We start from the raw sequence: 57671 nt of genomic DNA on the forward strand, positions 1-57671 counted from the left end.
CCTCGACCCCCCCTTCGATACCGGTATTGCCAAGGCCGCAGCGCGGATCGCCGAGATCGTGGCGGGCAATGCGCCCGTCTACGGCATCAATACCGGCTTCGGCAAACTGGCCTCGATCAAGATCGACAGCGCCGACGTGGCGACGTTGCAGCGCAATCTGATCCTCTCGCATTGCTGCGGCGTGGGCCAGCCGCTCACGGAAAACATCGTGCGCCTGATCATGGCGCTCAAGCTGATCTCGCTCGGCCGCGGCGCCTCCGGCGTGCGGCTGGAGCTCGTCCGGCTGATCGAAGCGATGCTGGACAAGGGCGTGATCCCGCTCATTCCCGAAAAAGGCTCGGTCGGCGCTTCCGGCGACCTGGCGCCGCTTGCCCATATGGCTGCGGTCATGATGGGCCATGGCGAAGCCTTCCTTGCCGGAGAACGCATGAAAGGCGACGCTGCATTGAAGGCGGCGGGGCTCTCGCCGGTAACGCTTGCCGCCAAGGAAGGCCTGGCGCTGATCAACGGCACGCAGGTCTCTACGGCCCTCGCGCTTGCCGGGCTCTTCCGTGCGCACCGCGCCGGCCAGGCCGCTCTCATCACCGGCGCCCTTTCGACCGATGCGGCCATGGGCTCTTCCGCCCCCTTCCATCCGGATATTCACACGCTGCGCGGCCATAAGGGCCAGATCGACACGGCCGCCGCCTTACGGCAGCTGCTGACCGGCTCCCCAATTCGCCAGAGCCATATCGAGGGCGACGAGCGGGTTCAGGACCCCTATTGCATCCGCTGCCAGCCGCAGGTCGACGGCGCCTGCCTCGATCTCCTGCGCTCCGTCGCAGCCACGTTGACTATCGAAGCCAATGCCGTCACCGACAATCCGCTGGTGCTTTCGGACAATTCCGTTGTTTCCGGGGGCAACTTCCATGCCGAGCCGGTCGCATTTGCCGCCGACCAGATCGCGCTCGCGGTGTGCGAAATCGGCGCCATCTCCCAGCGCCGCATCGCCCTTCTGGTCGACCCCGCGCTCAGCTACGGCCTGCCGGCCTTTCTGGCCAGGAAGCCGGGCCTCAACTCCGGACTGATGATCGCCGAGGTCACTTCGGCGGCACTGATGTCGGAAAACAAGCAGCTTTCCCATCCGGCCTCCGTCGACTCGACGCCGACCTCGGCGAACCAGGAGGACCACGTGTCCATGGCCTGCCACGGTGCGCGCCGGCTGCTCCAGATGACGGAAAACCTCTTTTCGATCATCGGCATCGAGGCGCTTGCCGCGGTGCAGGGCATCGAGTTCCGCGCCCCGCTCACCACCAGTCCGGAACTTCAGAAGGCCGCCGCAGCCGTGCGCAGCGTCTCCTCCAGTATCGAGGAAGACCGCTACATGGCCGACGACCTCAAGGCCGCGGGCGATCTCGTCGCGTCGGGCCGGCTGGCTGCCGCCGTCTCCGCGGGCATTCTTCCGAAACTGGAGAACTGACATGGCCGTCTTCGAAGTCCGGCAGGGCAGCTCGCCCGTCATCCTGGGCTTTCCGCACACGGGCACCGACGTGCCTGCCTCCATCCGGGAACGCCTCAACGACAACGGCCGCGTCCTCGCCGACACGGACTGGCACATCCACGATCTCTACGAAGGCCTTCTGCCGGACGCGACGACGGTTCGCGCGACCTTTCACCGCTACGTCATAGACGCCAATCGCGACCCTGCAGGCGTCAGCCTCTATCCCGGCCAGAACACCACCGGGCTCGTGCCCGAAACCGATTTCGACGGTCAGTCTATCTGGAAGGAAGGCGAAGGACCGACGGAGGCCGACATCGCGGAGCGCCTGCGCGTGTTCCATGCGCCCTATCACGCGGCGCTCGCCGCAGAGATCGCCCGTGTCAAGGCGATCCACGGCGTGGCGGTGCTCTACGATTGCCATTCTATCCGCTCGCATATTCCCTTCCTCTTCGAAGGCCGCCTGCCGGACTTCAATATCGGCACCGATACGGGAAAGACCTGCGCTCCCGAAATTGAGCAGGTGACCGCAGAAATCGCAGCCGCGGCAGAAGGTTACAGCCATATTCTCAATGGCCGCTTCAAGGGTGGCTGGACGACCCGTCACTACGGCCGCCCGGAACAGGGCGTGCACGCGATCCAGATGGAACTGGCGCAATCGACGCATCTGGCGACGGAAGCGCCGCCCTTCGCTTTGGACAAAGCGAAAGCCGACAGGCTTCGCCGTCCGCTGAAGGCCATTCTGGAACGCATCGAAACAGTCGCTAACGAGCTCAAAAGGACAGGGAGCGAGGCATGAACATGAACAATCCGCGCCACAATATTCGCGAAGTACGCAGCCCGCGCGGCACCGAGATCAGCGCCAAGAGCTGGCTGACGGAAGCGCCGCTTCGCATGCTGATGAACAATCTCGACCCTGATGTCGCCGAAAACCCGCACGAACTCGTCGTCTATGGCGGCATCGGCCGCGCAGCCCGAACCTGGGCCGATTTCGACCGCATCGTCGCGTCTCTGAAGGACCTCAACGAAGACGAGACCCTCCTCGTCCAGTCCGGCAAGCCGGTCGGCGTCTTCCGCACGCACAAGGATGCTCCGCGCGTGCTGATCGCCAACTCCAATCTCGTGCCGCACTGGGCGAACTGGGATCATTTCAACGAGCTGGATAAGAAGGGTCTCGCCATGTACGGCCAGATGACCGCCGGCTCGTGGATCTATATCGGTACGCAAGGCATCGTGCAGGGCACCTATGAGACCTTCGTCGAGGCCGGCCGCCAGCATTATGGCGGCAACCTGAAAGGCAAGTGGATCCTGACGGGCGGTCTCGGCGGCATGGGTGGAGCCCAGCCGCTTGCGGCCGTCATGGCCGGCGCCTGCTGCCTTGCCGTCGAATGCAACCCCGACTCGATCGATTTCCGCCTGCGCACGCGCTACCTCGACGAGAAGGCCGAGACGCTCGAAGAAGCCATGGAAATGATCGAACGCTGGACCAAGGCCGGCGAGGCGAAATCGGTCGGCCTTTTGGGCAATGCGGCGGAAATCCTCCCGGAAATGGTCCGTCGCGGCATCCGCCCCGACATGGTCACGGATCAGACCTCGGCCCACGACCCGATCAACGGCTATCTGCCCAAGGGCTGGACGATGGCCGAATGGAAAGCCAAGCGCGAGAGCGACCCGAAGGGGGTCGAAAAGGCCGCCCGCGCCTCGATGCGCGACCATGTCGAGGCGATGCTCGCCTTCTGGGATTCCGGCGTCCCGACCCTCGACTACGGCAACAACATCCGCCAGGTGGCCAAGGACGAAGGCCTCGAGCGCGCCTTCGATTTCCCCGGCTTCGTGCCGGCCTATATCCGTCCGCTGTTCTGCAGGGGCATCGGCCCGTTCCGTTGGGCGGCGCTCTCCGGCGATCCGGAAGACATCTACAAGACCGACCGGAAGGTGAAGGAGCTGCTGCCGGACAACAAGCATCTGCACAACTGGCTCGACATGGCGCGCGAGCGCATCGCTTTCCAAGGCCTGCCCGCACGCATCTGCTGGGTCGGCCTCGGCGATCGTCACCGCCTCGGCCTCGCCTTCAACGAAATGGTGCGCAGCGGCGAACTGAAGGCCCCCATCGTCATCGGCCGCGACCATCTCGACTCCGGCTCGGTCGCCTCGCCGAACCGCGAGACCGAGGCGATGAAGGACGGGTCCGACGCCGTCTCCGACTGGCCGCTCCTGAACGCGCTGCTCAACACCGCCTCAGGCGCAACCTGGGTGTCGCTGCATCATGGCGGTGGCGTCGGCATGGGCTTCTCGCAGCATTCCGGCATGGTGATCTGCTGCGACGGTACGGACGATGCGGCGCGCCGCGTCGAGCGCGTCCTGTGGAACGACCCGGCAACGGGCGTCATGCGCCACGCCGATGCGGGCTATGACATTGCGCTCGACTGTGCTCGTGAAAAAGGCCTGCGCCTGCCGGGCATATTGGGCGAGTAAAAAGCGGACAGGTCGCCACGGCATCCTTCTGCCGCGTCTTCTTCAGGACGCAGACGCTTTTCCTCGGCCGTCGCCGTCGAGGAAAAGCAACAGCGAGAGGCCGGCGACGCCCGCAAGGGGGAACGTCTTGATGAAACCCGCCCGAAGATCAGGGCGGGCTTACTATCTCAGGTCCAGCGGGCTGACAGGCTGGCGCTGGGGTGAAACTCGAAATCGCGGTCGAAGGGGAAGATCGGCCGCTGCCGGCGCAGGCTTTCCAGCTTCTCGATATCCTGATTGACGACGCCGTTCGTCAGCGCCATCAGGTTCGGATTGGCGATCGGCGCAAGCTCCGGCGAGAGATAACCGGACTTGACGACGAGCAGCCGCACGGTCTTCGGATCGAAACCGAGGAGGGCAAAGTCCTCGATGTTATGATAGGGGCGGCGCCGCGCCGACAACACGACCACTATGCCCCCGACCTGAACCACCGCCTGCCGCTCGGCAACCGGTCCCGGATCATTCAGATGCACCACTTTGGCCTCGACCTCTGCGGACGGGCTGGACGGGTCGAGACTGCCGCCGATCCGCAACGCCAGCGTCCTACCCGCGCCGGTCGCGAAACAGGCATCGACGGCCGGCCGATCGGCGATGCCGGCGATCAACGCATCGCGCCAGCCGCGCTCGAGAAGCGCGACCAGCACATCCGCCCGGTCGCCGACGCCGCCACCCGTGGGGTTGTCGCCGGAATCGGCGAGAATTACCGGCGCCGTGGTTGCCCGCTCGGCGATGTCGAGCATGTCGGCAAGCGAGCCGGTGAGCGATCCGAAACGAAAATTGTCCCTCTGGTGCCAATAGTTTGCAGCGATTTCCTCAGCCGCCTTCGAAGCGGCGGCCTTGTCCGAGCCGGTAACGACGGCGCAGGCGGTCGCTCTCGGTTCATCGGCCCAGACGTAGCCCACCATCAGATTGGCGTCGAGGATGCCGGGCCGCCTGTCGAATTCGGGCAGGACGCGATAGAGGCTCGCCGCCGGCTCGTCCTCCGTCGAAGTGCGTTCTCCGGGAAGGAGAAGCGGAACAGGTGCCCAGGCGACACCGGGCCGCTTCCCGGAACGAAGCGTTTCCACCAGCATCGACCATGCCCGCACCATGGTCTCGCGCGTATCGATATGCGGCGCGGTCCGGTAGGCCGAGAAGATATCGACCTGGTCGATGATCCGCTGACTGACATTGCCATGGAGATCGTAGCTCACTGCAAGCGGGCAATCGGCGCCGATGACGGCGCGGGCGGCGGTGATCCAGTCGCCCTCGGCGTCGTCCATCCCATCGACCTTGATCGCGCCGTGCATGGCGAGATAGAGCCCGTCGAGAGGGAGCGCCGCTTTCAGGCGCTCCAGCAACTCGGTCTTGAAGGCGTCATAGGCCGGGCGCGAAACCGGTCCGCCGGGGACGGCCCGCGCATGCAGGAGCGGAAAGTGGCTTATCCCTTGGGCGCTAAGGAAGCCGAAATAATCCGACCGCAAGAGGTCCTCTCCCCTCAACACCCGGAAATCTTCGGCCGCCATCAGGACGGGCGAATAGGTGCTGCATTCCGTATGAATTCCACCGACCGCGATCCGCATGGCTCAACTCACAGAATGGGGCTCAATGGCGCGATCGCTGCAAAGCGCAGCCAATCCTTCTTGTCCTTCGGGGTCCAGGCGGCCTCGGCGATTGCCGGCAGCCTTGGAAAAACGAGGCGGTTGAAATATCCGCGCGACAGGAAATGCTCGGACCAGATGCAGGCCTGGACTCCCTTCATCCGGCTCTTCAGCTCTTCCGGGAACTCTCCTTCCGCCTCGTAGGCATAGGTGTGCGCCGGCGTCGCCGTGCCGGCCCAGCTCGCGCCGGGCTCCTGCCAGGCATCCGCCTGGGCCATGTCGAGATAATAGGCCTGGCCAGGGGTCATGACGACGTCGTAGCCTTCGCGCGCGAGCTCGATGCCGACTTTCGGGTTCTCCCAGGCCATCAGCAGCGTGCCCTCGGTTCCGACGCCGCCGCCATGCGCGACCTCGTTCCAGCCGACGAGTTTGCGCCCGCGCGCCGTCAGCATCTGCTTCACCTTCTTGAGGAAATAGGACTGCAGCGCGAAGGTGCCGGAAATCCCTTCCTGTTCCATGAGTTTTCGCGCCAGCGGTGACGCGAGCCACGAGCCGTCGGCCACCTCGTCGCCGCCGATATGGATGTATCGGCTGGGGAAGAGCTCGACCATTTCGTCGAACACCTTCTCGAGGAATTCGTAGGTGAGCGGGATGGCCGGGTTGAGGGCATTGTTCGGGTAGCCCTGGACCGAGTGGTAGCTTTCCGGCGCCTCCTGACCGTCGGAGAGTTCGGGAAGCGCCACGAGCGCGGCAGTGCTGTGGCCGGGTATGTCGATCTCCGGGACGACTTCGATGCTGAGTGCCGTGGCATGCGCGACGATCGCCTTCACGTCCGCGTGGCTATAGAAGCCGCCGACCGGTTCGGCGCCGTTGCCGAGTTGAGGCAGCATGGGCTCGTCCGGGCCGCGCATGACGCCGAGTGTCGTCAGCGTCGGATAGGCCTTGATCTCCAGCCGCCAGGCTTCGTCGTCGGTCAGGTGCCAGTGGAAGATGTTGAGCTTGAACCAGGCGAGAATATCGATGACGCGCAGGATGTCGGCGGTGGGGTAGAATTGCCGCGAGACGTCGAGATGACAGCCGCGCCAGCCATAGCGTGGCCGATCCGCGATTGCGCCGGCGGCGGGAAACCTGAATTCGCCTCCGTGGTTTCGCGCGCCGTCGATCAACTGCGCAAGCGTCGTCAGGGCATATTGCCTGCCGGCCGCCGCTCCATATTCAAGCCGTATCTCCCGCTCGGAAAAGGCAAGCCTGTAGGCTTCGCCTTCGAGCTCCGCTTTCTTCGTGAAGACGATCGGCCGCCCTTGCGAGGACGGGGCAAGACTGAAGGGAGCGTGTCCGGCAGAAAACAGCCTATGGAAGAGCGCGAGAACGTTGGAAACGGCATCGATCTCGCCCGCATTGCTGCCCGCTGCGGGATAGAGGACGTCCGGGACCGCGTCCCCGGGCGCCGCGTCGATCTCGGCAGGCCAGGGCTGCAGTGCGAAAGGAAGTTCGAGCCAGCCTTCCGGAAGACGCACCGGCGGCGGTTCGCTCATGGCGCCTTCGAGACGCATGTCGGAGACCGCCACAGGAACATGTCTGCCATCGGCGAGCGTCAGATAGGCCGATTTCGCCCCGTCGGTGCAATGCTTCGCCTCGCGGTGCAGACCGCTGACGGTGAACGTCCAGTGTTCGCCATGGGCGAGCGTCAGTCCGTCGGGTGGCGCGAATTCATGGAAATTGGCGTTGCGGCGCAGGAAGACCGCGTTTTCGCAGGCGGCCCCGTCGATGACGCGGGTGAGCGAAGTGTAAACCAGCCGGAAGGCACTGAGCGGCCCGCCCGAGAGATTGAAGAGGCTGAAGGTGAAGCGCCCGAACGGGCCGCCATCCGGTTGCCAGGCAGATTCAAGGCGATAGAGAACCGGCAGCATGAACATCCTCCCAAGCTGAGTTTGTCAGTAATGGATCGATTGCGAGAAGGTCCGCGCGACTTCCGCCTGTCCTGCGGTCAACCCGCAGTCGACCGGCAGGCAGATGCCGGAAATGGCTCCGGCGGCGGGGCTGGCAAGGAAATGCACCGCTTCGGCGACGTCCTTCGGCTCGACGATACGCTGCAAGGGATACCAGCGCTTCGCCTCCTCGAAGACCTGCGCATTGGCGGCCGCGCGTGCCTCCCAGGCCTGCGTGCGCACCGTCGCCGGCGCCACCGCATTCGCGCGGATGCCGAACTTGCCGTATTCGACGGCGATCAGTCGCGTCAGGTGCAGAAGGCCCGCCTTGGCGGCGCTATAGGCCGGATGGCCGAAAACATTCATGCCGTTCACGGAGGCGATGTTGACGACCGAGCCCCCGCTCTCTTTCAGCATTTCCTCGACCGCCCGGAAACAGAGAAAGGCCGCTTCGAGGTTGAGTGCATTGTCCATGCGCCAGATGTCCTGCGTGGTGTCGTGCAGGCTGACCGCGCGGGCCGCCCCCGCATTGTTCACGAGGGTGCGCACGGTACCGACGGATGCGGCAGCCTCCGCCATTGCGGCCACGCTTGCGGCGTCCGTCACATCGCAGGAAATGGCCAGGAAGCGCTCCGTTCCGCCGAGATCAAGCGCCGTCCTCTTTACCGCCTCACTGTTGATGTCGGCCAGGAGAACGGTATCGTGTCCGTCGCCCAGGCGCGCGGCAATGGCGCGGCCGATGTCGCCGGCAGCTCCTGTGACGATCGCTACGGATTTCGGCATGGGCGTTCCTTCTGACACGTCAGTCTCCGAGAAGCTGTCGGTCGTCGCCATCCCTGTGCACCACCAGCTGCTGCTTGATGCGCCTGAGCGTCACCGTCGCCTGCGGCTGGACGCGATAGGCGACAAGGCTCGCGACGATATCGAGCACTGCGATATATGCGATACGGGTGGAGGTCGGACGATAGATGTTGTTTCCTTCCGGCAGGTCGACCGGCACGGTGATATCGGCGGCCTGCGCGACCGGACTGCCGCTCTGGGTAAGGGCGATCGTCGGCACCTCGGCCTCGCGCGCAAGCGTGAAGGCGCGCACCATCTCCGCATTGCGTCCCGAAAAGGAGGAACCGACAATGACGTCGGCCGGCCGCGCGGCCGCCGCCATCATCATCTGCATGCTGTGATCGGAACTCGCGGTGATGCGCAATCCCAATCGGAAAAGACGGTTCTGGAACTCCCCGGCGATCATCGATGAGTTGCCGCCGGAGCCGAAGGCATAGATCATTTCCGCTTGCGCGAGCCGGTCGGCTGCGCGCTCGATCGCTGCAAGGTCGAGCGAACGGTGCAGCAGAAAGAGCGCATTCTGCGCCTTGGTGATGATGTCCTGCGCCACATCGCCGGGCTCCTGGCTCTTCGGCTCGGGCTTCAGGTAGCGCATGCCGACATAGGGGGTGCGTGCCAGCTGCACCTTGAAATCGGAAAAGCTCTCGCAGCCGAGGCGTCGGCAGAATCGCGTGACCGTCGGCGGCGAAACGTCGGCCTTGCCGGCAAGCTCGATGATGGAAGCGTTCACCGCAAACTCGAAATCATTGAGCAGGATATCGGCGATGCGGTTTTCCGATTGGGATAACCGCCCCTTCTCCTCCTGCAGTGTCGCGAAAATATCCATCGAACGGCGCCCTTCCCTGTTCAGGCGTCCTTCGGCTTGTAGGCGACGCAATCGATCTCCACCTTGCAATCGACCATCATGGAGGACTGTACGCAGGCGCGCGCCGGCGGATGAGCTCCGAAATATTCCTGATAGATCCGGTTGAAGCTCCAGAAATCGCGCGGATCGTCCAGCCAGACGCCAACTCTCACCACGTGCTCGACACCGTAACCGGCCTCTTTCAAGATGGCCAGAAGATTGCCGATCGCCTTGTGAGTCTGAGCGACGATGTTGCCGCCGACGATCTCGCCGTTTTCCATCGCCACCTGACCCGAGACGTGAAGCCAGCCGCCCGCCTCGACGGCACGTGCGAAAGGCAATGTTTTTCCGCCTGCGCCAACCTGTTCGGCACCATAGCGCTTGATCGACATCGAGGACCCGCTCTGCAAATTATTTTCTTTATCCGTTGACAAATGACCATAGAATGCGGAATTTGACCAGTGAAAATCATCATTTATGAAAAGAATTTCAATCCAGGCAAAAATACATGCGGAATCCCTTCCAGAATCCGTTTCCAGAAAGCGACACGGCCCGCCACTCCATATGGGAGATGCTGGTCACCCGCGATATCGACGCGTTCCTGGCCGCCGATTGGTCGATGGTAGCCGACGATTTCGTCGAGGAGAGCTTCATCGGCATCGACGGACGGCGAGAGGCGAACCCGGACAAATGGCGGCTCACCTTTCCCTCGCTCGCCGTCTATCGGGACGAATGGCTGCGTCAGGCGCGGGACTTCGCCGGGCAGTCCTTTGCCGAGGATCCGCGGGAAGCGATCTTCGCCACCACGACCCTGGAAGACATCGAGGTCGACGGAGAACTTGCCCTTGCGCGCAAGAAATTCGACGGGGGGCTGAAGAAAGCGGACGGCACGTTCGATATAATGAAGTGGCAGACGGTTTACTATTGCCGCCTCCACCGGGACCGGTGGAAAATCTGCGGCTTCACCGGCTATCTCCCCAATCCGATGGGGTCGAACTGAGTTGAGTTACAAGGCGAAGCCATTGCGCATCTTCACGGCGGCGCTCGCGACCGAGACGAATACTTTCTCTCCCATCTGCATCGACAGGCGTGCATTCGAGGCATCGCTTTACGCTCCGCCAGGAAAGCACCCCGAAACGCCGACGCTCTGCACGGCGCCGATCACGGTCGGGCGCCGCGTGACCGCGCAAAAAGGCTGGAAATTGATCGAAGGCACCGCCGCCTGGGCTGATCCTGCCGGTCTCGTCAATCGGCAGACCTATGAGGATCTGCGTGACGAAATTCTCGGCCAATTGCGTGCCGCCCTGCCCGTCGATGCCGTCGTTCTCGGCCTGCATGGGGCAATGGTCGCGGACGGCTGCGAGGATACCGAAGGCGACCTGCTTCAGCGCGTGCGCGAAATCGTCGGTCCGGACGTGCTCGTCTGCGCCGAACTCGACCCGCACAGCCACCTCACTGCCAGGAGAGCGGCGGCCGCGGATTTCTTCGTCTTCTTCAAGGAGTTCCCGCACACCGATTTCGTCGAGCGCGCCGAAGATCTCTGGCGGATCGCGATCGATAAGCTCGAGGGCCGCGTAGAGCCGGTGATGTCCATCTTCGACTGCCGGATGATAGATGTCTTCCCCACCTCGCGCGAGCCCATGCGCAGCTTCGTCGACAAGCTGATACAGATCGAACGGGACGACGCCGATGTGCTGTCATTGTCCGTCGTGCATGGCTTCATGGCCGGCGACGTGGCGGAAATGGGCACCAAGATGCTGGTCGTGACCAACGGCAAGGCGGAGAAAGGCGAGGCACTCGCCCGTGAGCTGGGTCTGGAGCTCTTCTCCCGGCGCGGCACCTATCGCATGCCGGAGATCGACGAGCGCCAGGCGGTGGCACAGGCGCTGGCGGCTCCGGCCGGGCCTGTGGTGATTGCCGATATGTGGGATAATCCAGGCGGCGGCACGGCGGGCGATGCGACGGTCGTGCTGGAGGAACTTATAGCGCAGGACGCCACCGACACGGCGATCGGCACGATCTGGGATCCAATGGCCGTGCAGATCTGCATGGCGGCCGGCGAAGGCGCCGAGATCCCCTTGCGCTTCGGCGCGAAATCCGCGCCCGGCACGGGGCGGCCGATCGATGGCATCGTCAAGGTCGTCAAGCTGGTGCGCAATGCTGAAATGCGCTTCGGCGAGAGCTTCGCTCCCTTCGGCGACGCCGTTCACATACGCGTCCACGGCATCGACATCATCCTGAACACGACGCGCGCCCAGAGCTTCGACCCGAGCCTTTTCTCCGTGATGGGCATCGACCCCACGTCGAAAAAGATCCTCGTGATCAAATCCACGAACCACTTCTTCGCCTCATTCTCCAGGATCGCATCCGAGATCCTCTATTGCTCTGCCGGAACACCCTACCCCAACGACCCGGCGAGGACTCCCTATCGGCGGGCAAGGCGCGACATCTGGCCGATGGTCACCGACCCGCACGGGTTCGAAACGACGGCCTGAGCCGAGCGCCATCACTGGAGCGGGATTCAGCCCAGGGACATGGTCTGGCTGGTGGACGAGCACAGCGATGAGGACATCAAACAGGCCGCGGCGGGTATCCCGAATCTGAGCGGGCCTCACCCCCGACATGCGCCCCAACCTTGCCGCATTTCGCCCGGAGCCTGCCTCAATCGCGGTCAGTCCTCCAGGAAAACGCCGCCAACTTTGAAAATTCACAGTTGCGTCGTTCAACCGGCGATTGTCCCAAAATATTGCGGGGCGCAATTTCTGCAACATGCCGCGAAACCGGGATTTTTCAGGAAAGCGGGCCGCCGGCTGGCGGCCGTCTTCTTTGCGGGAGCTCGCGGCTTAGGTGCACTGCAGCATGATTCTGTTCGCTTTTCTGCTGCAACGCCATATTTTTTCTTCGGGAGTGCCCTAGTTTCTCATCCTGCGGGCTGAGGTCTGCTCTGTTGAAACGGCTGCCGCGAGGCGCTGCCCGATAGGGAGTGACTGATATCGTGAGTATGGACGCGAATGTCTCGGCGCGCATCAACCTGATGCGTATTCTGCTGATCTCCGGCATCGTATTCGTGCACGTCCCGTACAATCCGCAGTGGAGTCCCTTTCTGGGCAACTACGGCATGTTGGACTGGATTCGCGTCTTTCTCGGCGAAAGCCTGTTTCGGATCGGTGTGCCCTGCCTCAGCGCGATCTCCGGCTATCTTCTCTTTCGCAGGGGCCTTGCCGATTTCGACTATTGGAAGACGCTGAAGACCAAGGCGCGGACCGTTCTCCTGCCGTTCCTTATCTGGAGCGTCTCCTTCTTTGTGGTGGTCTACGCCATGCAGCGCCAGGGCCTCGGCTTCGGCTATCTGCCCGACACGATCAATGCGACCCCGCGCCAGTGGCTGAGCATGGCCTTCGCGATCGAGGCAACGCCCGTCAATCTGCCCCTGTATTTCCTGCGCGACCTGATGCTCTGTATCCTGCTGTCGCCGCTTCTGGCATTGCTGGTGAGCCGTTATCCGCGCGTGACGCTCCTTGCACTGCTCGCCTATGCGATACTGCCGCTGCCAAACGGAATATTTCTCAAGAAATCCATCCTGTTCGGCTTCTCGGCTGGAATCTGTGCGAGCCTGCATGGCGTGAACATCAAAATGCTTGATCGCTTCGCTGCACCGATCGCGGCCGGGTTCCTGGCAATCGCAGTCGTGATCGCCGTCGGCCTCTATTACACCGGCCCGGATTTCCCGCTTTGGCTCGACATGGCACTTCGCCTGACGTCGATTGCGGGAATCATCGGCTCCTGGGCGATCTCGGAGCTGCTCGTGCGCACCCGCTTCGGTGAAAGATTTGGCCGCGGGAGTGGACTGAGTTTCTGGATCTTCTGCGGCCACTATCCGCTGCTCGTGTTGTTCTGGATGATCTGGAACCGCACCGGGCTCAGCTATTACCCGCTCTTCTATTTCACCGCGCCGTTCATCGCCATTGCGATCCTCGTCGCGTCCCACAATCTCGTAGGGCGCTTGGCGCCGGATCTGCTTGGAGTGCTTACCGGCAGCCGAACAGGTACGAAACGAATGGCCACGCAGCAGCCGCAAGGCGCGCAGGCAGGCTATTCGCCCCAGCAAAGGTAACGACCATGACAATCGATCGCTACAGACGCTTTGCCCGTCTCGCTTTCATCGCAACGCTCCCTCTCGCCGGCCTTGCAGACGCTGCGGCCGCGCAGGAAGGCGCCAACGGCACCTCCTTCAAGGACGACTTCGACACTCTCGACACCCGCGTCTGGTTCGTCTCGGACGGATGGAACAATGGCGGGCATCAGAATTGCACCTGGTCGAAGAAGCAGGTGAAGACCGTCGACGGCATTCTGGAACTGACCTTCGAGGAGAAGAAGGTAAAGGAGCGCAACTTCGCCTGCGGGGAAATTCAGACGCGCAAGCGCTTCGGCTACGGCACCTACGAGGCGCGGATAAAGGCGGCCGACGGTTCCGGGCTGAACTCGGCCTTCTTCACCTATATCGGTCCGACCGACAAGAAGCCGCATGACGAGATCGATTTCGAGGTTCTCGGAAAGAACACGGCGAAGGTCCAGATCAACCAGTATGTATCGGCAAAGGGCGGCAACGAATTTCTCGCCGACGTTCCGGGCGGCGCCAACCAGGGTTTCAACGACTACGCCTTCGTCTGGGAAAAGAATCGCATCCGCTACTACGTCAACGGCGAACTGGTTCACGAAGTGACCGATCCGGCGAAGATCCCGGTAAACGCCCAGAAGATCTTCTTCAGCCTGTGGGGGACGGACACGCTCACCGACTGGATGGGCACCTTCTCCTACAAGGAGCCGACAAAGCTCCAGATCGATCGCGTCGCCTTCACTGCTGCCGGCGACGAGTGCCAGTTCGCCGAGTCGGTAGCGTGCCAGCTGGAGCGGGCGCAATCCGAGTGAATGGCGGGTAACTGAGTAATTTATCCATTTTGTTGCAGTGCACAAAGAATTGAACTAAGCTCAGCCCCGGGCTGGGCAGGAAAACGGACGTTTTCATGCTGCAGATACTCTATCTGGCACAGGATCTTGCCGATCCCGCAGTGCGCCGGAGAACCCTGACGCTCGTCGCGGGTGGCGCACGCGTGACGCTCGCCGGATTCCGCCGCGGCGACAATCCTCTGGCCGCCATCGACGGCGTCGAGCCGATCGAACTCGGAACCACCGCCGACGGCCGTTTCGCCCAGCGGATCGGTGTCGTCGCTCGCGCCTGCCTGTCGCTGCAACGCCAGCTCGGCCATGTCCGCAAGCCGGATGTGATCATCGCGCGCAATCTGGAGATGCTTGCCGTGGCGAGGAGAGCGGTCGCGTTCTTCGGCGGTACGATTCCTATCGTCTACGAATGCCTCGATATCCACCGCCTCATGCTGCGCAAGGACATCGTCGGGCGGATGCTGCGCGCGGCCGAAAGCCAACTCGGCAAGAATGCGCGCCTGTTGATCACCAGCTCCCCCGCCTTCATCGAGCATTACTTCCGGCCCCTTTCCGGCATCGGCGCTCCGCCGATGCTTCTGGAAAACAAGGTGCTCGAAATCGACGGCACGGTCGAGCGGCGGACGGCCCCACCGGCCGAATGCCCGCCGCCCGGCGCACCCTGGAAGATCGGCTGGTTCGGAGCACTGCGCTGCCGCAGGTCGCTCGCCCTTCTCGCCGAATTCTCGCGAAAGATGGAGGGCCGCTTCGAGATCGTTCTGCGCGGCAGGCCCGCCTATTCCGAATTCGACGATTTCGACGGCTTCGTTCGCAACGAGCCCTTCATGCGGTTCGAAGGCGCCTATCGCAATCCTGAAGACCTGGCGGAAATCTATGGCGAGGTCCACTTCACCTGGGCGATCGACTTCTTCGAGGAGGGCCAGAATTCTGCCTGGCTGCTGCCGAACAGGCTTTATGAAGGCTGCCGCCACGGCCGAATTCCGATCGCCATGAAGGGGACGGAGACCGCTCGTTTCCTGTCCGTGCGGAGCATCGGCTTCGTTCTCGAGGGAGCCGATGCCGGGAGCCTCGCCACAACTCTCGGCTCGCTGACGCCAAAACGCTATGCCGACGCCGCAGAGCGTATCAGCCGGTGCAATCCGGGATCCTGGGTGTTCGACCGGGCGGATTGCGAAACCCTGGTGCGGCAGCTGGCAGCGCTCACGCTCCAGGCGCCGCAGACCGTTCCCGTAGTCGCGATGGCCGGTTCCAGCCACAACGAAGGTGGATTTCTATGAGCTCCGATGAACTGACGTCCACGTCGAGCCTTATCGTCATACCCTGCCTCAACGAGGCCTCGCATATCGAGGCGCTGATCGAAAAGCTGCGTCCGTCGCTCACGCCTTTGAACGCGCGGGTGGTCATTGCCGACGGCGGCAGCACGGACGGAACGCGGGAGATCGCCCGTCGCCTTGCCACTGAGGATCCGCGGGTGCTCTTCCTCGACAATCCGAAGCGCATACAAAGCGCGGCGATCAATCGCGCCGTCGCCGAACTCGGCGCCGGCAGCGACTACCTGATCCGCATCGACGCCCACGGGACCTATCCGGACGATTATTGCGAGCGGCTTGTCGAGGACGCGCTGGCGACCGGCGCGGATTCGGTCGTGGTCGCCATGCAGACCGTCGGTTTCAGCACCTTCCAGAAGGCAACGGCCTTCGCGCAGAACTCCAAGCTCGGCAATGGCGGCTCGAAGCACCGCACCGGTGCCGTCGGGCACTGGGCCGAGCACGGTCATCATGCATTGATGCGCATCGAAGCCTTCGAGGCTGTCGGAGGCTATGACGAGAGCTTCAGCCACAACGAGGACGCCGAACTCGACTATCGCCTCGGAAAAGCGGGCTACCGGATCTGGATGACCGACAAGACGAGCATGGTCTACTATCCCCGTGCCAAGCTCGTCCCGCTGTTTTGGCAGTATTTCGGCTACGGCCGCGGCCGGGCAAAGAACTTCCTCAAGCACCGGGCAATGCCGGGGCTCAGGCAGATGCTGCCGCTTGCGGTGGCACCCATCGCTTTCGGCGCGCTTCTCGCGATCGTCAACTGGATGGCCGTGGTGCCGGTGGGGGTTTGGGCTGCCGCGTGCCTCGGCTATGGCGTCTGGATGGCGCTCGGCCAGCGTAATCCTTACGGACCGCTTGCAGCCGTTGCAGCCATGGTCATGCACCTTGCCTGGTCCGCCGGGTTCTGGCGGGAACTCCTCGACTTCCGCCGCAGGGTGGCCTGATGCCGAACGAAACGCTTCACATCGACATCGGCGTCTGCACGTACCGCCGGCCGGAGCTTGCCGAAACGCTTCGCTCGCTGGCTGCGATGAACGTGCCGGAGCGCGCCAGCTTGCGCGTCATCGTCGCCGACAACGACGCGGAACCGAGCGCCAGGGCTCTAGTCGAAGGGCTTCGGCCGCAGATGCCGTTCGACATCCTCTACGTTCACTGCCCGCACTCGAATATCTCGATCGCCCGCAATTGCTGCCTCGACAACAGCACCGGCGACTTCCTTGCCTTCCTCGATGACGACGAGACCGTTTCCGGCGACTGGCTGATCCGGCTTCTGGAAACGGCGCGCATCACGGGAGCCGCCGCCGTGCTCGGTCCCGTCAGGGCGCATTACGGGCCTACGGCTCCCGGCTGGATGCGCAACGGCGATTTCCACTCGACACTGCCGGTCTGGGTAAAGGGAGAAATCCGGACCGGATACACCTGCAATGCGCTGCTCAGGCGCGATGCGGCCTCGCTCCATGGCCGGCGCTTCAAGCTTTCGCTCGGCAAGAGCGGCGGCGAGGACACGGATTTCTTCGCCGGAATGCACAGCGCCGGCGGAATGATCGCCTTTTCGCCGGAAGCCTGGGTGCATGAGCCGGTACCGGAAAACAGGGCCTCGCTTGCCTGGCTCGCGAAGCGTCGTTTCCGCTCCGGACAGACCCATGGACGCCTCCTCGCCGAGAAAGCCAATGGCTTGCGTCAGGCCTGGAATGTCGCCCTTGCCGGCGCAAAGTCCGGCTTTTGCGCAGTTGCCGCGGTCCTCTGCATTCCTTCGGCCGCAAGGCGGAACCGCTTTGCGCTACGCGCCGTACTGCATGCCGGCGTCATCAGCGGCCTGCTGGGGTTGAAGGAAATCGAACAATACGGAGCCCGCGAGGTGACCTCGGCATGAACCCTCCGGCGATCGATAAGGTCCCCGACGTCACATTCGTCGTGGCGGCCTATAATTCTGCGGATACGATCGTGCGCGCGATCGAAAGCGCACTGGCGCAGGAAGGCGTGACCGTCGAGGTCGTCGTCGTCGACGATCGCTCGGCAGATGCGACGCCCGCGCTCGTGGCGGCAATCCCGGATCCCCGGGTCCGCCTGATCGCCCTCGATCGCAACCGCGGTCCAGGCGGCGCGCGCAATGCCGGCATCGGCGCGGCGCGCGGCCGGTGGATCGCCGTTCTCGATTCGGACGACACGGTCCGGGCGGGCCGGCTCAGGCGGATGATCGAACGAGCGGACGCCGCCGGGGCGCAGATCGCCGTCGACAATCTCGACGTCGTCTCGCTGGACGGGCGCAGTCTCAGGATGTTCTCCGAAGCCGAACTCGCCCGGCTGCCGCAGCTCACGCTTCCCGCCTTCATCGAATCCAACGTCCTCTTTCGATCCGAGCACAATTTCGGCTACATGAAACCGATCTTCGAGCGCCGCTTTCTGGAAAACCAGCAGCTTCGATTCGACGAGACGCTGCGCATCGGCGAGGACTACATCCTGCTGGCATCGGCGCTTGCCTGTGGCGGGCGCTGCGCGGTCGAGCCGTCCGCCGGTTATATCTATCATATCCGCGAGGGTTCCATCTCGCGTGTGTTGAGGCTCGATCATATAGACGCGATGATCGCCGCCGACGAAGCCTTCCTGCGCCGCTACCCGCTCGACGGCCCGGCGCAGAAAATGCAGCGCAGGCGCATGCGCGGCTTCCGCGAAGCTCGCTCGTTTCTGGTCCTCGTCGAGCAGTTGAAAAAGAGATCGTTGGCCGGCGCGCTCAAGACCGCGCTGGCCGACCCGCTTGCGCTCCGGCATCTCAGCATGCCGATCGCTGCCCGATTGCGCCGCCTTGCCGCGCGATTCGTGCATCCCTCCTCCCATTCGGCCCCCCGTGCCGCCCCCATGACGGCGGCGGCTGAACGATCCCCGCTGGGCAACGACCCCCAATAAGCAAAGGATGATAAAATGGACCGTGTCAGGACCGTCAGAAAAGCAGTAATCCCGGTTGCCGGAAACGGAACGAGATTCCTCCCGGCGACAAAGGCAGTGCCCAAGGAGATGTTGACGATCGTCGACCGGCCAGTCGTTCAATATGCCGTGGACGAGGCCCGCCAGGCCGGAATCGAGCATATCGTCTTCGTCACCAGCCGGAACAAGCAGGTGATCGAGGACCATTTCGACGACGCGCCGGAGCTCATCTCGTCGCTTTCACGCTCTGGCAAAAGCGCGCAGATTTCCGAACTCGAGGCCATGTTGCCGGCAGCCGGCTCGGTCAGCTTTACCCGCCAGCAGGCCCCCCTCGGCCTCGGGCACGCGGTATGGTGTGCGCGTGACCTGATCGGCGACGAGCCGTTCGCGCTTCTGCTGCCCGACATGGTCTCCTTCGGCGCGCGCGGTTGCATGGCCGGCCTCATGGATCTCTATAACGAGGTTGGCGGCAACGTCGTCGGCGTCGAGCAATGCGCCCCCGAGGAAGCATCGAAATACGGCATCGTCGGCAAGGGCGAGACGGTCCGGCACGGTTTCTCCGTGACCGAGATGGTCGAAAAGCCCGCCGCAGGAAAGGCGCCGTCCAACTACTATCTCAATGGTCGCTACATTCTTCAGCCGGAAATCTTCTCGATTCTGGCCCACCAGACGCGCGGCGCCGGCAATGAGATCCAGTTGACCGATGGCATGCTGACGCTTTCGCAATCCCAGTCCTTCCACGCGCATCCCTATGAGGGCCGCACCTTCGACTGCGGTTCGAAGCAGGGCTTCATCGAAGCCAATGTCGCCTTCGCGCTTGCTCGTGCGGACATCGGCGATATCGTTTTCGAATCCGTCCGCGACATGGTTCTGTCTCACGAAAGCCGCATCCGGGCGGCATAAGCGGCGGCTTCCGGCAGTCCTTCGGGACTGCCGGAACAAGGACCGGAGAAGAAGATGAACAGAACGGCCCCCATGAAACAAAGAAGCGTTCCATTGAGCAGCATCATGCCCAGCGAAGACCAGTCAGACGGCTTTATCGACCTCGACCGGCTTGTCGCCGCAGTCTTTCGTCGTGCCCGGCTCGTGGCCGCATTCGTCCTGCTCTTCATTGCGCTGGGGGTCGCTTATCTCCTGTTTGCCACGCCCTATTACACGTCGATGACGCAGATCCTTCTCGACGAAAACCTGTCCAAATACGCCGAGGAGGAACCTACCCCGGTAAACAGCCAGATGCTCGACACGCAGATTGCGAGTGCGGTCGAGATCCTGAAATCCGGCGAACTCGCATTGCGCGTCGTCGACAAGCTCAAACTCGACGAAAACGATACGATACTCAATCCGCCGCAGTCGCCCGTTGCCGTCGTCAAGGACTGGTTGAAATCGGCAACCGGGCTTTTTTCCGGCGGTCCCGACGTTACGGAAGAACAGGCGCGCAACGGACGGCGGCAGAAGGCAGCCGCGATCATACAGCAATCGCTCGCGGTCGAACGTGTTTCGCGCAGCTCGGTCGTGGCCGTTGCCTTTCGCTCAAGCGACCCCTTGCTTGCGGCGACCATCGCGCGCGGTTACGCAAGTGCCTATCTGACAGATCAGTTGAACGCCAATTTCGAGGCGACCGAGCGCGCTTCCGTCTGGCTGCAGGAACGGCTTACGGATCTTCAGCAGCGCTCGCAGGCCGCCGCGCTCGAAGTCGCGCATTTCAGGGCCGAGAACGGTCTGACGGCTGCACGGGGCGAGCTGATGTCCGAGCAGCAGATGGCCGATCTCAACAGCCAGCTCATCGTCGCCCAGGCCGATACGGCAAGTGCGTCGGCCCGTTACAACCAGTACAAGTCGATCGTCGACCAGGGACCGGAGAACGCGGTCAAGAACGCCACCATTTCCTCAAAGGAGGGTGACAATTCGGTGATCCGTGACCTTAGGACCCGCTATCTCACCGTCGGCAAGCGCGAGCGGGAAGTCTCGGACAATTTCGGCGCCGACCACCCGCAGGCGGTATCGCTCCGCGCCGAGCAGGAGGATGTCGCGCGGCAGATATACCAGGAACTGCAGCAACTCACTGCAAGCTACAAGAACGAATACGAGGTCGCGCAGTCGCGCGAGGCATCGCTCAGGAAGAGCATCCAGGGCATTGCCGGCAAGACCTCCGACGCCAGCGAGCAACTCGTTCAATTAAGGGAGCTCGAACAGAAGGCAGCGGCTCTGAAGACGCTCTACGAATCCTATCTCGGCCGCTACGAACAGGCGACGCAGCAGCAATCCTTCCCGATCGCCAAGGCGCGCGTCATCTCCGAGGCCGGCGTGCCCGTGTCGCCGTCGAGCCCCAAGAAAACCATGACTCTCGCGCTCTCCGCCGTGCTCGGCATGATGGTCGGCGGGGCTTACGCGGCCTTCCTCGAATTCCGCGAACGGACTTTCCGCCTGGAAGGCGACATCCGCTCGATCCTCGGCCATCGCTCGCTCGGCTACGTTCCGCTGCTCGGAACGCGTATGAAGAAGAAGGCACAACTGGTCCATGCGCATTTCGGCTCGGTGAAAAGACACGACGAAGCTGTCGACGACACGATGCCGTTCCAACGACTTTCGCGCATCGTCGTCGATGCGCCGCGTTCGACCTTCGCGGAGACCTTCCGCAACGCCAAGCTCGCCTGCGACCAGATGCTCGCCGGCAGCGAAAGCCGCGTGATCGCCATTGCATCGGCCCTTCCGGACGAGGGAAAGTCGATCATTGCCGCGAACTTCGCCGCGCTTCTGGCGGCGAGCGGCAAGCGGACCCTGCTCATCGATGCCGACATACGCAAGCCGGGACTGACTCAGATGATCACGCCCGCCCCGCGCACCGGGCTCGTCGAAACGCTGACCGGAGAAGCCACCTGGCCCGCCGGAATCAAGGTGGACCAGCGCACCAAGCTCGCAATTCTTCCGGCCGGCGGCGCATCGCATCAGCGGCATCAGAGCAATGAGCTGCTCGCCTCCCCGGCCATGGCGAACCTCATCGAGAACGCCCGCAACGCCTTCGACTACGTCGTCGTCGATCTTGCCGCACTCGCCCCCGTCGTCGACGCTAAGGCTTTCGCGCCGCTTGCCGACGGTATTCTCTTCGTGGTCGAGTGGGGAAGGACGCCTTCGCGGCTCGTACGCGATCTGCTCAATTCGGAACCATTGATCAACTCGAAGGTGCTGGGCGTCATCCTCAACAAGACGGACATGAACGAACTCGGCAAATACAGCGACTTCGACGGGGCGGAGAAATACCGCCACCGCTACGGCAAATATTACGTCGAGAATACGATTACGGAAAACAACGCCGCATGAGGCGACCGCGGCCGCGCCACCTGTGCGCGGCCTTTTCGCCCTTCGCCGTCAGACCTTGCGGCGATCGACGATCCAAGCGGCTGCCATTAGCGCGATGACCGCCGCTAGGGCAACGAGTGCCAGCGCATAGAAAAGCGAATATTCGACCAGCGACGGCAGCATCGAAAGACAACGCCGCACCCTGCCAGGCGACCGCCGCCAATCCGGCAGGTCGTCACGGTTGAAAGCCTCCAGCCGGCGGGTAAGAAAATGCATATCGCGAGAACCGATCGCCAATCGAAGCCATGGACGCGGTCATGCTGCTGAACAACAGTGGCGATAGCGAGGCACTTCAGCTCCCCGAACCGTCACCCGGCAGTCAATCTTCCCACCACCGGTGGAAATGATGGACCGGGCCGCGCCCCTGGCCTATCTCCAGGCGGTCGGCGGCGGAGATTGCGGCATGCAGATAGGACTTGGCGGCACTCACCGCTTCGACCAGCGGCAAGCCTTTCGCAAGGCCGGCGGCAATGGCTGCCGACAGGGTGCAGCCGGTGCCGTGGTCGTTGCGCGTCTCGATCCGCGCGGCGGGAAGGCGGACAAGAGTGTCGCCGTCGAAGAAGAGGTCTGTGGCCTCCCGGCCCTTCAAGTGCCCGCCCTTGACCAGAACCGCATATGCGCCGGTCCGCATGATCGCTTCCGCCTGGCGCGCCATCTCCGCCTCGTCCTCGGCGATTGCGCGCCCGGTCATCAGCGCGGCCTCGGCAAGATTGGGCGTGGCGACGAGCGCCAGCGGCAACAGCTCTTCGATGAGCGCCGTAACGGCATCCGGCCGAAGCAACGCGTCGCCGGAGGTCGCAACCATGACCGGATCCACGACGGCCCGTTTTCCGGACCGGCGCAATCCATCGGCAATGGCGGCGATCGTTTCCCGACGCGAGACCATGCCGATCTTGACGGCCTTCACGTCGAGATCGGAGAAGACGGCGTCCATCTGCGCCGACACGATTTCAGCGGAGACATCCTCGACGGCCGTCACGCCCCTGGTGTTCTGGGCCGTGATCGCAGTGATGACGCTGGCGCCGTAAACGCCGAGCGCCGAAAACGTCTTGAGGTCCGCCTGAATACCGGCGCCGCCGCCCGAGTCCGAGCCGGCGATGGTGAGAGCAATCGCCGTCATGCCCAGGCCTCCTTCGCACGAGGGCAGATGATGCTTGCGAGCGGTACGGCAGTGGACGTCATCGATCGATCTCCAGACGGAACATCACGGAGATCCAGGAAAGGCGATGAAAAGGCGAACTTGCCGCTGGCGGCCTTCTTTCCGTTCCTACGCCGGCATGACCCGGATCAGGTTCAAGGGTCCGGCTCAACGCCATCTCAGCACCGTCTGGTGCTCCCCTCGGAATGCGCTATCTATGCGGTTGTGGCAAAGCGATGTCAACGCGCCCGCGCAAAGGCTTGTAAGACCCGGCTTTTAGGCCGGCCGGCAAAAATATACCCGCAGCCCGGCCACCTATGATGCGGTCATTCCTTCTGCCGCCGTCAATCGCTCGTTTCCTCCTCGAAAACGGCGGCGATTGCGTTATTCTTAGCAAAATTTCGTCGTACAGGAGGGAACACGCCATGAGTTTGCGCATCAACGATACCGCCCCTGATTTCACCGCCGAGACAACGCAGGGCACGATCAATTTCCATGAATGGATCGGCGACGGCTGGGCTGTCCTTTTCTCCCATCCGAAGAACTTTACTCCCGTCTGCACCACGGAACTCGGCGCCATGGCCGGCATCGAGCCGGAGTTCCGCAAGCGCGGCGTCAAGATCATCGGCATTTCGGTCGACCCGGTCGAAAGTCACACCAAGTGGAAGAACGACATCAAGGTCGCGACCGGCTTCGAGGTCGACTACCCGCTGATCGGCGACCGCGATCTGAAGGTGGCAAAGCTTTACGACATGCTGCCGGCCGGCGCCGGAGAGACGTCCGAGGGCCGGACGCCTGCGGATAACGCCACCGTGCGTTCGGTCTACGTCATCGGCCCCGACAAGAAGATCAAGCTGATCCTCACCTATCCGATGACCACCGGCCGCAACTTCAACGAGATCCTGCGCGCCATCGACTCGATCCAGCTCACCGCCAAGCATCAGGTGGCAACACCCGCGAACTGGCAGCAGGGCGAGGACGTCATCATCACGGCCGCCGTCTCCAACGAGGACGCCGTGCAGCGTTTCGGGTCGTTCGACACCGTGCTTCCCTATCTCCGGAAGACGAAGCAGCCAACGGCCTAAGCAAACCCGCTGCGAAGAGTCAGTCGATCGGGCGCGTCAATTCATCAAGGGCGACGCGCCCTTGGCGCTTTTTGCTAACATGGTTGTTTAACGCGCACAGAGCAGAACCATCTGCCTCAATCCGCTTTGGCGATGGAGATGATCTCCGCCAGAACCCCGTGCAGAGCGTCGCGATAGCCGTTGCGTGCCGAGGGGCCGCTTTCATCCGACGTCATGACCACGGTCAGGTCAAGGGACGGCACTATGTAGAGCATCTGACCGCCATAGCCCCAAGCGTAATACACATCCTCGTCGCCGATCCGGCGCGTGAACCAGCCATATCCGTAGCCGTCGCCGGTAAAACGGGAGGCCGTGCGCGGCTGCCAGGAAAGCTCCACCCAATCGGCCGGGACGACCTGCCGTCCGTCTGCGGTGCGGCCGCGGTTGCGATAGAGCTCACCGAAGGCAAGCAGCGATCGCGCGCTCATCGCCATCTGGTTGCCCCCGAGATAGATGCCCTGGGGATCCCGCTCCCAGGCGCCGATCCGGAAACCCTCGACAGGACCGAGCCATTCGCGCGCAAGCGCCAGTGTCGACTTGCCGCCGACCTTGGTCAGTATTGCCGAGAGCAGATGGGTCGAGGCGGTCGAATAAAGCATCCGACCTCCGGGCTCGTCGTCGAAGGGCTGTGCCAGTGCGAAACGAACCCAGTTGCGGCTCGACACCCAGCGGCCGTAATTCGGCCCGGACATGCGCCCCAGTCCCGCTTGCATCGAAAGCAGGTTGCCGATGGTGATGTCGTTGATCCGGGGGTCGGCCTGCGACGGGAGGTCTTCCTTCAGGAGCGGCGCGATCTTCTGCTCCGGGCCGTCGAGCAGACCCTTGTCGATCGCAATGCCCACAAGTGCGGATACGATCGATTTCGACGCCGACTTGATGTTGGTCGACTCCGAGGGCGTGTGGCCGCGATAACCCTTCTCGGCAATCGTCTCCCCGTCCCTGGCAACGACCACGGTCTTCAGCGGTTTCAACTCTTCTCTGGTCGCCAGGGCCGTCAGCAAGGTGGTGACGGACTGATCCTGCGCGGCTGCCGCCGAGTGGAAACCGAAGAGCGCAAGGAACGTAACAACGAGCATAGTCATGCGTTCGACCTAGGGCGAATGGCACGACAAGTCATCAAGTGCAGTCCAAGCTCACGACGATGTGACCTTGCCTGAAGGTCGGCTACATCGATGCTCCGGGGTTCATTCCCTCCAGATCGCAACATCGACGGGTTTCAGCGTGCGGCCCCCCAGGTAGAACTCGGCCGACGGCCCTGCGGGCACCTCCGCGGAGGTCCGGCCGAAATTGAAGGCGAAACGGAGATTGCCGCGGCGCGTCACGCGAAGATCGCCGAGGTCGGGCAGGCTTTCCAGTCCAGCCCAGCCGAGCGCGTCGCCGATCACCTTGTCGAGCAATGCGCCGTTGGCCGCAACGGCCAGATAGCGTGCCTTGTCGTTGCCGACGAGCGCCGGAGCGCCGTTGCGATACTCCCCGTCGAAGCTTGCGAGAACGGTCTCGTTCGTCCTTACCGTCTCGCGCCAGCCGGCCGCCTGATAAGCCTCGTTGCCGTAGAGAACGGTCTCGCTATGAAACTCCGGCAGCGACTCGACCCGCGAGACGCTGATATCGATGAGCTTCGCCAGCGATCCCGGCGGCAGTCCCTCGGGGATGTGCATGTCCTTCGTCTTGCTGCCGCTGCGCGCGCCGAAGACCACCTTGGCGTCCGCTCGCGCGAGCCGCTCGACGAAAGCCTCCTCGGCAATGACGAGATCCGGCGCGAGGATCAGCTTGTATCCGTCGAGGTCCGAGTGCTGGCCTATGAAATCCACATCGACGCCCAGACGCGCCGCCGTCGAATACCAATCGAGCGCAACCGCCGAAGCGGAATAGCTCCGCCCCTGCGGCAGGACGCGTGTCGCCCAGCGCGATTCGTAGTCGAGAAGGATCGCGACTTGCGCCTTGCCACGCACCTCTCCCCCGGGCAGGCGCTTCATTTCCGCGACGACTTCGGCGACTTCAAGATAGCCCTGATCCGCCTCGCTGTTTGGAAGAAGGAGGCCCGCGTGAAACTGTTCCTGCGCGAAAGGCGCCTGGCGCCAGCGGAAATAAGAGACCATGTCGACCCCATGGGCATAGGCGAGCCAGGTCCAGAGCCGAACCATGCCGTCGGCCGGCGACTGGTTGTGCGCCGCCCAGTTCACAGGCCCCGGCTGCTGCTCCATGACCCAGACGCGGCCGCGGCCGACGGCTCGGTAGAGGTCGTGGTTGAAGGCCGGCTGGTCGGGATCCCCCACCCGGAGATAATGCTCCTTGTCCTTCGCTGCGAGCCGCCCGTTGAGCAGGCCGCCCATCGGGTAGACGTCCCAGGAGGCAATGTCGATGTCCTCGCCGACGGAGTAATGGTCGAAATCGGTATTCTGCGACATGAAGTTGTGCGTCACCGGACGGCCGGGCGAATGCGCCCGGATAATATCGACCTGGACCTTGTTGAAGCTCTTTACCTGATCGGAAGAGAAACGGATGAAATCAACACCGTGGGTCGGGCTCGGCTCCTCCACCAGGCTGTTCGGCAGATCGATTTCCTCAAAGCTGTTGTAGTTCATCGACCAGAACGCCGTGCCCCAGGCGCGGTTCAGTTCCTCGATCGAGCCGTAGCGTTCGGCCAGCCACAGGCGGAATGCCCTCACCGCTTCGGCGGAATAGCTGTAGATCGTGTCGTGGTCGCCATATTCATTGTCCGTCTGCCAGGCATGGACATAGATGTGTTCGCCATAGCGGCGCGCCATCGCCTCGGTGATGCGCGCCGCCTCGGAGCGGTAGCGCCGGCTCGAGAAGCAATAGTGGCGTCGCGCGCCGAATTTACGCACCGTCCCCGTCGCATCCACCGGCAGAATGTCGGGATAGCGGTCCACGAGCCATTTCGGCGGGGCCGCCGTCGGCGTGCCGAGGATGACCTTGAGGCCGGCCTTGCCCAGAACGTCGATCGCTTCGTCCAGCCATTCCCAATGAAATTCGCCCGACCGCGGCTCTATCTTCGCCCAGGCGAATTCGCCGATGCGAACCCAGGAGAGGCCGAGCTCGATCATCCGCCCGGCGTCTTCCGCCCATTTCTCGCGCGGCCATTGTTCAGGATAGTAGCACACGCCGAGTTCGAGCCTGTCAGGCGTCCGAAAGTCGGAATTGAAGCGATTGGGGCTCGTCAGCGGCATGTGCAAGGTAAAGTCCTTTGTCGATTTTCTGGATTGGCGGCGGACGCACGTGGCGAGCAGGCGCGAAACGGCCGGAGCGAACTTAAACGTTTATATTAACCGGCGACCTCAATGGCGGATTGGTCGCTCATAGCTTCGGCCTCAGTCGGTCGTCCGAGCGCTCGATGAGGTCCGGCATCAGGAGCGTCTGCAGGGCCTCGGGTGGTTCTCCCTCCATCCGCCGCAGGATGAATTTGCCGAGCAGCGCGCTCGGCTCGCCGATCGGCAGGTAGTAGCTCGTGATCGGCGGTGCGAAATACTGGCTGACGTTCAGGTCGTCGGTCGCATTGATGACCGCGTCACGCCCATGCACCAGCCCGCGCGCGTGGAAGCCGGAAAAGGCGCCGAGCGCAGTGGCTTCGTTGGCACAGATATAGGCGGTGGGCGGATCGGCGAGCGCAGACATGGCCACCACATTCTCCCTGCCGAATGCGGGCGTCAGCCGACCATGAGCGACGAGCGCGGCATCGTAGGACAGGCCTGCCTCTTCGAGCGCTTTGCGATAGCTTTCCAGGCGAACGACACCGTAGGTGAACTGCTCTTTCGGATTGAGCAGCGCGATGCGCCTGTGGCCACGCTCGATCAGCCGCGCCATGGACAGGCGGATCATCTGTGCGTTGTCAGCGTCGACATAGGCGTGCGGCGCATTGTGGATGCTCATGCCGTAGGTCACGAAGGGGAACTCCGCTTCCTGCATCAACCGGATACGCGGATCGTCGGCCCGCGTGCCCGAAATGATGATGCCGTCGGCCTTCTTCATCGAAACGATCTGCCTGATCGTTTCCTGGCTTTCCTCGAAGTCGCGCACGGCGTAGAGCGAGACGCGATAGGGGCTTTCTTCCAGCGCCCAGGAAATACCGCTGAGGAGCTGCGCATATTCCACGCCCTCCCATTCGTTTTCCTTCGGGCCCGGCGCCGTCATTATGGCGGCAACCTGATAGGTCTTGCCGGTGCGCAGCTGCACGCCATGAAGATTGAGCTCGTAGCCCACGCGCTCGGCCGCATCGAGCACGATGGCCCTCGTCTCCGGGCGAACCTGCGGAGAATGCTTCAGAGCCTTGGAGACCGTCGCAATCGACAGTCCCGTCTCCCGCGCTATCGTCTTTATGGTCGGTCGCTGCATGACGGCTTCAACTCTTCACCGGTTTTGTCGCGGAGGGATTGCGCCAGCAGCAGGTAGACTGCGGACGTCCAGGCGAATGCCCGATCCCGAAGGCCCCTGCCCGAGCGCGCGTCGAAGTTTTCGGCCATACCGTGTGCATTGGCAAGTGCACAGAACCTCTGCGCGATTTCCCGGGCCAATGCACGCTCCCCCTGGCGGCGCAGTCCGTCCCAGAGGAGATAGGTCGTCGGCGCCCAGATAGGCCCGCGCCAATACCCATCATCCTCGTAATAGGAACTCCGGGGGCTTTCCGTCGCCGGGCCCCAATCGGTGATGAATGCGCCTTCCACCAGCCGGGCGACGAGCTGGCGGCACATCGTTCCGGGCAAGCGGGAGCCCAGCAGCAGCGGCATGAACTGGATCAGGCTATCCCCAGGGAGAATTCGTTCTGGGTCGGCGGCAAGACGCGCGGCAAAAGTCTCGCCGGTCCAGAGCGTGCCGACGAGGAGCGCTTGAAGTTCGTCTGCGGTGCGAAGCCAGCGGGCTGCCTTTTCCGGATCGTCCTCCAGCAGATTGGCAAGCGCCTCGCAGGCCAGGATGAGGAAGACCGGAAGGTCGGGTGACAGAACCGGGCCGCCTTCGGCAAAGAAACTCGCATTGTCCCAGCCGCTGTCATTGCCGTGGAAGTAGCTCGGCAGCACGCCGCCGCCGGCGCGGCCGTGGGTCAGCCAGTAGGAGACCTGCCTGCCGATCGCATCGCGCAGATAGGCCCGTCGCTCCGGCGTCAGGAAGGCGGGATTTTCGCGCGCCAGGCAGGACACGGCCCAGCCGTGAACCGGGGGCTTGGTGAAGGCGAAGAGCGCTTCGCGGTCGTTCACGTAGTCCGGCAGCAGGCCGGAAGCGTCCTGATGGTCGAAGATCGCTGCGAACTGGTCGAAGGCGAGCTCTTCGTCGAAGGCGGCCACGCCAAGTGCCGAGAAGGCATTGTCCCAGCTCCAGATGTTGATCATGGCGTTTTTCGACATGTAGATCGCCGGTCGGGTCAGCACGCCTTCGGCCGGCACGGTATTTGCCCAGAGGAGATAGGCCGCGAGCCGTTGCGCTTCCTCCTGTCCGGGGACACCCGCCGGGATCGATCGATACCAGGCGCCGAACTCGGCTGCGACGGTTGCATGCGCCTCCTCGAAGCTGCCGGGGCCTTTCGGCGGCGGGAGGGCGCGAAAGAAATCGACATTGCCCTCGAATGTCCCCTCGCCCGAGAGCGTGAAGGAAACGTCGGTGGACCGGTCCCTGTCCCATTTGCCGGAAACGGCCAGATCACCGAGACAGGCCCGCGGAATGAGTTTCACGTTCTCGCTTGCTGCCACGAGACAGTATTCGCCGCCGGGCGTGCGGTAGACATAATCGTAGCGCGATCCTTCGACATGGAAACGCACGCCTGCATTTTCGCCGCGAATGTGCAAGCGTTCGCCGTCTCCGATGACGAAGCGGACGATGCCCTCGCCGGTCCGCGCCACAAGCTGGTCCGGCGACAGTTCGAAGCGCGCCGCCGCCGGTCGGCCGTTCCCGTCCAGCAACTCGACCCGACACAGTCGTCCAAGCGAAGGACGCTCGTCGCCGCCGCTGACGCGTCTGAGATAAAGCGCACGCTCGCCGTCGCGCCCGGGAACACGCATCGTCGACAGCGTCAGGAAGCGCCCCTTTCGGCTGAAAGGAACATGGTCGATATCGAACAGCATCGCCTATCCCTTCACCGAAGAGCCGACGGCTCCATCCATGATATAGCGCTGCGCCAGGAAGAAGAGGGCGAGCGGCGGCAGGCAAAGGATGACGGTGATCGCCGCGATCGAGGTGACGTCGATCTCATGCAGGCCCTTGAACATCGAAAGCCCGAGGGTGAGCGTGTATTTCGACTGATCGTTGAGGAAGATCAATGGCCCCAGATAGTCGTTCCACGCATTCATGAAATGGAAGGTACCGACCAGCACCAGGGCCGGCAGCATCAGAGGCAGATGGATGCGCCAGTAGATGTCGAAACTGTTGGCACCGTCCATGCGGGCAGCCTCGTCGATCTCCATCGGTATCGTCATGATGTATTGGCGGAGCAGGAAGACGAAGAAGGCGTCGGCGAAATAGGCCGGCACGATCAGGGGTTTAAGCGTGTTGATCCAGCCCAGCATGTTGAATTCCATGTAGAGCGGGATCATCTTCACGTCCCAGGGTATCATCATGGTCGCGAGCAGCAGCACGAACAGGGCGTCGCGTCCGGGAAACCGGAAGCGGGCGAAGCCGAAGGCGACGAGCGAGCTCGACAGAAGCTGGCCGAGCGTCGAAAGGACGACGACGATCAGCGAGTTCGAAAGATAGGTGCCGAAGGGCTGCTTGTTCCAGGCGGCTGCGAAATTCTCCCAGTGCCACTCGGACGGCCAGAGGACCGGTGGGAACTGATATAGCTCCGCCGTGCTTTTGACCGCCGTCATGAAGGTCCAGTAGAACGGCGCGATGAACAGGGCGGACAGCAGGATCAGCGTCGCATAGAGGACTGTCTTACGCATCGCGGTCTCCATCGGCCGGCCGGACCTCGCCCTCGTAATAGACCCATGCGGCGGACCAGCGCATGACGACCAGGCTGAGTGTCAGCACGATCGCGAACATCACCCAGGAGCCCGCGGCGGCATAGCCCATGTCGAAATATTTGAAGGCGTTGTCGTAGATGTACATGGCAAAGAAATAGGTGGAGCCGAGAGGGCCGCCCTTCGTCAGCAGAAGCGCTATCGTCAGCTGCTGGAATGCGGAGATGATCGAGGTGATGAAGGTGAAGATCAGCATCGGCCCGAGCATCGGCAGGGTGATGAACAGCATCTGCGCCCAGCCCGGAACGCCCGAGACGGTCGCGGCCTCATAGAGCTCTTTCGGAATGGCCTTGAGACCGGTCAGAAGGATCAGCATCGTACCGCCGAGGCCCCAGAGGCTTGCGACGATGATGGCGACGAGGGCCAGGCTGGGATCGCCGAGCCAGTTCGGTCCATCGATGCCGACGAGCGACAGCATGAAGTTCAGCAGCCCGTATTCCCTGCTGTAGATCCAGCTCCAGATCGTCACAAGCGCAACGCCCGAGATCACGCTCGGCAAATAGAACACCGTGCGAAAGAAGCCGCTGGCGAAAGTCGCATGGTGCAGCAACAGCGCCAGCAGAAGCGACATGACGATGTTGAACGGCACGTAGATCGCCGCGAACTTCACCGTGATCCAGAGGCTCTCCCGGAATTGCGGGTCCTCCATGAACATGGAGCGGTAGTTGTCGAGTCCGACGAAGGTGCGCTCGCCGACGACGGGCCAGTCGAAAAAGCTCATCGTCAGCGAGAAGCAGAGTGGGCCGAGGGTGAAGAAGAGGAATCCGAGGATCCATGGGGAGATGAACAGGAAGGGCGCAAGATGCCGTCCGGCATTTGCTCGTCTGCGCCGAACGACCTCCACCTTCGGTCCAGCATGGGCAGCCATGTCCATCCCCCGCGCTCCTTACTTCAGCAGACGCTTGGAGCGCTTGACCGCATCGTCGAGATGGGCCTTGGCATTGCCCTGCTCGATCATCGTCGCTTCGATGGCGCGCGCCAGATTGTCCTGGATCTTGCTCCAGTTGGCGTTCTTCAGATAGGCGTGCCTTTCGGTGTTGGAGGTGGCGAGAATATCGAAGAAAGGCTTGTAGACGGGGTCCTTCGTCATCCCTTTCGCCTCGGCCACGCTCTTGCGCACCGGCAGGTCGTTGACGCGCATCGCGACCGAATCGGGCGAGGAGAAGAATTTCACGAATTCCCAGGCGAGGTCGGGATGGGCGGCGTCCTTGGCGATGGAGATCGCCGAAACGCCGAGTGCCGAATGGGCGGGGCGGTCGCCGAATGTCGGCAGCGGTGCGACGCCATAGCTGAAGCCGGCGGCATCGATATCTGCCTTGTCCCACATGGCGCTCTGGAGCATGGCGATCTTGCCGCCCTGGAACAGCGTGTCACCCCCCGTTTCGTCTCCGAGGTGCAGTGTCACGGCTTCCTCTTTCCGGGCCATGTCGGCGAACATGCCGAGCACCGCGGCAGCCGCGTCGCTGTTCATGTAGCCGTCGATCTCCTTGCCGTCGTCCGAGATGTATTTCGTGCCGTTCGACCAGAGGAACTGCTCGAAATCATAGGGGTCCGGCTTGGCGTCGACGGCGAACCCGTAGACCTTGCCGGCCTTGTCGCGGAACTTGGCTGCCTTGGCGCGCAGATCGTCCCAGGTCCAGCCCTCCTTCGGCTCTTCCACACCCGCCTTTGCAAACATTTCCTTGTTGTAGAAGACCACCTGGGTGGTGAAACCCGAGGGCATGCCGTAGGTCTTGCCTTCGATACGCGCCGTGTTCATCAGGCCTTCCGGAAAATCGTCCGGCTTGATCTCGGCCGGGTCGCGCGCGATCAGCTCATCGAGCGGCATCAGCGACGTGTAGTATTGCGGGAAGTTCCACATATACATGACATCGGGCGGATTGCCCGCGCCGAAGGCGGCGACGAGCTTCTGGTCGTAGCCCTCGGCATAGGGCTCGACCTGAACCTTCACGCCCGGGTGCTTCTCTTCGAATTTTTTGGCGATGGCCTGCTGGATGGCAAGGCTCTCGCCCGTGTCCCAGGTCGCGAAACGCAAGACCTCCTCTGCGCGCGCAGTCGCCGCACCGGCAACCGACAGGGCCACAAGCGATCCGATGATCGTCGTTTTCATATCAGGCATGTCTCTCCTCCAAAACCGGCGCACGCGCGCCCCTTGCCTTCTCGTTATCGATAAGTGCCTTCGTCTCCGGATCGAGCCGCCTCGCGATCGCCGTGCCTTCTGCATCGAACAGATGGCAGTGCTCGGGGGGAAGGCGGAGATGAACTTGATCTCGGCTCGCGACGGGATGGGTGCCGCGCACCACGGCGGTCAGATCACCACCGCCCTCGACACGGATGTGAACGTGACTTTCGGTGCCGAGCCGCTCGACGAGCCTCACCGTGCCGGCGAGATGCGCCTCCTCCGGCGAGGTCAGTTCGAGTTTGTCGGGGCGAATTCCCAGGGTGACCGGACGAACCCGGTCGATCGGTTCGGGCGAACACGTATCGAGCGTCACCGGCCGCGATAAGCCGCCTCCGGCAAGCGTCACGCCGGTTGCGCCCTGCTCCGCGACACCCGCCGGCAGGAAATTCATCCGCGGCGAGCCGATGAAGCCGGCGACGAAGAGATTTGCCGGACGGTAGAACAGTTCGAGCGGCGTGCCGAACTGGCTGACGCGTCCCTTGTCGAGCACCACGACCCGGTCGGAGAGAGTCATGGCCTCGACCTGGTCATGCGTCACATAGATCATCGTGACGCCGAGGCGTTCGTGCAGCGACGCCAGTTCGACGCGCATCGTCACCCGTAAGCCGGCATCGAGGTTGGAGAGCGGCTCATCGAGCAGGAAGAGCTTCGGCTCGCGCACGATCGCTCTGCCGATCGCCACACGCTGGCGCTGGCCGCCGGAAAGCTGGCGTGGCTTGCGGTCCAGGAGCTCCGTGATCCTCAGAATTTCGGCCGCATTGTTGACACGCCGCTCGATCTCGTTTCGCTTCACGCCGTTCAGCGCAAGGCCGAAGGAAAGATTCTTGCGCACGTTCATATGCGGATAGAGCGCGTAGTTCTGGAAGACCATGGCGATGTCGCGCCTGGCGGACGGAAGATCGGTGATGTCGCGCTCGCCGAGGCGGATCGATCCCCCGTCGAGATTTTCAAGTCCCGCGATCGAGCGCAGGAGCGTGCTCTTGCCGCAACCGGACGGCCCCAGAAAGCAGACGAACTCGCCGCCGGCGATCTCGAGATCGATGCCCTTCAGAATTTCATGCGAGCCGAAGGACTTGCGAAGATTGTCGATGCGAATAGCGGCCAAACTCTCCTCCCGACAGGCGGCGGATCAACCGCCTGCTCGTCAGCCTGTTAAACGTTTTTATCAGAAATAAAAACGTTTAACTTCGTTGTAAAGGGAAAACTTTCGTCAGCCGGGCGTGACAACGCGAGAGTGATCAATTGCCCGACTTTGGAGAAGATAAAGTGATCACGCCGCAAGCATAGAAGTTTCACGCCGTAAGGGCCTGGGTTCGAGGCCTTCGGTCGGGGGCCAGAAGTAATCGCCGGTGCGGCTAATGCCGTTGAGATTAGGGCCATCCGCGGCCGCTTGTTTGATTTCCTCATTCCTGTGCTCGTCACAGGAATCCAGCCAGACCAAGTCCTTGGGCTGAAAGAATGCTTCCCGCGCCGCAGACGCGGCGCTGCTCTCATCCCTGTGACGAGCACAGTGATGAGGACGGAGGAGAGATTCCAGTCCTCCGAAAATTTCCTACAGCGCCGCGCCTCTTATAAGACACGCAAAGGTCGCTGTCGCACTTTGAGCTGCTGCATGTTTTTGTCCATTGATCGGCTACGATCAAAGGACAAAACACGTTCTGGTCGCACAAATTTGGTATTGCTCCTGATGGACACGATCGCGGGAGCCAGGGCGTTCCGTGCTGCACCTTCGGCCCGGTACGTGTTTCGTTTCGGAGATGAGTGCCGTGCAACAAACGGAAATTGTCCATTCCTTCAAAGTTTGTTTCCAGGCGCGCGTGTTGGGATATTCCCATTCCTCGTCCTGTATTGACCCATCGGGCGGCCGGCGCATCACGTCATGGCTGGAGTTCTTCGACGATCCTCCGTTGGGTCTGCGTCGATACCGGCGGAAAAGCATGCTTAGAACCGACCCCCACGGGCATCCACTCACCCTCGACGGTTGCGATAGCCGCGGCAACAAATACAGCCTCACCAAGGCGGCGTTTCTGGATATGGAAATCGTCTTGGAGGCAAATATGATTGGTCAACTTGCCGAGGCCATCAGAATGCGATCCGGCCGTCTTGCGGCAGGATTCCTGACGATTCCATCCTTTCTTGCCGATGGCGGTCGTTGTTTCGACCTAAAGCTGAACAGGGTGGGTGCTCAATGGCAGTCGAACCTCAAGGAAACGCTGATTCTCAGTGAGCACGGGCGCCTCGATTGGCTGGAAACCTCGACACCGGGGATCTATTTCGAGAGGATTGAGGCACATCTTCCCGATTGGACGCCGGATATCGGCAGTCCAACCGGCTATCGCAGCCGTGACGAGATAAGGGTTGACGAAATCGAGATCGGACCGGCAGCCCTCAAGGGCACGATCGTCGCACCGGAAGGGCCCGCTTTTGCCACCGCCGTCTTTCTCGGAGGATCCGGCCGCTATGATCGCCACGGGCTGAGCGGCGATCTGAATCTCGGCTATGGGGCGATCCTCGATGGCCTTGCACAGCGTGGCCTCCGCTCCCTCCGCTACGAGCGTTACAAGACGCAGGAAGAGCTACCGAACCTTCGAACGTTCATTGATGGGGCGAAGGATGCATGGTCCACGATGGAGCGCCGAAAGGACGGAGCGCAGGCCAGGATTCTGCTCGGTCATAGTCTAGGGGGACTCATCGCGCTGATGGCTGCTCAAGAATTGCACGATGTGTCGGGAATAGTGCTGATCGCAGCTCCTGGAAGGCCGATCAACGCTATCATCAAGGACCAGATCGACTGGATGCTGACGAACGGCGGCTACACCGCCGAGCAGGCCGAGGCAGTCCGCAGCAAGCGAACGCTCTTGGAAGAGACGATCCGACAAGGGGGTCCACCGCCGGACGAGCTCTTCGGCCTGGAGGATCGTCTCGACCATCTTCGCGACCTCTCAAGGATAGAACCGACGAAATTGGCCGCCTCCATCGACTGCCCTCTGCTGATTTTTCACTGCGAGAACGATGTCCAAGTCTCGCGCGTGGATGCCGAACTGCTCGCGCTCGGAGGCTCGAAGGACCGTCCGCGCAAACTCGTTACCCTCGAAGGTGTAAACCACATCTTGCAGACTGCGCCGCGCAATGAGCGCGATGCCATCTGGCACTATGGAGAACGTCAGGTTGACGAGGGCACTCTCGATGCGATTGCCGATCATATCAAGCGCTTCATCACGAAAGCGTCGTGAAGGCAGGCTCTATCATGTTGCCTGACCCCGCTTACATCTGCAACCGAGGCGGAGTCCGACGAACGATCACCTCATGTTCTAAAATGTCGGACAGATTCGTAACTTTCGTATCGTGACGTCAGCCGGCCTGTACCCGCGCCAGCACCGCGTCGAGGGCATCGAGGAAACGGTCGCACTCGTCCGCGCTGAAGGGCGCGGGCGGCTTGATCTTCAGTACGTTGTGCTGCGGTCCCTCGCTCGACAGCAGGATGCGGTGCCTGTCCTTCATTTCGGCAATGACGAAGTCGAGCTCCGCTGCGGCCGGTTCGAGGGTGTCGCGATCGCGCACGAGCTCGATGCCGTTGAAGAGACCATAGCCGCGCACGTCGCCGATGATCGTGTGGCGGCTGGCGAGTTCGCGCGCTCCATCCATCAGACGGTTTCCGACGACCGCGCAATGGTGCATCAGGCGCTCGTCGCGGATGACGTCGAGTACGGCGAGGCCGATCTCGGCCGATACCGGATTTCCGCCGAAGGTGTTGAAATATTCCATTCCGTTTGCAAAGGCCGCAGCAATCGCCTCGGTGGTCACCACAGCCGCCATCGGGTGGCCGTTGCCGATCGGCTTGCCCATGGTGACGATGTCGGGCACGACCGCTTGCGTCTCATGCGCCCACATGTGACTGCCGACGCGGCCGAACCCCACCTGAACCTCGTCCGCGAGGCACAGCCCGCCGGCCGCACGCACATGCGCATAGGCCTCGCTGAGATAGCCATCCGGCAGAACCAGTTGGCCGCCCGTGCCGAGAATGCCCTCGCTGAAGAAGAGCGCGGGTTTGCGCCCTTCCGCCGCCAGCGCATCGATCTGCCGCTGCACGTCCTCGGCATATTTGCGCCCCGCGTCCGTATCGCCATAGCGATAGCGTCCCCGATAGAGGTCCGGCATCTCGGCAACCCGCACATGCGCCGGCCGCCCTTCCCCGCCCTTGCCCGCGAATTTATAGGGACTGACATCGATCAGGCTCGTCAGATGGCCGTGATAGGCGTGATCGACGGTGATGACGTCGCGGTTGCCGGTATAGGCGCGCGCCAGCCGGATCGCGAGATCGTTGGCTTCGCTGCCGGAATTGACGAAGAAGCAGACGTTCAGCGGATCAGGGAAGAGCGCCGCAAGCCGTCGGGAATATTCCACCAGACTGTCATGCAGATAGCGCGAATTGGTATTGAGCCGCGCCATCTGCATCTGCGCCGCCTTCACGACGCGTGGATGGCAATGGCCGACATGGCAGACATTGTTGACCATGTCGAGCCAGCGCCTACCCTCGTCATCGATCAGGTAGGCGCCCTCGCCGGCGACGATCTTCAGAGGCGCCGCTTCGTAGGCGATGCTTAAGGAACGACCGATGCGGCGCTGGCGTTCGCGCACCAGGAACGCCTTGTCGCGCTCGACAATCACCGACGCCGGAACGGAAAGGCCGAGCACGACGCTCGGATCGGGGCTGATCTCCCGCCAGACCTGCCACTGCTCTCTGACGCCGACGCCGTGGATGCGGCCCTCGAGGCCGAGATGATCGGTGACGATCTGGAAATGCAGGTGCGGAACCCAGCCGCCGTTTTCGGCGCGATCCCCCAGGGTCGCGAAAGCTTCGCCCCTGGCGACCGGCTGGCCGATCGAAAGCCGTGAGGCGCTTTCACGCGAGAGATGCCCGTAGAGCGTCCAGAACGTGTCGCCCTCGCCCGTCGTGTGTTCGAGCAGAATTGTCGGCCCGAAACCGTAAGGGACCGTGTCGTCATGGTAGAAGGCGACCTTGCCGGCGAAGGGTGCATGCACCGGCTCGTTGGCGGGAGCGAAGAGATCGATGCCGAGGTGAATCGTGCGGCGCAGGTTTGCAGTCGCCTGGTAGGCGTCACCCTTGTAGACCGCTCTGTCCTCCCCGTAGAGGCCAAGGCCGAAATCCGCCCCCTCCGCATGAATATGGGCGTCGATGCGCGCTTGCGCCACGTCCTTGTCGAGACCTGCCCAGTTCTCCGGGCTGTTCGCCGAAAAATCGAAGACGGCTGCCTTCGGTCTTGCAATGCCCGGCTTGATGACGCCCGAAAAATCATGCGCATTGCGCTCCAGCCACCGCACCACCCGTGCGGCCCTCGGGATGGGTGCGAAGCCGCAGGCGTCGCGAAGGCGGGCGATGGCGAACGAGCGGTTCTCTTGCTCGAGGCGTCTCAGTTCGCGCCAGACGTCCTCCTGGCTGACGAGCAGATAGGCGTTCTCGGGGTTGTCGCGGATCTGCCTTGCCGCCATGCACATGCTGACGGCGTAGCGGGTGCGCACGAGATCGAAGATCAGCTCGGCCTCCGTTTCGCCGAGCCGATTGACGCCGTGATAGGCGCCCGCCAGCCGCGCGATGGCGCCGATCGGATCCGGCGAACCGATCAGCGCATAGGCTGAGGCGACGGCCACCTCCACCACCCGATAGCTCTCGACCATATCGCCGAAGTCGAGCAGTCCGCTGACGCAGCCGTCGGCGCCGACGAGCACGTTATAGTCATTGGCATCGTTGTGGATGACCTGCCGGGGGCACGCCGCAAGGCGCGGCAGCACGGTGGAGACGAAGTGATCGAGGATCGCGCGAACCGCGCTCCGCTTCTCCACATCCTCGATCAGATCGACGTTGGCGAGGTGCATTTCCGCCCGGGCGATATCCCAGGCGTACTCTCTCCTGGCGCCGGGATGAGAGAAACCGGCGAGGCTGCGGTCGAGCTTGCCGAGCAGCGCCCCAAGGGTCTCGACGCTGTTGCTCGAGCGGTTGGCGGCTCGTGCCCAGATCTCCCCGGGCAGCCACGTCAGCAGACGTGCGACACGCTCTCCTTTGAATTCGACGCGGGTGAACGAGGCGCCGGAGCGGCTCGGCAAGGCCTTCGAGACGGGCAGATCCGTCGCCTCGCGCGCGAGATGGTCGAGAACTGCAATCTGCATGTCGAGCTCCTCGGGCGCGCCGAGGGCATGCAGTTTCAGGAGGAACGCGCGACCGTCGCTCGCCTGAATACGGAAATTGAGATCGTGCTCGCCGGGCAGCGCCACGGTTTCTCCCGCGACGCCGTATTCGCGGGCAAGCAGCGCTTCGATTGCTTCGATTTCCTGCACGTTCTTGAACTCGCTCGTCGTCATCGTCCCACTCGCTTCACCACGATACCGTTCTTCCGTCGAAGGCCCGGAAGCTGCCGCTCTCGGCGAGCCCGGCCCTGTCGATGATCGCCTTCAGGCCGGCGGCGCTTTCCGCAACCGGCACGCTCGCCTGATGGCCGCCCATATCGGTTCTGACCCAGCCGGGGTGGAGCGACAGCACGGTGACCCGGTGGGGATGCAAATCCTGCGCGAGCTTGACCGTGGCCATGTTCAGCGCCGCTTTCGAGCAACGATAGGCATAGTCTCCTTCGTCATCGTCGAGCGTGCCCTCGGCGAGCGATCCTGCGCGGCTGCTGATATTGGCGACGATGCGATCGCAGCCAGCGAGGAGATTTCGCAGCAGCGCCTGCACGACCAGGATCGGCGCCAGGGCATTGACGCGCATGACCTCCAGGAAATCCTCGGGTCTGACGGTCGACAGTCCGCCTGTGTCGCCGCGGACTCCGGCATTATTGATGAGGACATCGATCGGCTGCTCGCCGAGGCTTTCGGCAAGCGCCGCCATCGACCTCGCGTCCGTGACATCGAGTATCCGACGTTCGATGCCGGTTTCCCCATCCCTCGCCGACGGTTGGCGGACGCAGGCGATCACCTGCCAGCCGGCGGCTGCATATTGCCGTGCAAGTTCCTGACCCAGGCCCCGCGATGCACCGGTGATCAGCACCGTGCGCGGCCCCTCTTCCCGTCTCCTATCGATGCTTGATGTCATATTTCCGCTCGATCATGTTGATGAGGCTCGCCGCCGCGAGCGTCAGGAAGATGTAGAAGATGGCTGCCGAGTTATAGGGCGCAAAGGGCAGGAAACTCGCCGACTGGAACTCGCGCATGCGCTGGGTGATGTCGCGGATCGACAGAATCGACAGGAGCGACGTGTCCTTGAGGATCGCGATCAGCTCGTTGCCGAGCGGTGGAATGATGATCCGGAACGCCTGCGGCAGGACCACCAGCCGCGCCGTCTGCCACCGGTTGAGCCCGATGCTGCGCGCCGCTTCGATCTGGCCGACCGGGATGGCGTTGATGCCGGAGCGGAAGATTTCCGCCAGATAGGCGGAATAGGCAAGCGCCATGGCGGCGATGCCGCGCATCAGATTCGGCGGATCGAGCACGCCCTGCGTCACATCCTTCAACGCCCCGCTCAAGGGCAGGCCGACATAGAGCACGATCACCAGCATCGGAATGCCGCGGATCGTATCGACGACGAATTCCGAGCCGATCGCCAGGGGATGACGACGGTGCAGATAGCCGCCGAAGGTGAGCAGACCGAGGATGATTGCCAGGACGGCGAAAGTGATGCCTGCGGCCCGGTCTCGATCGTTCAGAGCCGCCGTTTCCCAAAGGAGCGGCAAGCCCCCGGGCACGGCTTCCGCCGGCAGAAGCGCGGCCCTCACCTCGTCCTTTTCCATCGCCGCGACTGCCTCCGCCGGGCCAAGGAAGGTTCGTACGGCCGCCTCTTCAGCGGGCGCGCCCGGATATTGGCCGAAGCGCACCGCGCCTATGAGGCCGGACGGCGTGTTGCTGACGATCGCGACCCTGCCGTCGAGCCGCCCCGCAAGCACATAGGCCGTGCGAGGCTGCAACAGGAACCAGGCGGCGACGAGCACCAAGCCGAGGGTCGCGAGCGCGAAGAAGAGGCTGGTGCGCGCCGTATAATGCAACTGAAGCAATCCGACCCAGATGAGGCCGATGATCGCAGCGAGAAGATAGGCGGCAATGGCCGCGCGGACCGTGGTCGCCACGCCGGCGGCAAAGGCGATATGCGCAAAGAAGAGGATGAACAGGAGCCCCGTACCGTTGACGAGGCCGATGCTCCACGCTCCTGCGCGATGCAGGATGCTTTCCCGCGCAGACGCCTTGCCGGCACCGAAGAAAAGCATGGAGCCGAACAGGGTCAGCGCGAAGTAGGCCGGAAAAAGCACGGCTTCGATGCCGCGCAGGGTCATGTCCGCGGCGTCCGTCAATCGCCGGGGGCTAAGCCCCTTCACGACGAGATCGGACGTGAAGGGATCGACGGCATTGGCGACGACCGACGCAAGGTAGGGATGAACGGCGTCGCTCAGAAGCAAGATGGCCGCCGCAGCGAGATTGAGCACGGCGGCAGCGAGCGCCAGCCGCGGCCGCGGCGCCTTGGCTCGGGAAAAGACGAGAACGGCGATACCCGAGCCGAAGGCGACGAGCAGGGCAAGGAAGCCAGGTACGAAGGCGGACGAGCCGTTCTCGACTCCGAGAATGGCTCTCAGCGAACGTTGGTAGTCACCGGAGGAGGCGAAAAGATAGATGATGAACGGCAGCGCTGTCAGAATGATCAGATTGCTGGGCCGCACGCTTCTCAGGAACGACATTCATCCCTCCGGGGATTCTGCGCAGAAATTCGGCCCCGGAGCGCAGACCGCTCCGGGGTGCTCGGATGAGGTTACTTCACGCCCCAGTATTTGTTGACGAGCTGATCCAGCGTGCCGTCGTCGCGGATCATCTTCAGTCCTTCGTTGAAGGCGGCGACGTTGGCATCGCCCTTGCGGAAGACGAGGCCGAGCGGATCGGATTCGAGGTCCCGGATCGCGACCACGAGTTCGCCTACGAACTCGCGTTCGTAAGCGGCAGCATTGGCGCCGTTGATGACGACGCCGTCGACATCTTTGTTCTTGAGCGCGATGATCGCGGCGCTGAAGCTGTCATAGGCGACGACGTTTTCTTTGCCGACCACCCCTTCGGCGACCTGCGCATCCGTGGTGTTGGCCTGGGCGGAAAGCTTCTTTCCCTTCGACTTGAAGTCCTCCAGTGATACGCCCTGGTCCTCGACCCGCATCAGCACCGCCTGGCTGTTGACGATGTAGGGATCGGAGAAATCCATGGCCTTCTTGCGTTCCTCGGTGATCGACACGCCCGAGGCAACGAGATCGAAGTTGCCCTGATCGAGCGCTGCGAAAATGCCGTCCCAACCGGTGGTCACGAATTCCGCCTGGCAGTTGATCTTTGCGCAGATCGCATTCACCACGTCGATATCGAAACCGACGATCTGGCCGGTCGCGGGATCGACGCTCTCCATCGGCGGCGAGGTCGTATCCGAGCCGACCTTCAGCAGCTTGCCGCCGAGATCGGCGGCCGACGCGCCGCCTGAGACGAGGGCCGCCATCGCAAGTGCAATTACGAGTGTTTTCACCTTGGTTCTCCTCCGTTGTGAATTCTTTTCCTACGCCGACTGCGCCAGGCGCCCGCCGAGATTGTCGAGCTGCCTCTCGATCAGCGTTGGCCTGAAAACCTGCTTCAACGTGCGCGCGTCCTCCCCCGCCATGCGCCGCAGCAGGAACTCCCCGAGGGTTCGCCCGAGTATCTCGATGGGCTGATAGAAGGTCGTGATCGGCGGCGTGAAATAGGCGCTGACATTGATGTCGTCATAGGCGACCACGTCGACATCGACGCCGATCCGCCGTCCACGCGAGCCCAGGCCCGAAAGCACTCCGAGCGTGGTCGACTCGTTGCTGCAGACGAAGGCCGTCGGCGGCCGCGCCGCGTCGAGAAGACCGAGCGCGCTCTCGCGGCCGAACTGGGTAGAGAGATCGCCTTCGGCGATCAGATCGTCGGACGGCGATAGCCCCGCCTCGCGAAAAGCCCGCATGAAGCCGTCCACCCTGTCCTCGGCGTAGGAGAGATGCCGGAGCGGATTGACGAGCGCGATCCGCCGGTGTCCGCCGGCAATCAGCCGGGCGGTCGCCGCATGGGCCGCCCATTCGTTGTCGATATCGACATGTGCGTAGTCGAGGGGTTTCCGACAGCGACCGAGAGAGACGAAGGGAAATCGGCTCTCGACCAGGAGATCGATACGCGGGTCGTCGGCGCGTATGCCTGAGAATATCAGTCCGTCCGCCAGACCCTCATCGATGACCCGGCGCGCCGCCTCGCAGCCGTCCTCCACATTGCGCACGACATGGACCGACATGCGATAGTCGCTGCCTTCCAGTGCCTGACTGATGCCGCTGAGTATCTGGGTATATTCGACGCCGTCCCATTCATAGTCGCGCGCAGCCGTTACCGGCATGAGCACGGCAGCCTGGCAGGTCCGGCCGGTCCTCAGCGCCATGCCGCGGGCGTTGGCACGATAGCCTATCTCCGCAGCGGCACGATGGATGAGCGCCTTCGTGTCCGGGGCAACCATGGGAGAACCGTTGAGCGCCTTCGACACGGTCGCAATGGAATAGCCCGTAGCCTCGGCCAGAGCCTTGATCCCCGGCCGTGCGCGCGGTGACTGCGTGTTTTCCATGATCGGCCTCCCGACGAAAGCCGTATCAGCTGATAAAAACGATTTCAATGAAAAATATAAACGTTTTTATTCCGTGTCCGCATGAGTACATGCGATCGATGGAATATGTCGGCGAACGGAATTCTGGAGAATGGCTGCGCTACGAGACCCGGCGGCGCAACAGGATGCTAGGGAAACGAGCTCATGCCGTTTACGGCGACGCCGGCAAGCGAACGCTCGTTTTCTTCGGTTTCTGTTTTCTACTTCTCTGTCTTGCCGGCAAAATCCGCCGGGTTCTTGTATTTCACCGTTTGCAGATGCTCGCAGTAGAGCACCAGCTCGCCCTCGTTCTTGAAGACCTGGTAGCTGGCGCGAATGAGCCCGAGGTCTTTGTAGCGGGGCGTTTTTTCCATGTTGGTCCGGATCGTGTAGATGGTGTCATCGATGAAGACCGGCTTGATGAACCGGAGCTTGTCGTAGCCATAGGAAAAGGCGTTGACGCAGTTGGTGGCGACGAGGCCGAGACCGGCCGAGAACACGAAGGCGCCGGCAACGAGGCGACGGCCGAAGATGCCTTCCCGCTCCGCAAACATCTGATCCTGGACATAAGGATGGATGTCGACGACCAGGGTATTGAAGAGGTGGCTATCGCTCTCGCCAATCGTGCGGCGTAACGACCGGATGCGCTGACCGACGGGCCAATCCTCGTAGAACCAGTTTTCGGCGTTCCAGACCGGCAAGGCGGCATGGTCTTCCGGCATGTCGGCGGGACGTGTCGAAGAAACTCCGACGGTGGGCGTGAACTCATCCATGGTCAGTACCTGCGTAAGAAGTCGGGATTATCGGAGCCGTTTCCGGCCTATGCGCCACCATGGCGCAGAGGCTTATTCGTCGCGCTATTGGACCGCCGTCGTCCCATAGACCAGGTTCGGCAGCCAAAGCGACAGCTGGGGGAACATGCTCAGCATGACGAGAATGACCATCATCATCGCCAAGTATGGCAGCACCTCGCGGGCATAGGCCATCATCGGCACTTTCAGCACCATGGACGAAATGTACATCAATCCCCCGACCGGCGGGGTGATGCCGGCGATGGTCAGGTTCGTGATGAACACGACGCCGAAATGCACGCGATCGATGCCGACGCCATCGATGATCGGAATCAGCATCGGCGTCAGAATGATCAGTGCCGCCGACCCCTCGATCGCCGTGCCGATGACGATCAGCAGGACGTTGATGAGGAGCAGCATCAGGAGCGGATTGTCGGTGGCTTCGCCGAGCCAGCCGGACATGGCCTGCGGCACCTGCTCCCAGGCGAGATAGAAACCGAAGGCTGCCGCCGCGCAGATCATGATCATGACCACGGCCGAATCGCGCACGGCCTCGGCAAGCACCTCCGGGATCTGGCGGAAGGTGAATTCGCGGTAACCGAACACGGCGACGAAGAGCACATAGACGACGACCACCGCACCGGCTTCGGTGGTCGTGAAAAGACCGTATCGCGTACCGGCGAAGATCACCACCGGGATCGACAGCGCCCAGAGCCCGTCGATCAGCGCCCGGATGCCCTCCGCGCGGGTGGCGCGCTCCTTGCGCAACGGCTTGTAACCGCGTTTGCGGGCGATGAAATAGGTGGTGACCATGAGCCCGGTCGCCAGCACGAGGCCAGGCACCACACCCGCTGCGAAGAGCCGGCCGATGGACGTCTCCGCGAGAAAACCATAGACGATAAGACCGATCGACGGCGGAATGAGGCTCGTGATGATGGCCGCCGACGATGTGATGACCGCGGCGAAGGCCCGGCTGTAGCCCCGTTGCGACATCTCGACGCCGAGCGTCTTGGCGAGCATCGCCGCATCGGCGTTGGCAGATGCGGTAAGTCCGCCGAGCAAGGTGCCGAGCACGGTGCACATCTGCGCCAGCGCGCCCGTCATGTGGCCGACAAGCACGTCCGCAAGCGCCAAAAGGCGCCGGGTGATGCCCGACGCGTTCATGATGCAGCCGGCAAGAACGAACAGCGGCAGCGCCAACAAGGACACGGACTGGCTGCCCTCCGCCATTTCCTGGGCGAAATTGGCGAGCGGGATCATGTCCATATTGATGAGGAAGAAAGCGAACGCTCCGATCGCCATGGCCCAGGTGATCGGCGTCGACAGCAAGAACAGGACGACGACGAGAAGCGAGGGACCGGCCAAATGGAACAGGGTCATATCAACGATTCCAAATTGCGATGCTGACGGACGGTCCAGGGCCTCTCGACGATCAGATGCTGGACGAACATCCCGGCAGAGGCGAGCGCCAGAGGCGCATAGGACAGGCTGCGCGACAGATCGAGTGCGATCGTATGCACATTGCGTGAGATCCAGGCCTGCCACGCGAAGAGGATGGTCATGACGATGAAGAAGATTGCCAGCAGCAGATAGTTGAACCAGGCGACGGCTTTTCGCCAGCTGTCCGGGAGAGCCGCGACAAGCACGTCGATCGCCGCGTGCGTGCCGAGACGGACGCCGGCGACGGCACCGAAGAAGACGAGATAGGCGAAGGCCATCATCGCCAGCTCATAGGTCCAGGCGGCCGGCTGCGGGAAGACATAACGGCTGACGACCCCCCAAAGGATCGAGAAGACGATGACGAGGAGCGCCACGACGCCGATTGCCTCATCGGCGCGGCGCAGGCTGATGAGAGGAATTATCTCCTCCGGCGGGCGTGAGCTTTCCATGATGCCTCGATTGTCGAGGGGCAATCCGAGCTGGCGTCGATGCAGGCCCCACATTCGGGGCGCGATCCGGCCGGCGAAGACGCGCCCCCGCGGCAGCAGCGTCGAAGAGCGGGATGACGTGTATGCGGTCTTTCCGCCCGCATCCCGCTCCAACTCTCGAAACGGCGTCGCCTACTCTGCCATCGCCTTTTGCACCTGATCGTAGATGCCGGGCGTGATGTTCGGCACCTTCTCATAGGCTGCACGCGAGGCCTCGATGAATGCCGGAATGTCGACATCGGTCACAATCTCGACGCCGGAGGCGGCGAGCTGCTTTGCATAGGCATCGTCCGTGTCCAGCGTCATCTGCGTAAGCTCTTTGGCAATTGTCTGCCCTTCCTCCAGAAGAATCTTCTGCAGGTCTTCGGGCAGGCTGTTGAAGAGCTGGCTGGAAGCCACCCAGGCCGTGAACATGATCTGGTGGCCGGTTTTCGAAATGACCTTGCGGGTCTCGTTCAGCTTCGCTCCGGCTATCGAGCCGAAGGGGCCTTCGGCCGCGTCGACAACCCCGGTCTGCAACGCATTGTAGACGTCTCCCCACGGCAATTCCGTCGGCCTTGCACCGTAATTGCCGAAAGTCGCCATCATGATCGGCGACGAGGGCACGCGAATGGTGACGCCGGCCAGGTCCGCGGGTGAGCGAACCGGTTTGTTGGCGATGATGTGACGGTAGCCGAACAGGCCGTTCGGCATGATGATCTTGATGCCCCGCGCCTCCAGCTTGCTGGAAAGGTCCCGGTAGAGATCCGAAGCGAAGAGACGGTCCGTCGCCGCCAGATCCGGATAGACATAGGGGCCGGCAAGGATCGACAGATCCGGCACGAACTGGCCGAGCTGACCATAATCGGTGGCGCTGAGCAGGCTTGCGCCACTCATGACCATCTCGTTGACCTTTTTCTGCGCGCCGAGCTGATCGCCCGTCATGACGGTAATGGCGATGCGTCCGCCGGAGCGCTCACCGACACGCTCGGCATAGGTTTTCATGGCCTTGATGATCGGCTCGTTCGGATTCACCTGCGAGGTCGAAAATCGCAGGCTGTATTCCTGCGCGTTGGCAATGCCGCAGAACGACAATGCAGCCATTGCGGCCGCAGCGATCAAGGTTTTCATGCTGTCCTCCCTATTCCGGACTCCGCCTCCGGACTTTCACAAGTTTGAATAATATATTCACAAATGAAAGAATGGCGTCAAGCCGTGAATCGTCGCTCAAAGGCCATGAGGACAAAGAAAACCTTCAGGCTTTTCACATCGCCAGGGTTCCAGATTGCGCGAACAATCCATTCCCAAATGAATTTTTTCGGGCCGTCGGGATCTGGAGCGCCTGCAGTCAATCCTTCCGCAGCCCGCGTTCCTCCGGCTTCTCACAGCGTCATCCTTGACCAAGGTCAAGCCGAAGGATGACGGAGTTAGGCAAGAACGGGCGCGGCGAGACCCGTGCACAATCGGCTGATCAGAGGCGAGGCGCACAAAATTTCATCACTGCACGCAAACGGCTTATTTTTAAATCAACGGGCTTACTTCGAAGACAAAGGGCGTTGTCCGCCTTTTGCAGATTTTTCAAGGAGATGGCCGGAAGGCGGATATCTGGCACGGCACTTGCATTTCTACACCTGCTTCGATCAACGGCGATTGAAGCGAGCCAGGCGCCACATACGCCTGCCGAAGACACCGACGTCGCAAGGTCTTTGCCTCCGTAAGGGTTTCCTCCCGGTCCCGGAGCGCAAATTTCCGAGCGGCGTTTTTTTTATGCCGGTTTTCGGCCGGCCAAATCGAACCGACCTGAACTGCCGCGAAGCACTGCTCGAATTCTTCTATGAGCGGCCGCTTCGTAAAAGCTGCGGAGTGACCACATGACTGAAACTGCACTCGAAAAACTCGTCATCGTCGGCAACGGCATGGCTCCGGGCCGGATGCTGGAAGAGCTCTTCGAAAAGGCGCCCGGGCGTTATGCCGTGACGATCTTCAACGCCGAGCCGCGCGTCAATTACGACCGCATCATGCTTTCGCCGGTGCTATCCGGCGAGAAGGAGTATGAAGAAATCATCATCCATGGCGACGGATGGTACATCAAGCACGGCATCACCCTCTACAAGGGCCACAAAATCGTTGCGATCGATCGCGACGCCAAGACCGTCACCTCCGACCACGGCGTCACGGAAAGCTATGACAAGCTGGTGATCGCCACCGGTTCGGTGCCCTTCATCATCCCTGTGCCGGGCAAGGAACTGCGCGGCGTCATCACCTATCGCGACCTCGACGATGTGCAGGCGATGCTGCTCGCGGCGCAATCGCGCGAAAAGGCCGTCGTCATCGGTGGCGGCCTGCTCGGGCTGGAGGCGGCAGCTGGTCTTCAGGCGCGCGGCATGGACGTCACCGTTCTGCATGTCATGCCGACACTGATGGAACGCCAGCTCGATCCGGCCGCAGGCTACCTCCTGCAGAAGGCCGTCGAAGAACGCGGCATCAAGGTCGTCACCAAGGCGAACACGAAACGCATCCTCGGCGAGGAGAAGGTCCAGGGGATCGAGCTCGACGATGGCCGGATCATTCCGGCGACGCTGGTGGTGATGGCTGTCGGCATCCGGCCGAATGCCGGTCTTGCCAAGGAGGCCGGGCTGGCCGTCAATCGCGGCATCGTCGTCGACGCCGGAATGCAGACGTCCGACGGGGACATCATGGCGCTCGGCGAGTGTGCCGAAGTCGGCGGCATGGTCTACGGCCTCGTCGCGCCCCTTTACGAAATGGCGCGCGTCGCCGCCTCCCACCTCGCCGGCGACCGCCGCGCCGCCTTCGCGCATTCCGACACGCCGACCAAATTGAAGGTGACGGGCATCAACCTCTATTCGGTCGGCGACTTCGCCGATGCCGACGGACGCGAGGAGATCGTACTGCGCGATGCCACCGCGGGCATCTACAAGCGGCTCGTACTGAAAGACAACCGCATCATCGGTACCGTGCTCTACGGCGACACCGCCGACGGCGCCTGGTTCAACGATCTTTTGAAGCGCGGCACGGACATCTCCGAAATGCGCGACACCCTTATCTTCGGCCAGGCCTATCAGGGGGGATCTCCGCTGGACCCTACGGCGGCCGTTGCAGCCTTGCCGGATGATGCGGAAATCTGCGGCTGCAACGGCGTGTGCAAAGGCAAGATCGTCGGAGCGATCGTCTCCAAGGGCCTGACCTCGCTCGACGACGTGCGCGCCCATACCAAGGCTTCCGCCTCGTGCGGTTCCTGCACCGGCCTGGTCGAGCAGATCATGTCGCTGACGCTCGGCGACACCTACAATCCGGCTGCGGTGCAGCCGATGTGCACCTGCACGGATCTCGGCCATGACGACGTGCGGCGCCTGATCAAGGCGAAGAAGCTGAAATCCATTCCCGCCGTCATGCAGGAACTGGAATGGAAGACCTCCTGCGGCTGCGCAAAGTGTCGCCCGGCGCTCAACTACTATCTCGTCTGCGATTGGCCGGACGAATATGCCGACGATTACCAGTCGCGCTTCATCAACGAGCGTGTCCACGCCAATATCCAGAAGGACGGCACCTATTCCGTCGTACCCCGCATGTGGGGCGGCGTCACCAATGCGAAGGAGCTTCGCGCCATCGCCGATGTCGTCGACAAGTTCAACGTGCCGCTGGTGAAGGTGACCGGCGGTCAGCGCATCGATCTGCTCGGCATCGAGAAGGAGGATCTGCCCGCCGTCTGGGCCGATCTCGGTCAGGCGGGCTTCGTTTCGGGTCAGGCCTACGCGAAGGGGCTTAGAACGGTGAAGACCTGCGTCGGCTCCGATTGGTGCCGCTTCGGCACACAGGATTCGACCGGCCTCGGTATCCGCATCGAGAAATTCATGTGGGGCTCCTGGACGCCGGCCAAGCTGAAGATGGCCGTCTCCGGCTGCCCGCGCAACTGCGCGGAGGCGACCTGCAAGGACGTCGGAGTCATCTGCGTCGACTCCGGCTTCGAGATCCATTTCGCAGGGGCCGCCGGCCTCGACATCAAAGGCACCGAGGTTCTGGGGCTGGTCAGGACCGAGGACGAGGCGCTCGAACATATCGTCGCGCTGACGCAGATGTATCGCGAGCAGGCCCGCTATCTCGAGCGCATCTACAAATGGGCAAAGCGCATCGGTCTGGACGAGATTCGCCGGCAGATCATGGAGGATGCGGAAAAGCGCAGGGCCTATTTCGACCGCTTCGTCTTCAGCCAGAAATTCGCCCAGGTCGATCCCTGGTCGGAGCGCGTCTCCGGCAAGGACAAGCACGAGTTCCGGCCGATGGCGACGGTCGGCTTCAATCAGGCAGCGGAGTGACCGATGAAGATGAACTGGATTGCAATCGGCGACATCAACGACATCCCGCTGCGTGGAGCCCGCTGCGTCAGGACGCCCAACGGCAAGATCGCCGTCTTCCGGACCGCCGAGAACGAGGTCTTTGCGATCGAGGACCATTGCCCGCATAAAGGGGGCCCTCTTTCCCAGGGCATCGTGCACGGCACGGCCGTCACCTGCCCGCTGCACAACTGGGTGATCTCGCTCGAGACCGGCAAGGCGCTCGGCGCCGACGAGGGCGAGGTGCGCACGATCCCCATCCGCAACGACAATGGCGCGCTGTTCGTCGCTCTTGAGAGCCTCTCTCTGGCAGCGGCGGAATAAGCATGGCGCAAGAGGTCAAGACCACCTGTCCCTATTGCGGTGTCGGCTGCGGTGTCATTGCCCGCGTGGATGATGACGGTGCAGTGAGCGTCAAGGGCGATCCGGAACATCCGGCCAATTTCGGCAGGCTCTGTTCGAAAGGGTCGGCACTCGCCGAGACCCTCGATCTCGACGGCCGCCTCCTTCACCCGGAAATCGGCGGCCGTCGCGCAGGCTGGAGCGAGGCGCTCGATCTCGTTGCCGAACGCTTTTCGCACAGTATCGCCAATCACGGTCCCGATTCGGTTGCCTTCTACGTCTCGGGACAATTGCTGACGGAGGACTATTACATCGCCAACAAGTTGATGAAGGGTTTCATCGGCTCGGCGAATATCGATACCAACTCCCGGCTCTGCATGTCCTCCTCCGTCGCGGGCCACCGCCGGGCCTTCGGTTCCGACACCGTGCCGGGCGTTTACGAGGACCTGGAACTCGCCGATCTCGTGGTGCTGACGGGCTCCAATCTCGCCTGGTGCCACCCGGTGCTCTATCAACGCCTCTCCGCAGCCAAGGCAAACCGCCCGGAGATGAAGATCGTCGTCATCGACCCCCGCCGCACGATGACGGCGGACATCGCCGACATGCATCTGGCGATCGCATCCGACGGAGACGTCGCCCTCTTCAGCGGGCTGCTTGCCCATCTCGCCGCAAGCGGTGCGGTCGACCGGAACTACGTTTCGAATTACACGGGCGGCTTCGACGAGGCCGTCGCGGCCGCATCGAGGCTCGATCCCCCGTCACTCTCCAAGGCGACCGGGCTGACGCCGACGCAGCTTCGCGCATTCTTCCGTCTTTTCGAGACGACCGAAAAGGTCGTGACCTGCTATAGCCAGGGGGTTAACCAGTCCGCTACCGGTACCGACAAGGTCAACGCCATCATCAACTGCCATCTTGCGACCGGCCGCATCGGCCGGCCGGGCATGGGGCCCTTCTCGCTGACCGGGCAGCCCAATGCGATGGGCGGGCGCGAGGTCGGGGGGCTGGCAAATATGCTTGCCGCCCATATGGACATCGAAAAATCACTCCACCGGGACAAGGTACGGCGCTTCTGGGGCGCGCCGGCAGTCGCGAACGGGCCCGGCCTCAAGGCGGTCGATATGTTCCGCGCCGTCGCCGACGGGCGCATCAAGGCGCTGTGGATCATGGCGACCAACCCGGTCGTCTCGATGCCCGACGCCGATGCCGTCGAAGCGGCGATCAAAGCCTGTCCCTTCGTAGTCGTCTCCGACATCATGAGAGACACCGACACCGCCCGGCACGCCCACGTGCTCCTGCCCTCGCTCGGCTGGGGCGAGAAGGACGGTACCGTCACCAATTCCGAGCGCCGCATCTCGCGTCAGCGCGCCTTTCTCGCAGCTCCCGGAGAAGCGCGGCCCGACTGGTGGCAACTCGCCGCAGTCGGCAGGCGCATGGGCTTCGCCGAGGCCTTCGCCCATGTTTCACCAGCCGAGATCTTCGCCGAGCATGCCTCGCTTTCGGGATTCGAAAACGACGGACGCCGCGACTTCGACATCAGCGCCCACGCGGAGATCGAAGGCCCTGCCTATGACGGCCTGAAGCCGTTTCAGTGGCCGCAGCCCAAGGGCAGTGCGCCGCACGAGAGGCGGTTCTTTGCCGAGGGCGAATTCTATCATCCGGATGGCCGCGCGCGCTTCGTCGCCGTCGAGGTGCCACGGCCAAGAAGCGCCGACGATGCCTTCCTCTTCACGCTCAACACCGGCCGGGTGCGCGACCACTGGCATACCATGACGCGCACGGGCAAGAGCGCCAGGCTGTCCGGTCATCTCGCCGAGCCCTTCGTCGAGATTCATCCGCGTGACGCACAGGCGCTCGGCATCAGCGACGCCGACCTCGTCACCCTGGAAAGTCCGCACGGCGCGGCGATCGTCCGGGCGCTGGTCACCGACCGGCAGGCGGAGGGCAATCTCTTCGTGCCCATGCATTGGAACGACCAGTTCGCCTCCAGGGCGCGGATCGATGCGCTGGTTGCGCCGGTAACCGACCCGGTCTCCGGCCAGCCGGCGTCGAAGAACATGCCGGTCCGCGCGAGCCGCTTTGCGGCTGCCGCCTATGGCTTCGCGGTTTCGGCGCGTAAACCAAGGGAACTCGACGCCGCCTATTGGGCGCTCGCGAGAGCCGAGCGCGGGTGGCGGGTGGAACTCGCCTTCGCCGAAACGAATGTCGACTGGCTCGACTGGTGCCGGAAGACTTTTGCGATCGCCGCAGAGATCGAACCGATCGGCTATACGGACCGCACCTCCGGCGAGCTTCGCCTAGCCTTTTTCGAAGGGGACCGGCTGCTCGCCAGCCTGTTCCTTTCTCCGCGGCCGGTCGCCGCGGCGCGCAGCTGGGCGGTATCGCAGCTCGGCGCTTCGCACCACAACCTCGCCAAGCGCTTTGCGGTCACCGCCGGCCGCCCGGGCGCCGATACGCCCGATCCGGGCGCGACCGTCTGCTCGTGCTTCAGCGTCGGAGTCAACCAGATCACTGCGGCCGTCCGCGACGGTTGCCATAGCGTCGAAGCGGTGGGCGAGAGGCTCAGCGCCGGCACCAATTGCGGCTCCTGCCGCGCCGAGATCAGGGGGATCATAAATGGCTGCCTCACCCTCGCTGCTGAGTGATCCGGCCCAAAAGCCTCAGCGCGTGACCGCACTCGCGACGCTGCCGCTCTTCTGGCCCCTGAACGGCAAACGGGCCGTTGTCGCCGGCGGCAGCGATGCGGCCGCCTGGAAGGCCGAACTGCTGGCGGCCTGCGGCGCGGAAGTTCATGTCTACGCGCCGCGGACGTCGCTGAGCGATCTCTTCCTCGAACTCCTCGCCCGTGGGCCCGCGCATGAACACGGCTTGCTCGTTCACCACGACCAGGCGTGGCATGAGGGTGTATTTCGCGATGTCGCAATCGCCATTGCCGATTGCGACGACGAGGCCGACGCAGAAGCATTCTTTCGAGCCGGTCGGAGCGCCGGCGTGCCCGTCAACGTCATCGACAAGCCGGCTTTCTGCGCGTTTCAGTTCGGATCGATCGTGAACCGCTCGCCCGTGGTCGTTGCTATCTCGACGGATGGCGCGGCACCGATCCTGGCACAGGCGATCCGCCGGCGGATCGAGGCCCTGCTGCCGCCGGCACTCAAACGGTGGGCGACGGTGGCGCAGGCGATCCGCGACCGTGTGAACGCGCGCCTGAAACCCGGTGCCGCGCGCCGCGCCTTCTGGGAGCGCTTCGTCGACAGGGTCTTTCTGGATACACCGGAGGAGGGTGTAGAGACGCGGCTGATGGCGGAGGTGGATCGTCTGGTCACGCGCCCCTCCGCCATCGGCCGCGTCACCATCGTCGGCGCCGGCCCCGGCGACGCGGAACTCCTCACCTTGAAGGCGGTTCGCGCCCTGCAAGCCGCCGACGTGATCCTCTTTGACGAATGGATCCCTGACGACGTCCTGGAACTGGCGCGCCGGGAGGCAAGGCGCGTCCCCGTCGCGCCGAGCGCCACGGATAGCAGAGACATCGCGGCCCTCGTCGGGGAAGGGAAACGCGTGGTGCGCCTTCGGTCCGGGAACCCGATGGCGCTTGCCGGTGCCGTCGAGGAGATCGCAGCGCTTGAGAGCCTTGGAATTCCTGTCGAGATCGTGCCGGGTGTCGAGGCGGCACCTTGCCGTTCCGACGTAATCCAGGTGGCCTTCCGCAGGAGGGAAGTCTCGCAGCCGGGCCTGCGCGCTGCCCATTGATGCAGATCGGGCGTACGCAACCGCTCAGGAGGCGGAACCCGCGGAGCGGCTGGCGTTCCGCGAAGCCTCCAGCCGATCGATGAACGGGCGTTGGGAAACATTTATCTTGCCGCGCGCCTCTTCGAGCGTGAACCATCCGGCGCGGTCGACCTCCGGGAAGACCTGCATCCTGCCGCTCCGTGGCGGCCACTCTGTCTCGAACACGTTGCTGCGCAGGCTGGCAACGTCGAATTCGCTCTCATGCGCATAGGCGGTGACGAGCTTGCCGCCCTTCTGGCGCTCCGCGCCGAGAAACTCCAAGGGGCCCGTTATCGCAATGCCGGTCTCCTCGAGGAACTCCCGGCGCGCAGCGGCTTCCGGCTCTTCATCGGCATCATACTCACCCTTCGGGATCGACCAGGCGCCGAGATCCCGGTTCATCCAGAATGGCCCGCCCGGATGGACGAGCAGAACAAGGAGGTCACTCGCCTCGTATCGATAAAGCAGAACGCCCGCACTTCTCTTCGGCATTTTCGACCTCTGTCTGAAGCGGCACCGAGCGCCAATCCATGTGTCCATTGATTGTAGCCGATCAATGGACAAAAGCATGCAGCAGCTCAAAGTGCTACAGCGACCTGCAATCTCTCCTCGCCTCATCCTCTGAGCTTGTCACAGGGATGAGAGCAGCGCCGCGTCTGCGGCGCGGGAAGCTTTCTTTCAGCCCAAGGACTTGGTCTGGCTGGATTCCTGTGACGAGCACAGGAATGAGGAAATCAAACAAGCCGCCGCGGGTCTGATCTCAACCGGCCTTAGGAGGAACCCTCCTTCTTCGTCGCCAGCATGTCGGCGATCTCCATCGGGAACGGGAAGATTATCGTCGAGTTCTTTTCGCCGGCGATGACATTCAAGGTGCTGAGATAGCGCAGCTGCATGGCCTGGGGTTTCCGGGCGAGAATTTCTGCCGCCTCCAGCAGTTTCGCAGCGGCCTGCTGCTCGCCCTCGGCATTGATCACCTTGGCGCGCCTTTCGCGTTCGGCCTCGGCCTGGCGGGCGATCGCCCGGATCATCGATTCGTTGATGTCGACATGCTTGATCTCGACGGTAGCGACCTTGATGCCCCATGCGTCCGTCTGCACGTCGAGGATCTTCTGAATGTCCTCGTTCAGACGATCGCGCTCCGCCAGCATCTCGTCCAGATCGTGTTTGCCCAGCACGGATCTCAGCGTCGTCTGGGCGAGCTGGCTCGTCGCGGCCATGAAATCCTCGACCTGGATCGTCGATTTCTCTGCGTCAATGACGCGGAAATAGATCACAGCGCTGACCCGCACCGAAACATTGTCGCGCGAGATCACGTCCTGGCTGGGCACGTCGAGAACACGGGTCCTGAGATCGACGCGCACCATCTGCTGCACATAGGGGAGGAGCAGGATCAGCCCCGGTCCCTTGACGCCGGTGAAACGGCCGAGCGTGAAGATCACGCCGCGTTCATATTCCCGGAGGATCCTGATCGCAAAGGCGATGACGATCAGCAGGAACAGGAGCGCGGCGACAAACGGCGCAAGATTTCCAAGCCAGGTCATGAGCGGTCTCCTTTTCCCCCGTGGTCGATTGGGGAGTTGGTGCGGGACGCGGGCGGAAAACCGCGCATGCTTTTCATCATCCCGCTCCAGCCGGTTTGCGCGCCACCTTGAGCGTGAGGCCCTCCCGGCCGACGACCATGACGTCCTCGCCCGGTCCAAGCGGTTCGCTGCTGACGGCTCTCCACCGCTCGCCGTGGGCGATCACGTAGCCGTCCGCTCCCGCCCAACTGTCGACCTTGCCGGAAATGCCGATCATCTCTTCCGCGCCGGTGGCGACCCTGTGCCGGCGCGAAACAAGGGCGAGACGCGCGACCAGCAGGCTGAACGCCAGACTGGCTATCGCAATACCGCTCAGTGCAGGCCAGGACACCTGCAGTCCGGGCATGTCCGTGTCGAAGAGAATGGCAGCGCCCAGCACCAGGGCCACGGTGCCGCCGAGGCCGAGCACGCCGAATGACGGCGCATGCGCCTCCGCCACCAGCAGTCCCGCCCCAAGGAGGATAAGGCCCACGCCGGCATAGCTCACCGGCAGCACCGCAAGCGCGTAGAGACCGAGCAGGAGGCTGATGCCGCCGATTGTACCCGGCACCACTGTGCCGGGCGCGAGAAACTCGAAGATGAGCCCGTAGATTCCGACCATCATCAGGAGGAGGGCGACGTTCGGGTTGGTGATCACCGACAGCAGCCGCGTCCGCCAATCCGGCGGAAGATCCTCTATGGCGAGCCCGGACGTATCGAGCCGAACGTCGGATTGGCCGATGCGGACGGGGCGGCCGTGGGCCTGCTTCAAAAGGTCGTCGACGCTAACGGCGGTGAAGTCGATGACCTGCTCGCGCGCGGCTGCGGCGGAGGAAAGGCTCGCAGCCTCGCGCACGGCCCGCTCCGCCCAATCGACGTTTCGGTTGCGCAATTCCGCCAGGCCGCGGATATAGGCGACCGCATCGTTGATGAGTTTCGCTTCACCGGCATTGGCCGGTTTGCGCGGTTCGGGCTCGTCGGGCTTGCCCGTCTTTTCCTCGCCTTCCTGCTCGTCATTGCCAAACAGTCCTCCGCCGATGGCGATCGGCGTCGCCGCGCCCAGATTCGTCCCCGGGGCCATGGCCGCAATATGGCTCGCATAAAGGATATAGGTGCCGGCGCTTGCTGCCCGCGCTC

The 57671-nt window shown here is 62.9% G+C and carries 47 protein-coding genes and 1 riboswitch (1 of these 48 cut by a window edge); of the genes, 20 read left to right on the forward strand and 27 right to left on the reverse strand.

All coding sequences use genetic code 11. The features are described from left to right. From hutH to hutU, 3 genes are all read left to right on the forward strand, one after another. On the forward strand, positions 1–1459 hold a 1459-nt coding region (gene hutH / locus ACTJKL_RS11070), incomplete at its 5' end, for a histidine ammonia-lyase (protein WP_440852889.1). Position 1460: 1 nt separating this feature from the next. Further along, positions 1461–2276 (forward strand): N-formylglutamate deformylase, encoded by an 816-nt coding sequence (gene hutG, locus ACTJKL_RS11075; RefSeq protein ID WP_440852890.1) that lies wholly within the window; start codon positions 1461–1463, stop codon positions 2274–2276. A 2-nt stretch (positions 2277–2278) separates the two neighbouring features. Further along, a complete protein-coding gene (hutU, locus tag ACTJKL_RS11080; RefSeq protein WP_026168967.1) occupies positions 2279–3952 on the forward strand; it encodes a urocanate hydratase in 1674 nt (557 codons plus the stop codon). Positions 3953–4119: 167 nt separating this feature from the next. Here the strand turns inward: hutU and ACTJKL_RS11085 are convergent, their stop codons facing one another. From ACTJKL_RS11085 to ACTJKL_RS11105, 5 genes are read right to left on the reverse strand one after another with little or no spacing between them, the layout of a single operon-like run. Next, positions 4120–5553, reverse strand: a complete 1434-nt coding sequence (locus ACTJKL_RS11085) for a M81 family metallopeptidase (RefSeq protein ID WP_440852891.1) — start codon at positions 5551–5553, stop codon at positions 4120–4122. An 8-nt stretch (positions 5554–5561) separates the two neighbouring features. Continuing rightward, positions 5562–7481 carry a beta-N-acetylhexosaminidase gene (locus ACTJKL_RS11090; RefSeq protein WP_440852892.1) on the reverse strand — a complete coding sequence of 640 codons (1920 nt, stop codon included), beginning with the start codon at positions 7479–7481 and terminating at the stop codon, positions 5562–5564. 24 nt (positions 7482–7505) lie between these two features. Beyond that, positions 7506–8282 carry an SDR family oxidoreductase gene (locus ACTJKL_RS11095; RefSeq protein WP_018098386.1) on the reverse strand — a complete coding sequence of 259 codons (777 nt, stop codon included), beginning with the start codon at positions 8280–8282 and terminating at the stop codon, positions 7506–7508. 19 nt (positions 8283–8301) lie between these two features. Continuing rightward, a complete protein-coding gene (locus tag ACTJKL_RS11100; protein ID WP_018098385.1) occupies positions 8302–9165 on the reverse strand; it encodes a MurR/RpiR family transcriptional regulator in 864 nt (287 codons plus the stop codon). Positions 9166–9185: 20 nt separating this feature from the next. Beyond that, complete coding sequence (locus ACTJKL_RS11105; RefSeq protein WP_018098384.1) at positions 9186–9575, reverse strand: RidA family protein; 390 nt, start codon at positions 9573–9575, stop codon at positions 9186–9188. Between the two features lie 116 nt (positions 9576–9691). On the opposite strand from ACTJKL_RS11105, the gene ACTJKL_RS11110 reads away from it, so the two are divergent. The 11 genes from ACTJKL_RS11110 to exoP all read left to right on the forward strand — a co-directional run bounded on the left by ACTJKL_RS11110 (position 9692) and on the right by exoP (position 21704). Beyond that, positions 9692–10183: a hypothetical protein gene (locus ACTJKL_RS11110; RefSeq protein WP_026168966.1), complete on the forward strand. Its 492-nt coding sequence runs from the start codon at positions 9692–9694 to the stop codon at positions 10181–10183. 22 nt (positions 10184–10205) lie between these two features. Then, on the forward strand, positions 10206–11678 hold the full coding sequence (locus ACTJKL_RS11115) for a M81 family metallopeptidase (RefSeq protein WP_440852893.1): 1473 nt from the start codon (positions 10206–10208) through the stop codon (positions 11676–11678). 39 nt (positions 11679–11717) lie between these two features. Then, a complete protein-coding gene (locus ACTJKL_RS11120) occupies positions 11718–12119 on the forward strand; it encodes a hypothetical protein (protein ID WP_440852894.1) in 402 nt (133 codons plus the stop codon). 65 nt (positions 12120–12184) lie between these two features. Next, positions 12185–13297, forward strand: coding sequence for a succinoglycan biosynthesis protein ExoH (gene exoH / locus ACTJKL_RS11125; protein ID WP_440852972.1), 1113 nt, complete (start codon positions 12185–12187; stop codon positions 13295–13297). Positions 13298–13302: 5 nt separating this feature from the next. Further along, entirely contained in the window at positions 13303–14112 is an 810-nt protein-coding gene (exoK, locus tag ACTJKL_RS11130; RefSeq protein ID WP_440852895.1) for an endo-1,3-1,4-beta-glycanase ExoK, read from the forward strand. Positions 14113–14207: 95 nt separating this feature from the next. Continuing rightward, entirely contained in the window at positions 14208–15419 is a 1212-nt protein-coding gene (gene exoL, locus ACTJKL_RS11135) for a succinoglycan biosynthesis glycosyltransferase ExoL (protein ID WP_440852896.1), read from the forward strand. After that, entirely contained in the window at positions 15416–16408 is a 993-nt protein-coding gene (gene exoA, locus ACTJKL_RS11140) for a succinoglycan biosynthesis glycosyltransferase ExoA (protein ID WP_440852897.1), read from the forward strand. Before exoL ends, exoA begins: the two co-directional genes overlap by 4 nt. After that, complete coding sequence (gene exoM, locus ACTJKL_RS11145; RefSeq protein WP_440852898.1) at positions 16408–17337, forward strand: succinoglycan biosynthesis glycosyltransferase ExoM; 930 nt, start codon at positions 16408–16410, stop codon at positions 17335–17337. Before exoA ends, exoM begins: the two co-directional genes overlap by 1 nt. After that, a complete protein-coding gene (exoO, locus tag ACTJKL_RS11150) occupies positions 17334–18368 on the forward strand; it encodes a succinoglycan biosynthesis glycosyltransferase ExoO (protein ID WP_440852899.1) in 1035 nt (344 codons plus the stop codon). Before exoM ends, exoO begins: the two co-directional genes overlap by 4 nt. 15 nt (positions 18369–18383) lie before the next feature. After that, positions 18384–19289 carry a UTP--glucose-1-phosphate uridylyltransferase gene (locus ACTJKL_RS11155; protein WP_440852900.1) on the forward strand — a complete coding sequence of 302 codons (906 nt, stop codon included), beginning with the start codon at positions 18384–18386 and terminating at the stop codon, positions 19287–19289. 54 nt (positions 19290–19343) lie between these two features. After that, positions 19344–21704 (forward strand): succinoglycan biosynthesis transport protein ExoP, encoded by a 2361-nt coding sequence (gene exoP / locus ACTJKL_RS11160; protein WP_440852901.1) that lies wholly within the window; start codon positions 19344–19346, stop codon positions 21702–21704. A gap of 48 nt (positions 21705–21752) precedes the next feature. On the opposite strand, the gene ACTJKL_RS11165 is transcribed toward exoP, so the two are convergent. Together ACTJKL_RS11165 and thiD are read right to left on the reverse strand one after the other, a co-directional pair. Beyond that, complete coding sequence (locus ACTJKL_RS11165) at positions 21753–21959, reverse strand: hypothetical protein (RefSeq protein ID WP_440852902.1); 207 nt, start codon at positions 21957–21959, stop codon at positions 21753–21755. 103 nt (positions 21960–22062) lie between these two features. Beyond that, positions 22063–22863 carry a bifunctional hydroxymethylpyrimidine kinase/phosphomethylpyrimidine kinase gene (gene thiD / locus ACTJKL_RS11170; protein ID WP_440852903.1) on the reverse strand — a complete coding sequence of 267 codons (801 nt, stop codon included), beginning with the start codon at positions 22861–22863 and terminating at the stop codon, positions 22063–22065. A gap of 127 nt (positions 22864–22990) precedes the next feature. After that, a riboswitch (TPP riboswitch) is annotated at positions 22991–23093 on the reverse strand. Between the two features lie 213 nt (positions 23094–23306). Between thiD and ACTJKL_RS11175 the strand changes: the two genes are divergently transcribed. Then, positions 23307–23966 carry a peroxiredoxin gene (locus tag ACTJKL_RS11175; protein ID WP_018098374.1) on the forward strand — a complete coding sequence of 220 codons (660 nt, stop codon included), beginning with the start codon at positions 23307–23309 and terminating at the stop codon, positions 23964–23966. Positions 23967–24082: 116 nt separating this feature from the next. On the opposite strand, the gene ACTJKL_RS11180 is transcribed toward ACTJKL_RS11175, so the two are convergent. The 8 genes from ACTJKL_RS11180 to ACTJKL_RS11215 all read right to left on the reverse strand — a co-directional run bounded on the left by ACTJKL_RS11180 (position 24083) and on the right by ACTJKL_RS11215 (position 34257). After that, positions 24083–25087, reverse strand: a complete 1005-nt coding sequence (locus ACTJKL_RS11180; RefSeq protein ID WP_275599228.1) for a serine hydrolase domain-containing protein — start codon at positions 25085–25087, stop codon at positions 24083–24085. Between the two features lie 102 nt (positions 25088–25189). Then, entirely contained in the window at positions 25190–27202 is a 2013-nt protein-coding gene (locus ACTJKL_RS11185; protein ID WP_440852904.1) for a beta-galactosidase, read from the reverse strand. A 121-nt stretch (positions 27203–27323) separates the two neighbouring features. Then, positions 27324–28358 (reverse strand): LacI family DNA-binding transcriptional regulator, encoded by a 1035-nt coding sequence (locus ACTJKL_RS11190; protein WP_379939300.1) that lies wholly within the window; start codon positions 28356–28358, stop codon positions 27324–27326. Then, positions 28340–30076, reverse strand: coding sequence for an amylo-alpha-1,6-glucosidase (locus ACTJKL_RS11195; RefSeq protein WP_440852905.1), 1737 nt, complete (start codon positions 30074–30076; stop codon positions 28340–28342). Before ACTJKL_RS11195 ends, ACTJKL_RS11190 begins: the two co-directional genes overlap by 19 nt. A 3-nt stretch (positions 30077–30079) precedes the next feature. Then, positions 30080–30892: a carbohydrate ABC transporter permease gene (locus ACTJKL_RS11200; protein ID WP_102762627.1), complete on the reverse strand. Its 813-nt coding sequence runs from the start codon at positions 30890–30892 to the stop codon at positions 30080–30082. Next, positions 30885–31844 carry a carbohydrate ABC transporter permease gene (locus ACTJKL_RS11205; RefSeq protein ID WP_411922868.1) on the reverse strand — a complete coding sequence of 320 codons (960 nt, stop codon included), beginning with the start codon at positions 31842–31844 and terminating at the stop codon, positions 30885–30887. Before ACTJKL_RS11205 ends, ACTJKL_RS11200 begins: the two co-directional genes overlap by 8 nt. Positions 31845–31856: 12 nt before the next feature. Continuing rightward, complete coding sequence (locus ACTJKL_RS11210; protein ID WP_440852906.1) at positions 31857–33089, reverse strand: ABC transporter substrate-binding protein; 1233 nt, start codon at positions 33087–33089, stop codon at positions 31857–31859. After that, positions 33082–34257, reverse strand: coding sequence for an ABC transporter ATP-binding protein (locus ACTJKL_RS11215; protein WP_440852907.1), 1176 nt, complete (start codon positions 34255–34257; stop codon positions 33082–33084). Before ACTJKL_RS11215 ends, ACTJKL_RS11210 begins: the two co-directional genes overlap by 8 nt. Positions 34258–34909: 652 nt before the next feature. Here ACTJKL_RS11215 and ACTJKL_RS11220 point away from each other — a divergent pair. Continuing rightward, positions 34910–36385, forward strand: a complete 1476-nt coding sequence (locus ACTJKL_RS11220; RefSeq protein WP_440852908.1) for an alpha/beta fold hydrolase — start codon at positions 34910–34912, stop codon at positions 36383–36385. Between the two features lie 118 nt (positions 36386–36503). Here the strand turns inward: ACTJKL_RS11220 and ACTJKL_RS11225 are convergent, their stop codons facing one another. The 9 genes from ACTJKL_RS11225 to ACTJKL_RS11265 all read right to left on the reverse strand — a co-directional run bounded on the left by ACTJKL_RS11225 (position 36504) and on the right by ACTJKL_RS11265 (position 47650). After that, a complete protein-coding gene (locus tag ACTJKL_RS11225; RefSeq protein WP_440852909.1) occupies positions 36504–39530 on the reverse strand; it encodes an aminotransferase class III-fold pyridoxal phosphate-dependent enzyme in 3027 nt (1008 codons plus the stop codon). A gap of 13 nt (positions 39531–39543) precedes the next feature. Next, on the reverse strand, positions 39544–40212 hold the full coding sequence (locus ACTJKL_RS11230) for an SDR family oxidoreductase (protein WP_440852973.1): 669 nt from the start codon (positions 40210–40212) through the stop codon (positions 39544–39546). Positions 40213–40237: 25 nt separating this feature from the next. Further along, on the reverse strand, positions 40238–41887 hold the full coding sequence (locus ACTJKL_RS11235; RefSeq protein WP_440852910.1) for an amino acid ABC transporter permease: 1650 nt from the start codon (positions 41885–41887) through the stop codon (positions 40238–40240). A gap of 71 nt (positions 41888–41958) precedes the next feature. After that, entirely contained in the window at positions 41959–42705 is a 747-nt protein-coding gene (locus tag ACTJKL_RS11240; protein WP_275599235.1) for a transporter substrate-binding domain-containing protein, read from the reverse strand. Positions 42706–42735: 30 nt separating this feature from the next. Beyond that, on the reverse strand, positions 42736–43803 hold the full coding sequence (locus ACTJKL_RS11245) for a LacI family DNA-binding transcriptional regulator (protein WP_440852911.1): 1068 nt from the start codon (positions 43801–43803) through the stop codon (positions 42736–42738). A gap of 239 nt (positions 43804–44042) precedes the next feature. Next, entirely contained in the window at positions 44043–44594 is a 552-nt protein-coding gene (locus ACTJKL_RS11250; RefSeq protein ID WP_018098360.1) for a MaoC family dehydratase, read from the reverse strand. A gap of 84 nt (positions 44595–44678) precedes the next feature. Beyond that, positions 44679–45992: a TRAP transporter large permease gene (locus ACTJKL_RS11255; protein WP_018098359.1), complete on the reverse strand. Its 1314-nt coding sequence runs from the start codon at positions 45990–45992 to the stop codon at positions 44679–44681. Then, positions 45989–46501 carry a TRAP transporter small permease gene (locus tag ACTJKL_RS11260; protein WP_411922874.1) on the reverse strand — a complete coding sequence of 171 codons (513 nt, stop codon included), beginning with the start codon at positions 46499–46501 and terminating at the stop codon, positions 45989–45991. Before ACTJKL_RS11260 ends, ACTJKL_RS11255 begins: the two co-directional genes overlap by 4 nt. Before the next feature lie 171 nt (positions 46502–46672). Continuing rightward, positions 46673–47650 (reverse strand): C4-dicarboxylate TRAP transporter substrate-binding protein, encoded by a 978-nt coding sequence (locus ACTJKL_RS11265; RefSeq protein WP_411922875.1) that lies wholly within the window; start codon positions 47648–47650, stop codon positions 46673–46675. A gap of 740 nt (positions 47651–48390) precedes the next feature. Between ACTJKL_RS11265 and nirB the strand changes: the two genes are divergently transcribed. Genes nirB through ACTJKL_RS11285 form a run of 4 tightly spaced genes read left to right on the forward strand, consistent with a single transcriptional unit; the run spans position 48391 to position 54957 of the window. Next, a complete protein-coding gene (gene nirB / locus ACTJKL_RS11270) occupies positions 48391–50853 on the forward strand; it encodes a nitrite reductase large subunit NirB (protein WP_018098356.1) in 2463 nt (820 codons plus the stop codon). Positions 50854–50856: 3 nt separating this feature from the next. Next, positions 50857–51195, forward strand: coding sequence for a nitrite reductase small subunit NirD (gene nirD / locus ACTJKL_RS11275; RefSeq protein ID WP_100670125.1), 339 nt, complete (start codon positions 50857–50859; stop codon positions 51193–51195). Positions 51196–51197: 2 nt separating this feature from the next. Next, positions 51198–53855 (forward strand): nitrate reductase, encoded by a 2658-nt coding sequence (locus tag ACTJKL_RS11280; protein ID WP_275599241.1) that lies wholly within the window; start codon positions 51198–51200, stop codon positions 53853–53855. Continuing rightward, on the forward strand, positions 53827–54957 hold the full coding sequence (locus ACTJKL_RS11285) for a siroheme synthase family protein (RefSeq protein WP_275599242.1): 1131 nt from the start codon (positions 53827–53829) through the stop codon (positions 54955–54957). Before ACTJKL_RS11280 ends, ACTJKL_RS11285 begins: the two co-directional genes overlap by 29 nt. A gap of 24 nt (positions 54958–54981) precedes the next feature. Here the strand turns inward: ACTJKL_RS11285 and ACTJKL_RS11290 are convergent, their stop codons facing one another. The 3 genes from ACTJKL_RS11290 to ACTJKL_RS11300 form a co-directional block, all read right to left on the reverse strand. Then, positions 54982–55467, reverse strand: a complete 486-nt coding sequence (locus ACTJKL_RS11290) for an NUDIX hydrolase (RefSeq protein WP_275599243.1) — start codon at positions 55465–55467, stop codon at positions 54982–54984. A gap of 278 nt (positions 55468–55745) precedes the next feature. Then, positions 55746–56516 (reverse strand): slipin family protein, encoded by a 771-nt coding sequence (locus ACTJKL_RS11295; RefSeq protein ID WP_100670122.1) that lies wholly within the window; start codon positions 56514–56516, stop codon positions 55746–55748. 76 nt (positions 56517–56592) lie between these two features. Next, positions 56593–57671: the 3' portion of an NfeD family protein gene (locus tag ACTJKL_RS11300; protein WP_275599244.1), read on the reverse strand. The gene runs 289 nt beyond the window's last position; the window shows 1079 of its 1368 coding nt (coding positions 290–1368); its start codon lies off the right edge, out of view; it ends in the stop codon at positions 56593–56595.

Origin of the sequence: Sinorhizobium sp. 22678, assembly GCF_052044265.1 — a bacterium.
Classification (GTDB): Bacteria; Pseudomonadota; Alphaproteobacteria; order Rhizobiales; family Rhizobiaceae; genus Sinorhizobium; species Sinorhizobium meliloti_A.

Bases quoted from the DNA above. Each gene is read 5' to 3' on its own strand.
- hutG (WP_440852890.1), top strand. From the start codon at position 1,461: ATGGCCGTCTTCGAAGTCCGGCAGGGCAGCTCGCCCGTCATCCTGGGC.
- hutU (WP_026168967.1), top strand. From the start codon at position 2,279: ATGAACAATCCGCGCCACAATATTCGCGAAGTACGCAGCCCGCGCGGC.
- ACTJKL_RS11085 (WP_440852891.1), bottom strand. From the start codon at position 5,553: ATGCGGATCGCGGTCGGTGGAATTCATACGGAATGCAGCACCTATTCG.
- ACTJKL_RS11090 (WP_440852892.1), bottom strand. From the start codon at position 7,481: ATGCTGCCGGTTCTCTATCGCCTTGAATCTGCCTGGCAACCGGATGGC.
- ACTJKL_RS11095 (WP_018098386.1), bottom strand. From the start codon at position 8,282: ATGCCGAAATCCGTAGCGATCGTCACAGGAGCTGCCGGCGACATCGGC.
- ACTJKL_RS11100 (WP_018098385.1), bottom strand. From the start codon at position 9,165: ATGGATATTTTCGCGACACTGCAGGAGGAGAAGGGGCGGTTATCCCAA.
- ACTJKL_RS11105 (WP_018098384.1), bottom strand. From the start codon at position 9,575: ATGTCGATCAAGCGCTATGGTGCCGAACAGGTTGGCGCAGGCGGAAAA.
- ACTJKL_RS11110 (WP_026168966.1), top strand. From the start codon at position 9,692: ATGCGGAATCCCTTCCAGAATCCGTTTCCAGAAAGCGACACGGCCCGC.
- ACTJKL_RS11120 (WP_440852894.1), top strand. From the start codon at position 11,718: ATGGTCTGGCTGGTGGACGAGCACAGCGATGAGGACATCAAACAGGCC.
- exoH (WP_440852972.1), top strand. From the start codon at position 12,185: ATGGACGCGAATGTCTCGGCGCGCATCAACCTGATGCGTATTCTGCTG.
- exoK (WP_440852895.1), top strand. From the start codon at position 13,303: ATGACAATCGATCGCTACAGACGCTTTGCCCGTCTCGCTTTCATCGCA.
- exoL (WP_440852896.1), top strand. From the start codon at position 14,208: ATGCTGCAGATACTCTATCTGGCACAGGATCTTGCCGATCCCGCAGTG.
- exoA (WP_440852897.1), top strand. From the start codon at position 15,416: ATGAGCTCCGATGAACTGACGTCCACGTCGAGCCTTATCGTCATACCC.
- exoM (WP_440852898.1), top strand. From the start codon at position 16,408: ATGCCGAACGAAACGCTTCACATCGACATCGGCGTCTGCACGTACCGC.
- exoO (WP_440852899.1), top strand. From the start codon at position 17,334: ATGAACCCTCCGGCGATCGATAAGGTCCCCGACGTCACATTCGTCGTG.
- ACTJKL_RS11155 (WP_440852900.1), top strand. From the start codon at position 18,384: ATGGACCGTGTCAGGACCGTCAGAAAAGCAGTAATCCCGGTTGCCGGA.
- exoP (WP_440852901.1), top strand. From the start codon at position 19,344: ATGAACAGAACGGCCCCCATGAAACAAAGAAGCGTTCCATTGAGCAGC.
- ACTJKL_RS11165 (WP_440852902.1), bottom strand. From the start codon at position 21,959: ATGCATTTTCTTACCCGCCGGCTGGAGGCTTTCAACCGTGACGACCTG.
- thiD (WP_440852903.1), bottom strand. From the start codon at position 22,863: ATGACGGCGATTGCTCTCACCATCGCCGGCTCGGACTCGGGCGGCGGC.
- ACTJKL_RS11175 (WP_018098374.1), top strand. From the start codon at position 23,307: ATGAGTTTGCGCATCAACGATACCGCCCCTGATTTCACCGCCGAGACA.
- ACTJKL_RS11180 (WP_275599228.1), bottom strand. From the start codon at position 25,087: ATGACTATGCTCGTTGTTACGTTCCTTGCGCTCTTCGGTTTCCACTCG.
- ACTJKL_RS11190 (WP_379939300.1), bottom strand. From the start codon at position 28,358: ATGCAGCGACCGACCATAAAGACGATAGCGCGGGAGACGGGACTGTCG.
- ACTJKL_RS11195 (WP_440852905.1), bottom strand. From the start codon at position 30,076: ATGCTGTTCGATATCGACCATGTTCCTTTCAGCCGAAAGGGGCGCTTC.
- ACTJKL_RS11200 (WP_102762627.1), bottom strand. From the start codon at position 30,892: ATGCGTAAGACAGTCCTCTATGCGACGCTGATCCTGCTGTCCGCCCTG.
- ACTJKL_RS11205 (WP_411922868.1), bottom strand. From the start codon at position 31,844: ATGGACATGGCTGCCCATGCTGGACCGAAGGTGGAGGTCGTTCGGCGC.
- ACTJKL_RS11210 (WP_440852906.1), bottom strand. From the start codon at position 33,089: ATGCCTGATATGAAAACGACGATCATCGGATCGCTTGTGGCCCTGTCG.
- ACTJKL_RS11220 (WP_440852908.1), top strand. From the start codon at position 34,910: ATGAGTGCCGTGCAACAAACGGAAATTGTCCATTCCTTCAAAGTTTGT.
- ACTJKL_RS11225 (WP_440852909.1), bottom strand. From the start codon at position 39,530: ATGACGACGAGCGAGTTCAAGAACGTGCAGGAAATCGAAGCAATCGAA.
- ACTJKL_RS11235 (WP_440852910.1), bottom strand. From the start codon at position 41,887: ATGTCGTTCCTGAGAAGCGTGCGGCCCAGCAATCTGATCATTCTGACA.
- ACTJKL_RS11245 (WP_440852911.1), bottom strand. From the start codon at position 43,803: ATGGAAAACACGCAGTCACCGCGCGCACGGCCGGGGATCAAGGCTCTG.
- ACTJKL_RS11250 (WP_018098360.1), bottom strand. From the start codon at position 44,594: ATGGATGAGTTCACGCCCACCGTCGGAGTTTCTTCGACACGTCCCGCC.
- ACTJKL_RS11255 (WP_018098359.1), bottom strand. From the start codon at position 45,992: ATGACCCTGTTCCATTTGGCCGGTCCCTCGCTTCTCGTCGTCGTCCTG.
- ACTJKL_RS11260 (WP_411922874.1), bottom strand. From the start codon at position 46,501: ATGGAAAGCTCACGCCCGCCGGAGGAGATAATTCCTCTCATCAGCCTG.
- ACTJKL_RS11265 (WP_411922875.1), bottom strand. From the start codon at position 47,650: ATGAAAACCTTGATCGCTGCGGCCGCAATGGCTGCATTGTCGTTCTGC.
- nirB (WP_018098356.1), top strand. From the start codon at position 48,391: ATGACTGAAACTGCACTCGAAAAACTCGTCATCGTCGGCAACGGCATG.
- nirD (WP_100670125.1), top strand. From the start codon at position 50,857: ATGAAGATGAACTGGATTGCAATCGGCGACATCAACGACATCCCGCTG.
- ACTJKL_RS11280 (WP_275599241.1), top strand. From the start codon at position 51,198: ATGGCGCAAGAGGTCAAGACCACCTGTCCCTATTGCGGTGTCGGCTGC.
- ACTJKL_RS11285 (WP_275599242.1), top strand. From the start codon at position 53,827: ATGGCTGCCTCACCCTCGCTGCTGAGTGATCCGGCCCAAAAGCCTCAG.
- ACTJKL_RS11290 (WP_275599243.1), bottom strand. From the start codon at position 55,467: ATGCCGAAGAGAAGTGCGGGCGTTCTGCTTTATCGATACGAGGCGAGT.
- ACTJKL_RS11295 (WP_100670122.1), bottom strand. From the start codon at position 56,516: ATGACCTGGCTTGGAAATCTTGCGCCGTTTGTCGCCGCGCTCCTGTTC.